A 57,671-nucleotide genomic window follows, 5' to 3' on the forward strand; every position below is an offset into this window, starting at 1 on the left:
CAATTGGGTTCAGACCCTAGAAGAATACACACGGGATTGTCATCTTTTCCCTCAACGTCTTTTTAGTTCAATCCCGAATTGGGCCGGTTCCTGTTTACAGGTTCCGGCTTCTTTTTTGCTTTTGGTTTATTATGAAGTGCCAATTTATCCGGATTTTACAATGTTTTAGTACCCTTCGAAGTGGAGCCTTGTAGGCTTGTTTCTACCTTTTTGGCATTGCGACTCGACAATTTTTAATAAGGTTTCAAAAAGAAGAATCGTAATTCTGACCTGAACCGATTTGTATCCGACATTTCGGTTGTTGTGGCGTGTGACATCGCTGTTCCAGCTTTTTCCGATGGTTAGGACTGTTCATCCCAGGATTGTGGTTCCTGATGGTAAGGCCAGCCGGACGCGGCGTAACGGGTACGTCTAAGCACCCCATATTGTGAAATGCTGTTTTTCTGCTGCTCGGGTTGAACGCTGACACTAACGTTACGGTAACAGTGCGGGCGGCATATCGGGTTGGGCAACGGCGCCTTCATGCGGTCCTGATTTCAGGAAAGTTCCAATTTGCTAAATGTCGCCCAAAAGGCGGGTTACACCCGTTTTGGGTGCTTTAAGTGCTGAAAACCTGTTCGATGACACGTTTGTTGCAATTGCGAAAAATCCCATAACCAGTGCGTTTACAGGCTTGCGTTTTCGCAAAAATTCCCGTATCAAAGACAAATGACCAGTAGTCATTTATTGGTTTTCGGCAGATGTGCCTTCTGCCGAACCGGGGTTGTGGTCTTTTTCCTCAACGTCTTATCAGCCCCTTTCCTGGGTCGGTGCTTTTGCTCCGGCCCTTTTTTTTCCTCAAATCGCGCTGTCCTTGCCCCAGGTTTGGTCCGGGCATCCCCATTGATGGGCGAAATTTCGGGTTTTTCGGCATTTTGTGGCGGTCATAAACAAATGTCGGTTTTGGTCTTTTGCGTGTTGACCAATGGTCATTTGCGGCGCGTCTCAAAGCAGGCGGCGCGTTTTACGTGCTGTTAATGTGCTGTGCAAAGACGTCTGGGGGAGATGCAGGAAACGCGGGGGAACCCGCAGTAATGCCAGAATACGGGGGCTACGCCATTTTGTGTGGCATCTTGCCGCGCGCACTATATTAGCGTCGCTTTTGTCCGGGTCGGGAAACTGTCATTTGGAATATTTGAAAATAACGGGCAAACTTGCCGGGTTGGCATATTGAAATAACCCGGTTTTTGGCGCTTTGCATCGCAATATTACGTTAAGTATATTTTTCTGTTTTTGGCGGATGCATTTCACATTTGCGCAATTGGGGGTTGCCAGCACCGGGTCGAGCGGTGATAAATCTCTCGCTCACAACCAAAAAAAATAAAAAGGAGCAATATTTATGGTATCCGGAATCCACGGATCGGTACGCGATCTGTTTGAATTTACCGATGCGGACAAGGCACTGGCCCGCATTCGCGACATTTACGAAACGGGCGGAACTGCCGTTCGCGAAGCTTTTACCCGCTTTGGCACAGGCCAGCAAACCTCGCCGGTGCGCGCTTATTATCCGTACCTTGGCATCGAGGTGCCACCGGAAAAGCTGCATGTCGAAAGTACTCTTTCCTACGGGGCGCCGCGTGACCCGGGTGTGTATGGAACCACCCTGACCCGGCCCGACCTGTTTGAGGAATATTACCGCGAGCAGATCGAACTTCTGTTGAAAAATCACGATGTTCCGGTTGTTGTTGGTGTGTCGGACCGGCCCATTCCGGTGCCGTTTCTGGTGGAAACAGCAACCGATGCTATTGGCCCAACCGACATTCGCCAGTTGCAAATGACGTTCGACATGCCCGATCTGGCACGAACCGATGATGACATCGCCAATGGCGTGCATGTTCGTAATGGCGATACCCCAAAACCATTGTCGCTGTTTTCTGGCGAAAGGGTGGATTATTCGCTGGCCCGGTTACGCCATTACACTGCAACCGCCCCCGAACATTTCCAGAAATTTGTTCTGTTCACCAATTATCAGCGCTATGTCGATGAATTTATCGAATATGCCAAAGCCCAGCTTGAGGACCCCAAAAGCCCCTATGTGGCGTTTGTTGAACCCGGCCCGGCTGTGCATGTGCGCAAAAACGCACCAAAGAAATGGCAAGCCGGCGGCGAGGCCGTTAAACAATTACCGCAAATGCCGTCTTACCATTTGATCCGCGAGGATGGACTGGGTGTTACCCTGGTCAATATCGGGGTGGGGCCGTCCAACGCCAAAACCGCGACCGACCATATTGCGGTGTTGCGACCGCATTGCTGGTTGATGCTGGGCCACTGTGCCGGTTTGCGCCGAAGCCAGCTTTTGGGCGATTACGTATTGGCACATGGCTATGTGCGTGATGACCATGTGCTGGATTCAGACCTGCCGCTCTGGATTCCGGTGGCACCGATTGCGGAAGTCCAGGTTGCCCTGGCTGACTCGGTTGCCAAAGTCACCGGCCTGACCGGCAAGGAAATGAAAGCCCGGATGCGAACCGGCACGGTTGCCACCACTGATAATCGCAACTGGGAACTGCGTTACAGCGAATTGTTTGTTCGCCTTAACCAGGCCCGTGCAATTGCGGTGGATATGGAAAGTGCCACCATTGCTGCCAACGGTTTTCGTTTTCGTGTGCCATATGGCACCCTGTTATGTGTGTCGGATAAACCGGTACATGGTGAATTGAAACTGCCTGGCATGGCGAATAATTTCTATCGTCAGCGCATTGGCCAGCATCTGGAAATTGGCTTGCAGACAATTGAAACCCTGCGGGCGGAAGTCAATCAGCTTCATTCCCGCAAGCTGCGCTCGCTTGATGAACCTGCATTTCGGTAACGCCGGTTCTTCATGTGCCAACTCATCAGGAACGGGTTAATCGCGCCAGGTGCTATCGGGCCTTTGCCAGATAAGGCCGGGGCGGATCGCCCGCTTTTTGATATTCATAGATCGTGATGCGCAAAGCCCTGCCATTGATATGTGGCAGGGCTTTTTACGATGTTGATGATATGTTCGGGCGTGGAAAAGGGTTAACCCTTCTCATCTTTTGCGCTGTCTGTGCCATCATCTTGCGATGGGGCGGCATCGGTGTGTTGCGGAAACAGTGCGGCGATACCGCCGACAAAACGGCGCACATCAAATGCATTATGGCTGCGGGTTAATCCCAAGCGTACAATTACCAGGTCCTTTGACGGAATGACACTAAGAGACTGGCCGTCATGCCCCAGGGCAAAATAGGCATCGCCGGGAACATCGGAACTGTTTTGATTGTCATTGCTGTAATCAGGCAGTTTTAGCCACCAATGTGCGCCATAGATCCCGTTTGGGGCAGTGGGGGCAGGGGTTGTTGCATGTTCAACCCAGCCTTTGGGCAGCAGTCGTGTTTCGTTCCATACGCCGTCCTGCAGGTATAGTTGCCCCAGTTTGGCCCACTCACGGGCGGTGGCATGCATAAAACTGGATCCGACCAGATACCCGTCACTATCGGTTTCAACCACGGCATGGCGCATTCCAAGGGGGCGAAACAGCAATTCGGCCGGCAGGGCCTGATATTGCTGCATCGAGCTGCTAAGGTTGCGCATGGCGGCGGAAAGAACGTTGGTGGTGCCGGAGCTATAGCGCCATTCCGTGCCCGGCGTGGTTGCCAGCGGTTTCGAAACAGCCAGTCCGGCGGCACTGGGGGCAACAAACAGCATTTGCACCACATCTGAAACCGGGTTCCGGTAACTTTCGTCAAACTCAAGGCCGCTGCTCATATGCAGCAATTCATCATAGGTAATTTTAACACGCGGGTCGTTGGCCTGGGTGTCCCATTCGTTGATGCTGACCGGGTAATTAAGCGGTGGCAACATGTCTTTCATCCGCATACGGCCTAAAATGGCGGAAAATGCGCTTTTGGTCATTGACCAGCCGGTTAGCGGGGTGTTGACCGTAATTCCTTCGTCGTAGCGTTCGGCAACAACCCGGCCCTTGTAAAGCACGACAATCGCGCGGGTCCGGCGGCTGGGGGTAATCGACGGTTCGTCCATCGCCTCGGACAGGATGTTGTTAAATTTGCGCCTGTCGATGCCCGGTGGCAAAGGTGCGGTCATTAAAGGCTGGGGCGCGATGGGGCGCAATACCGGGGCGGTATTTTGCAGGGCGCTAACCTTGTCAGGGTCGGTCAGGGTGCAACCCATATTGGGGCGATACACTGCCACACGTGTGCGAAAGCCAAAGGCATGGGCGCTTACGGTTTGGTGGCGCAGGTCGATATTTGCCGTAATCAGCGATAACAGGCTGCTATTATCGGACAGGACGTCCTCGTTTAAGGCGCGTTCCGACGACAGGCCGCTGACAAAAATGCGCGAACACAATACCTTGGCGGTATAGCCCGCCCCAACCGGGGCAAGCCAGATGAAAAACCCGGAAATAGCCACAACAACCAGTAGTAACAAACCGATAAATATGGCTTTCAGCCAGGCCATTCCACATCCTTTAAACTTGTTTTGCGCAAGGAAAGTCGCCCGCTTTCACCTTTTGGTCAAGGGGCGTTCCCACAAGGATGCGATATGGAACAATCATGGCGCCGGTGTGATACGTTTGCGCGCAAATATAAGCGAAATCAAATAAAATGCGGCAAAGGCAATGGCAGCCCCGGTCCAGGCAAAGTCATCAATAATGAACCCGGATACGGGGGGAATGATGACAACAAATATTTCAGCAAATTGCGCGAGCATGCCCTGCAAGGCTGGCATGGAAAGGTTTCTTCCCGCTATGCGCGGCAACATGGCAAAACATGTTCCGGCAACAATACCCTGGCCAAAGTTAAAACCGCATAGCGCAATGATCACGATCAGAAGACCCGGCGCCAGATAAATAATGGCAATACACGTTGCCATAAGCGGCAGGGCCGTTAGCAATAAAAGGCGGCCGGTAGTGCTTTTGCCAAGTAAAATGCCCCCACTTAACGACCCGGCAATGTTACCGGCAATTGTTGTGATGCCAATCATGCTGGCGGCCAGTGTCAGGCTGATGCCAAGCCGGTCCATCAGCATGGTGGGCATAAAGGCAACCGTTGCCGATGTTGTTCCGGCAAAGATGGCAAATGTCATTGCAATTGAAAGGGCATTTTTATCGCGCAATACGCCGATGATGCCGTTTGCCAGCGAACGGTTAAATCCGTCGCGCGGTGGTTTTTGCAATGCAAGAAGCGGGGCGGCAAACACTAAAACCGGCAAGGCACAGCCCAGAACAGCTATTCGCCAGCCAAAGTATGCGCTGAGGCCTGCGCTTATCCATGTGCCAAGGGCAATGCCGACCGGAACAAAGGTGCCCCACAGCCCCATCGCCAGCGTGACAAGATGTGAATTGCCAAAATAGGGCATCCAGCTTGGCGCGCCGACAACAATCAGCAAATAGCCGATACTGGTCAGCACACGCCCGGCATACAGAAATGCTACGCTATCGGCCTGGGAAAAAACAATTGCCCCCGCCAGCATCGTGGCCCCCCCCGCCAGCACGGCCTGTTTTAATCCCAGTCTGGCGGCCCAGATACCGGTGGGAATGGCGCACAGGGCACCTGCGACCGTGATTAGCGAGGCCACCAGACCAAACTGTGCCTGTGTCAGGTCAAATTGCTGGCGTAATGTTACGGCGATAGGTCCGATCAGGCCCACCTGCATAGAGGCACAAAGGCCGGTTCCATATAAAAAGATAATCGGCAAGACAGCACGCATGGGACACTTCCAAATCAGGGTCGTGTGTTTTTAGCGCGCCGGGGTGTTCAGGGCTATGTATGAAATATGCGTGTTGGTCTGCTATTTGTGGTTGCGGGGCCGTTAAGGTTGTTGTTTTGTCCTGGTCCTGGCAAATACGGCATGACGATCTTTACAGGATTAGTAATTTTGCGGGCGGTGATCAAACCCGGTGGTTAACCGTACTGCCCGCCCATCGGCCAGATAGAACCGTTCCCAAAGAATGTATTGATCAATGATGCGCATAGGGCCGCCGTCGCGGGCAGAATTGGCAAATAACACATGATCGGCCTGGCCCTCGTGCCAGCCCATATGGTGCAGGCTTTTTTCAGCAGCGGCAATTTCCCGGGTTGCAAATCGCCACAGGGATTGCCCCAGCAATTCATTATCATCACGTTGCCATTCGCGCTGACGCGGCAGGGACGAACATAACAGCCGGTGGCTGCGATCCTCGATCAGGTGAACGCGCTGGCGCGATTGTTTCACCAGTCGCTTTATCGCATGATCAAGGCGCAGATTACGGTTGCGCGTCATCATGTCGTGCAAAAGCCGGTATTGAAACGGAGAGGGGTGCTGCCCCCCTTTTTCCCAGCGCGATATTGTTGCCTGCGTCACCCCCAAAATATCAGCCAGCCGTTGCTGCTTTATATCAGCCATGCGTCGCCACTGCCGCAGTTTGTCGCCAAACCGGGCAATGTCATCGGGGGTGGAATTGTGGATGTTTAGGGGGTGCATTAGCTGTTTCCATCGTTATTCCGACAAAATACAGCGCTATTTATGGCGGTGCAAGAAAGGCAGGGTTTGGTTCAAGTGTGAGTTGATGTTGATATTGAGGGCAAGTCAGATACCTGTATGGTTGGACTGACATAGAACCAGCCGACATTTTGATCTTTTGCATGATTACGGCATTTGGAAATACTGTCATCCACCATACGTTCGCGGAGTTCACGCGCCGTATCGATAACCATCATAATTGGAACGACACTTGTTCCACGATGATTTATTTCTTGGCGGAATGATGTTAATTTGTTGATATCGCGGAAAATTTCAGTTTGCCCCAGACGACCCTTTTCACGTTCGGAAACTTTAATCTCGATCGCCATCAGCATTTGATTAAGAGTGTTCTCATAGTTGCGACGACGCCAGTCACCATTTATGCTTGGTTGGAACATAACAATATCGGGGATGACTTCCCTGCCTTCACGATAGGCTTCGTTTTTTGTTTTTTGGGCGAATAAGAACTCTGGTGTAATGGGCAATCTGACCCATTGTTTTACGTTCATGCCTAATTGGCGTATCGGTGTACCTGCATTTCGCAGGCAATGATACATCATTGCCTGATAATGTAGTTCTCCGCCAAGAACTTCTCTACATTCCACAACCATTTCATCCCAGGCGCGTTTCAACAGTGCAACAGCATCCTCGGTTGTTGCCATTAAATTGGTTTGGAATGAGTTGGGCATTTTGTAAAAGCTATCTCAGTTGTTTGTTGAGAACAATCGCATGATTTCGATTTTGCAGCGCCCGTATTTGCGGGAATCCAGCAAGTCGATACCAGGAACGTCGGCACCGGGATCGCGGAGCGCGCGTTCGGCAATGATCAGGGTTTTATCGTTAATCCAGCCCGCATCACGCAGCGCAATGATGCTGGGTGTGATCATTTCCTTATGATAGGGCGGATCAAGAAAAATCAGACTGGCGGCCTCATGGCTTTTGATCGGTTTGGTCGCATCGGCACGGCGCGTTGTGGCCCGGTCTTCAAGGCGCAGCGTTTTAATGTTTTCTTCAATCGCGGCCAGTGCCTTGGCGTCGCGGTCAAAAAACACGGCCTTTTGCGCCCCGCGCGACAGGGCTTCAAGCCCTAGCGCGCCGGACCCGGCGAAAGCATCAAGCACGATGCCGTCCAGTAACGGGTTTTCTTCATCTTCATACCAGCGGCTGGCATGGGATAGAATGTTAAACAGCGATTCACGCACCCGATCCAGTGTCGGGCGCACATCGCTGCCAGCGGGGCAGGTCAGGGTGCGCCCGCGAAGACTTCCGCCAACAATTCGCATTAACGATCTCCTCGCTTGCCATTACCTGCCGGTTTGGGGCCGTTTCGTCCCGCCGGACGGTTGCCAGCAGGCTTGCTGCCGGTATTGCCGCCGGGGCGGCCAGCCGGTTTGCCTGCGCCGGCGTTGCCACCGGCATAACGGCCACGACCCTTGTTCAAGGGACGGCTGGTATTGTCGCGGTTTTCTCCGGCATCATCGCGGTTGCGCGGGTTTCCGCCGCGGCCGGAAGGTTGCCCTTGCCCGCCAAAGCTGCGGTTTCCCGCCGTGTTATTGTCGCGGTTTTGCGAATCACGCCCTCGCCCGGACGATCGGCCCTGATAGCCACCATCGCGGCTGTCGTTGTCATTGCGGTCACCACGATCATTGCCGCCACCAAAAGAACGATTTTGTGGTGCGCCCCGGCGGGCATTATCGTCGCGGCCAAAGCCGCGATTATCATCACGGTCATTATCGCGGCCTCGCCCGGCAGGGGCGCGGTCGTTATATCCGCCACGGGTATCGTTACCAGATCGGTCATTGCGATCACCACGATCATTGCCGCCACCAAAAGAGCGGTTTTGTGGTGCGCCCCGGCGGGCATTGTCGTCGCGGCCAAAGCCACGATTATCATCACGGTCATGATCGCGGCCTCGCCCGGCGGGGGCGCGGTCGTTATATCCGCCACGGGTATCGTTGCCAGACCGGTCATTGCGATCATTGCCGCCACCGAAAGAGCGGTTTTGCGGTGCGCCCCGGCGGGCATTGTCGTCGCGGCCAAAGCCACGATTATCATCACGGTCATTATCGCGGCCTCGCCCGGCGGGGGCGCGGTCGTTATATCCGCCACGGGTATCGTTGCCAGACCGGTCATTGCGATCATTGCCGCCACCGAAAGAGCGGTTTTGCGGTGCGCCCCGGCGGGCATTGTCGTCGCGGCCAAAGCCACGATTATCATCACGGTCATTATCGCGGCCTCGCCCGGCGGGGGCGCGGTCGTTATATCCGCCACGGGTATCGTTGCCAGACCGGTCATTGCGATCATTGCCGCCACCGAAAGAGCGGTTTTGCGGTGCGCCCCGGCGGGCATTGTCGTCGCGGCCAAAGCCACGATTATCATCACGGTCATTATCGCGGCCTCGCCCGGCGGGGGCGCGGTCGTTATATCCGCCACGGGTATCGTTACCAGACCGGTCATTGCGATCACCACGATCATTACCGCCACCAAAAGAGCGATTTTGTGGTGCGCCCCGGCGGGCATTATCGTCGCGGCCAAAGCCACGATTATCATCACGGTCATGATCGCGGCCTCGCCCGGCGGGGGCGCGGTCGTTATATCCGCCACGGGTGTCGTTGCCAGACCGGTCATTGCGATCATTGCCGCCACCGAAAGAGCGGTTTTGCGGTGCGCCCCGGCGGGCATTGTCGTCACGGCCAAAGCCACGATTATCATCACGGTCATTATCGCGGCCTCGCCCGGCGGGGGTGCGGTCGTTATATCCGCCGTTGCGGCTATCATTTTCGAACGGGCGCGGACCGGTGCTTTTCAGGCTTGTGCCCGTATCTGCATCGCGCGGGCCACCACGGCTATCGTTGCGCGCCGGGGTTTTGCGGTGGGCTTTGGGTTTTTTCGGTTTGGCTTTGGCCTGGCCATGATTGTCATTGTCGCGCTTGGCCGCGGCTTTGCTGCCGTCACCCCCAAAGAAGCCGGTAAGCTGTTCTTTCATCACTTTGCCGGTGATTTCTTCAATGTCGCCCGGCGCCATTTTGCCCAGATGGAAGGGACCATAGGACAGGCGCATCAGGCGCGTAACCGGCCAGCCAAGATGTTCCATAACCCGGCGAATTTCGCGGTTTTTGCCTTCGCGAAGTGTAATCGTCATCCAGGCATTGGTGCCTTTTTGAACGTCTACTTCCGCCTGAATTGATCCGTAATTAACACCGTCAACGGTGATGCCGTCGGCGAGCTGTTTAAGTTTGGAATCATCGATAAAGCCATGTACACGCACGCGGTAGCGCCGCGCCCAGCCAGTGGCAGGAAGCTCAAGATAACGGGCCAGTTCGCCGTCATTGGTCAGCAACAACAGGCCTTCGGAGTTAAGGTCAAGTCGGCCGACCGAAATAACACGCGGAATATGCGGTGGCAGGCTGTTAAAAACGGTTTCGCGGCCCTGTTCGTCGCGATGGCTGGTCACCAGGCCGCGTTTTTTAAACAGGCGCCACAGACGCGGTTTCTGTTTTTCCGGCAACGGTTTTTCGTTGATCAGAATAACGTCGTTATCGGTCACGGTGACAGCCGGGGTATCCAGGCGTCTGCCGTTCAGTTTGACCTTGCCGGTTTTAATCAGCTGTTCGGCATCGCGGCGCGAACAGACACCGGAACGGGCAATGCGTTTGGCAATGCGTTCGCGCGGCAGGTCTTCTTCGGGGATTTCAACCTCAACCAGGTCGGTTTCGCCATCGATGTCGGCGTCAAAATCATCCTGCGGCATTTCGGCGTCGAAATCGTCTTCGGCGTCGATATTTGCAGGGATGTCGGTTTGTGACGGGGCGGTATCTGCCTTGTCGGTCATTTTCGGGCCTCAATGATCAGGGCGTCGAAGATTTTGGCATCTCCGGTGCTGATGTGAAATTCGGGATGCCATTGTACGCCAAGGCAATAACGGTAGCCGGGATGTTCGATGCCTTCGATCACACCGTCCGGGGCGCGTGAATTGATAATCACGTTCGGCCCAACATTGGCAACGGCCTGATGATGGGCTGAATTTACAGATAGATGGTCAACATTGTCGCAAATCCGTGCCAGCAATGTTCCGGTTTCAACGCTAACGTCGTGTCCGGCTTCGTCGCGCGGGTTAGGCTGTTCGTGGGGCAGGCAGTTTTTCACCGTATCGGGAATATGCTGGATCAACGACCCGCCCAGAATAACGTTTAAAAGTTGCTGGCCGCCGCAAATGCCCAGAACCGGCATGTCGCGATCCAGCGCGCCCTGTGCCATGGCCCATTCAAATTTGGTGCGGCGGTCCTTGGTAATTACACTATCGTGGCGTTCGGTTGCCCCAAACAGGGACGGGTCCACATCAAACGCCCCGCCGGTTACGACCAGTCCGTCGATCAGATCAAGTAATTCGGGCACCAGGTCAATTTCATGGGGCAGGGGCATGGGAATGCCGCCTGCGGCCACAACGGCCCCGGCATAGTTCTGGCGCAGCGCATACCACGGAAATTTCGAATACCCGCCGGGTTCTTCGGAATCAAGGGTAATGCCAATGATCGGTTTTTTTACACGTGTGTTCATGGGCGCTGTTTAGCCTTCTGTCGGGGTCTGGGCAATGGCAATCGTTATATGGGGGCCAGTTTGGCAACACTTTATGGCTTCTTGACCCTGTGGGGCGTAAATTGCACTGTTTTGCAGTATCTGCCGACCCGATCATAGGGCCAGTGTCGCAAAATGAAAACAGATGGTAAGGCATGACTGATATCGGATGATATCAGGTCGTGACGTAACAAGATCAGCAAGGCGGGATGAACGCGATGAGCGCAGACAGTTTCATGGATATGGCATTGCAGGAAGCCCGTGCCGCCGCCCGTCGCGGTGAGGTGCCGGTGGGGGCTGTTGTTGTTGATACCGATACGGGCGAGGTTTTGGCCCGCGCCGGTAACCTGACCGAGGAAAACAACGACCCGACGGCCCACGCCGAAATTGTTGCCATCCGCGCCGCAGCAGCATTGCGCGGCGAACCGCGCCTGCCCAATTGCGATTTGTATGTCACGCTTGAACCTTGCCCGATGTGTGCAACCGCGATTTCCTTTGCCCGCATTCGCCGGGTTTATTTTGGTGCCTATGACCCCAAAGGCGGCGGTGTAGACCACGGGCCGCGTGTGTTTGAAAGCACAAGCTGCCATCACCGGCCCGAGGTTTATGGCGGCATTGGTGAAATTGAGGCTGCCACTTTGCTAAAGGAATTTTTTGGATCGCTGCGTTAACCGAACGCAAAAACCGGGGTACGGTGGGGCTGTAATATCAATATACAGAAATGGCCCGGCAATATACCGGGCCACAGGCTGAGAATTGCCGGGGATGGCACCTGAGATGGCGCCGGAGTGGTTGTTAGTTCAATAATGCCACGGCATCCGCACCTGCCGGCAGGCGAACCGGGCAGGACGGGTCGGTTGCGGCGCGCCATATTGCCTTGGCGACATCGTCTGACTGGGTCAGCATGTCGGGGGTTTCCTGTTCAAAATTTGCATAAACCTGTTCGCGCAATCCACGATAGGTTTCGGGAAATTCGCCTTCCTTGCTCATGCGGGCGCGGGCATTTTCGCCAAATTGTGTGGTCGGGGCGCGGCCAGGCAGCACAATGCGGGCCTGAATGTTGAACGGTTCGAGTTCAAGCGCCAATGAGGAGGTAAAGCCATCAATGGCGGCTTTGCTTGCAGTATAGACCGCCAGCAACAAAAGGGGTTTGAGGGTCACCGCGGATGTGACATTCACAATGACCCCGCTGCCTTGTGCGCGAAATTGCGGTAAAACGGCCTTGGTCATGGCGATGGTGCCAAAGGTGTTGGTTTCAAAAATCTGGCGCACCATTTCCATGGATGTGTCTTCAACCGCGTTCAGCCAGCCGATACCGGCATTATTGACCAGGACATCAATTTTACCGGCTTCCTTGATGGCAGCAGTGATGCTGGCATCGTCGGTAACGTCAAGTTTGATCAGGCGCAGTTTGCCGGATTTGGGCAAAACATCTTCGTTTGGGGTCCGCATGGTGGCGATAACCTGCCACCCCTGGGCCAGAAAATAGCTGGCGGTATCGCGACCAAACCCGGACGAGCAACCTGTAATCAGAACTGTTTTCATGGGAAGACCTCTGTGTTGTGATGAGGCCCAAGATATAGGATGAAGGATCCGTACCTTCTATAATCTGAAATCCATAAAACGTTAGAGTTAGTCCAATTTGCGCTGTTATATCGGCTCGGCAGGTTCGGTTGTTGCCATAAGATCGGTCTGGCGGCCATATTGCGCCGGCGGGAACCCGGTATGGCGGGAAAACGCCACACTAAATGCGCTGGCCGAACCATAGCCAACTTTGTTGGCGACTTCGGCAACACCACATTTGGTTTGTCGCAACATCTGTTTTGCCAGTGTCATGCGCCAGTGCAAAAGATAATCCATCGGGGCGATGCCAAGTGTTTTGTTAAAGCGTGCAAAGAATGCCGATCGCGATAACCCGGCCTGTTTTGCCAGTTCGGCGACGGTCCAGTTCTGGTCCGGTTTGGCGTGCATGCAGCGCAAGGCAATGTTTAACCGGTCGTCGGACAACCCCTTGAGCAAGCCCGGTGATGCCGTTGTTTCCGGGACGGATCGCAAGGTTTCAATTAAAAGTGCTTCCAGCAGGCGTTCGAGCAATATGTCGCGGGCCGGTCGGTTGGCCCGCGCTTCGTCGCCAACCAGCTTTGCCAAGGTACGAATGCGGCTTTGCCCGCGAATGACAATGACATCGGGCAGCAGGGATACCAGCAGGGAGGCATCGGGCGCGCCAAAAACACAAAATCCGATTAGCTGTTGTGTTTAGACCGGAACGTTCGGGTCCCCTAACCGGAAGGTTCCGTCGTCCTGTTTGACCGGAACGCTTCTAAGGTCGTCATCCGGTTTGGGGGTAACGCTTGACATGGCAAAACTGTAGGCTTCCGGAATAAGCGCGAAATCGCCTTGTTTAAGGGTTAACGGGGGTTTCCCGTTAACCTCAAGGCAGGCCTGACCCGTAAGGATCAGACAATAATATACCTGGTCCACATTTGTGCGCTGAACACGCCATGCGCCGCTTGATTTGACCAGTTTTGAAAAAGGTGCCTGGGGCTGCAGCAGCGTGACAATTTCGGCTAAAGGATCAGACATCGGTAATTCCAGTTATATGTGGGAATGGGGATATATCATTGATACCTGTCGCCATGCGGGTATGGCCGCGATTTGGATTATAGGGACAGCGAGGGACCTATAGCCACAAAACAATGAAACCCGGCCCATTCGGTGACAAAGCCCCCAACAGGCGGCAAAGATTTTTTGGCTGTCTGCGCCAGATCAGAAAACCGGTTTTAAAACAGGTATAAAACGTTTGTCAGAAACATGTTTTTGATCATCGGGATCAAAACAGACGGATGGAAATTTGATGTCTGACAAAACGCCTGCCGCCAACAAGGATAAAACACCTTTTCGCGCGCCTGCAAAAGCGCTGAATTTTGGTTTGATTGCGGCGATTGCGGCCTTTGTCGTAATCATGCTGCTGCCAACACCCGAGGGCCTGCCAATTGCCGGGCAGCGGATGTTGGCGATTTTTATGTTCGCCGTCATTATCTGGGTGACAGAAGCGGTCGATTTCGCCGTTAGCGCCATTCTGATTGCCGCCATGATTGCGGTAACACTTGGCCTGTCACCTGCCGTGGGCGATGGCGATACATTACTGGGCACATCAAAGGCGCTGGGCACGGCCATTACCGGGTTTAGCAGCCGTGCCCTTATTTTGGTGGCGTCGGCCTTGCTGTTATCTGCCGCCATGACTTTGACCGGGCTGGACCGCCGGATCGCGATGATTGTGCTGTCCAAGGTCGGGGCCAGGGTAAGCCATATTGTGATTGGCAGCATTGTTGTTGCCACCCTGTTGGCCTTTCTGGTGCCCAGTGCCACGGCGCGTGCTGCCGCCGTTATTCCGATCATGATGGGCATTGTCGCGACATTTGGCGCGGGCAAACAAAGCCGCTTTGCCGGTTTGCTGATTATGACAACGGTTCAGGCGGTTAGCATCTGGAATGTCGGCATTAAAACCGCCGCCGCCCAAAACATGGTTGCAGTTGGCTTTTTACAGCGGACTTTGGGCATCGAAATCACCTGGCTGGACTGGTTCGTTGCGGCCGCCCCCTTTTCACTGTTGATGTCGGTGGTGCTGTATTTTGTGATGATGCGGATGATGCCGCCAGAACATGACACAGTGCCAGGCGGGCGCGAAAGTGTGGCCGCCGCCCTTAAAGAAATTGGCCCCATGACCGGGGCGGAAAAACGCCTGTTGGCGGTTTCCCTGTTGCTGGTTTTTTGCTGGGCAACTGAAGGCGTTTTGCATCATTTTGACAGCGCAACCCTGACCGTCCTTGCCGTTACATTTCTGCTATTGCCTGGTATCGGGGTGATGAGCTGGAAACAGGCCAATGCCAAATTTCCCTGGGGCACGATTGTTTTGTTCGGGGTTGGTATCAGTCTGGGCTCGGCCTTGCTCAGCACCGGGGCGGCGTCGTGGCTGGCGAAGTCGGCGGTGGATATGTTTGGTCTGTCGGGCTTTGGTACCTTGGGCATTGTTGCGGTGCTGGGCGGTTTTCTGGTCGTGATCCATTTGGGTTTTGCCAGTGCCACGGCCCTTGCATCCTCGATGATCCCGATCATCATTGCCGTGCTCCAGCAAATGGATAATGGCAGTGTCAATGTGTTTGGTACCACCATTTTGCTGCAATTCGTGGTCAGCTTCGGCTTTATTTTGCCGGTCAATTCACCGCAGGGCATGGTTGCGCACGGTACTGATACCTTTGCGGTAAAGGATTTTGTCCGCACCGGGTTGGTGTTAACCGTGATTGCTTATGTTTTGACGCTGGTCTTTACCGCCACTTACTGGAAATGGCTGGGGCTTGCCTAGCTGTGACGAGGTTGCCAGAAAGCACACGAACCCGCCTGTGCGAGGCGGGTTCGTACTTGACATGTCGACGGTATCGATCAAGCCGGGATTATTGTTCATCCCAGTTTTTAAGACCCGGCAAATGCTGATACATCCAGGTTTCAGACAAGGGGGCATCGCCGCGTTTTAAATACATCCGCATATCGACAGGATCGTTGCCTTCCACTTCAAGGTCGAAAATCGCGCGCCACAGGCGGGTGTCGGGGATGGGTTCTGTTTTGATCCGCGACAGTTTGCCGCGTGATACTGAAATAATCGCCTCGGGATATTCGCCATATGCCAGCGTTCCCAGAATATCGCCTTCAAAATCAACAACAAATTTGGTCAGGCCTTTGGGGCGCGGCAAACCTTCCTGCCCGCCACGGCCAAGCCGGGTGGCTTTGGCATATGCCAGTTTTTCCAGTGGATAAGGGGTGTGGGCCTGCCAATACAACCGATAGCGGAAATTATAGGATTGCCCGGCCTTGGCTGGTGCCTCGGGTACCCAGAAAGCGGCAATATTGTCGTGGATTTCATCGTCGGTGGGGATTTCGACCAGTTGCACAGCCCCTTTGCCCCAGGCCCCCAGCGGTTCGACCCACAGGCTGGGGCGGCGATGATACATCACACCGTCGAGGTAATGGGTGACATCGCGGTCGCGTTGCATCAGGCCAAAGCCGCGCGGGTTATCATCGCCAAAGGCCGATGCGCGGGTAAATTCGGGGTTGTTAAGTTGCCGCCATATGCGTTCGCCGCCGCCGGTCCATAAGGCCAGCCCGTCTGAATCATGCACTTCGGGGCGCCAGTCCATGCGGAACGGGCGGTTTTGCTCCGAATACCAGAACATGCTGGTCAGCGGGGCAACGCCAAACCGTTCAATGTCCTTGCGAATGAACAGGAATTTTTCCACATCCATCGTCACACCCTTGCCGCGCGTCAGGTAAAACCGGTACGCACCAGTGATGCTGGGGCCATCTAGCAGGGCATAAACCGTTACCGGGTCTTCGGCACTTTTCGCGGGTTCAATGTAAAACTCGGTAAAATCGGGGAATTCCTCGCCCTGCGGGGTGGCCGTATTAATGGCAATGCCGCGCGCAGACAGGCCATATTGCCCTTCATCGCCAATGGCGCGGAAATAGGACGCGCCCAAAAAGGCAACCCAATCCTGGGTTTTCCAGTCATCGCGGTGGATGTCTTCATGCAGGCGGAAACCGGCGAAACCGATATTTTCCGACAGTTTGCGTGCCGGGCTGTTTTCGGGCATTTCGAAATAATCGGTTTTATATTCGACTTCCTGCGACATGCCGTTTTCCAAAAGGTACATATGCACCGGTTTCTGAAAAAACTGCCCCATATGGAAATAGGTGACCGGATAGGTGCCCGACCCGTCAGAAAAAGGCGCAAAGTCGCGTTTGTATTTCAGTTTGCCATGTTCGGCATAATCAATCTGTTCAAGGATCGCCTTGTCGGGTGTTTTCGGGGCAACATAGGGTTTGCCGGCCATTTTGCGGGCGCGCTCGACCAGCGCATCAAAGCTGAATTTGTGCTTTTTGCCCAGTGCCAGCTTTTTAACGGCATCGGCGGCAAAGGCCTGTTGCCACATCGACATACCCGGCAATATCAAACCGGCAGCCGCAGCGGACTTTAAAAAGTGTCGGCGCTGTGCGGAAGTGTCCATCGAAATTATCCCTGTTATATTTTTGATTTGCACAAACTTGCGAAATACTGTGGTGGCAATTCGGACAAAGCATGGCGAATTCGCGGCCAAATATACCAACGCGCAAGTTTTTGAATTGATCCCGTTTTAGATGGCAGCACATCATTTTGTGCGATTGACATTTTCTCGGATGTTGCAAAGGCAATATGTCGGCTGGGGTCAGGCTTTGTATTACGCCATAGCGTAAAAGTATATAAATTACGTTATAGCGTAATATGATAAAATTTGCGCTATGGCGTAAAATAAGATAAATTACGCTATAGCGTAATATTGAGGATCCCGATGAAAATTACTGCCCGAACGCCTGATCAGATTGGTAATGCCTTGCGGCGTGTGCGCAAGGCCAAAGGCATGACCCAAAAAGATGTCAGTGCGCGAACCAATTTGAGGGTGGCAACGATTTCGTCCCTGGAAAACGGGGATCCGGGGACGCAAATGCGCACAGTGTTAAGTGTGCTGGCGGCCCTTGATCTTGAATTCGTTGTTCAGGACCGCGTTCAGGAAAGCCAACCCAGCATAGAGGACATTTTCTCGTGAAACCGACAAGACGTAACAAGCCTTTGACGGTTGTGCTGAATGGGCGGCTTGTTGGCGAAATTGTGATGGCAACCAGCGGGGCGGTGACATTTCGATACGATCAGTCCTGGCTGGATTGGGAATATGCCCTGCCAGTTTCGCTGTCGCTGCCTTTGCAGATGCAAGCCCATATTGGTGCACCGGTTATTTCGTATCTGGAAAATCTGCTTCCCGATAACCAGAAAATTCGGGAGCGTGTTGCCGCAAAGGTACGGGCAGAGGGGACCGATGCGTATCATATGCTGGAAAAAATCGGACGTGATTGTGTCGGGGCGTTGCAATTTTTCGCCGATTATGACGGTGAGGCCGGGCCACTGGCACTGGATGGAGATCTTCTGAGCGACACGCAAATTGCAGACGTGATCAAGAATCTTGCTACAGCTCCGCTTGGCATCGTTGAAGAAGATGATTTTAGAATTTCGATTGCCGGGGCACAGGAAAAAACCGCGCTATTAAGGAAAGATGGCAAATGGTTGCGTCCTTCGGGGGCGACACCAACCACGCATATTGTGAAAACACAATTAGGCCAGTTGCCAAATGGGGTTAATTTATCTCGCAGCGTGGAGAACGAGTTTTTCTGCATGCAGTTTTGTCGCGCGATGGGGGCCAATGTGGCCAACGTGGAAATCCATGACTTCGACGATACCCGCGCCTTGATTATCGAGCGGTTTGATCGGCACTGGACCCGTCCGGGCAGGCTGATCCGCCTGCCACAGGAGGATTTTTGCCAGGCCCTGAAATATCCGCCCAGTCAGAAATATCAGGCGGATGGTGGACCGGATGTTAAATCCTGTACAGCGTTGCTGGCAGGCAGTAATACGCCAACCGATGACCAGCTTGCATTTTTTCAGGCTCAGATTTTGTTCTGGCTTTTAGGGGCAACAGATGGTCATGCCAAAAACTTCAGCCTGTTTTTACAACCCGGCGCTGGTTTTGCGATGACGCCTTTATACGATATTTTGTCAGCGCAGCAGGCCGCTGATGAGGGGCAAATTCGGCATGGCCCGTATCGGCTGGCAATGTCTGTCGGGACAAAAAAACACTATCGCATTGATGAAATTACATCGCGGCATTTCCTGCAATCAGCAAAGGAATCCGGTTTTGGCGTTTCCCTTGTGTTGGATCTCCTCACCAGAATTTTCGAGGATGTTCCTGCTGCAATTGATCAAACAATCGCCCTTTTACCCAATGATTTTCCGATGGATTTATGTGATGCCCTTGTGAATGGCATTAAGGCCCGTCACCGGATATTGGGTTTGGGGCTTTCTCACAACGCGAAATTGGACGCATGAAGGCTTATGCCCGTCAGGCATGAGTGATCAAACGCCTTGACGATGATCGGTCCTTATGGGACATCATTTTTGTCGGTATCCTTTTTGGATAAAAGGGAATTCAACGCTGCCTGGTTTTCCAGGCAGTCAAACGAAGCTGCCCCCGCAACTGTATGCGGCGAGCATGTCCTGATCAATGCCACTGGGGTATTTGCCCCGGGAAGGCCAGGAACATGTTTTGACCCGCGAGCCAGGAGACCTGCCGACAACCGTAACGACAGACTGGGCGGGGTGCCCCGGAGTTGTCCTGCGCAGGTTTTGATGCCGCACCCCTGTTTCCGTGTGGATCCTGGCTTATTGCATTGGGCCCTCCTTTTAATTTTCCGGTTTCCCCGCTGGTACGTCGTTTGGCGTAACTGGTGTTCCTTTGAAAGGACTGGAAATGACCAGCCAATTAAAACAGGTTCTTGCTGCCGGGGCGTTTGCAGCAGGCATGTTGTTGTCAAATGGTGGGGCGCAGGCAACCACCTATCCGTTGACCATCGAAAATTGTGGTCGAACCCTTACGTTTGACCAGGCCCCGCAGCGTGTTGTGTCGCTGGGGCAAAGCAATACCGAGGTTTTATACCTGCTGGGGCTGGCGGACGCGGTTGTGGGAACGGCGGTGTGGATTGACCCGGTAATGCCGGAATTTGCCGACGTGAACAGCAAAATTCCCCGTCTGGCTGATAATGACCCGTCATTTGAAAGTGTGGTCGGGCAAAAGCCTGACCTGGTAACAACCCAGTTTCAATGGCATGTCGGTCCAAATGGGGCCGTTGGCACGATCGACCAGTTTGGTGAACTGGGCATACCGGTTTATACCGCCCCGGCCGATTGTGTGGACAAGGATAATACCACAGGTGGTGATGGCACCCGCGAAGATGCCTTTGCCATGACCAGCATTTATCAGGAAATTGAAGACTTTTCGAAGATATTTAACGTTGAAAAACGTGGGGCCGATCTGATTGCGGACCTAAAACAGCGCGAGAAAGCCGCCCGCGAAACCGTTGCCAATATTGGCGGGCACCACATATCGGTTGTTTACTGGTTTTCCAGTGCAGAATTGCAGATCGACCCGTACGTTGCCGGGCAAAAGGGGGCGCCGGGCTATATTTCAAACATATTGGGCATTGAAAACGTTATTAAAAGTGACGACGAATGGCCCACCGTCGGCTGGGAAACCATTGCCCGGGCCGACCCCGACATTATCGTGATCGGCAAAATGGAACGCCGTCGTTTCCCGGCCGATAACTGGGAACTGAAAATGCAGTTTCTGACGTCTGACCCGGTTGCCAGCCAGATGAAAGCAGTGCGGAATAACCATATTGTCGTGATGGATGCCCAGTCGATGAACCCCACAATTCGGACCATTGCCGGGATTGAAAACCTGGCAAAAGCGATCAAGGCCTTTGGGCTGGATCAGTAAGCGTGGGTTTGTTTAAACATCCTGCCTTCTGGCACCGTATTGGCGCGGCTTTGGCCGCGCTGATGCTGCTTTGTGCGGCATTGGCATTTGCCGCCTCGGTGGGTGAAACGTCAATCCCGGTCCGGACGGTGCTTGATACGCTGGCAAATCATTTGTTCGATGCCAATCGTCATGTCGATGCCATCGATTCCGGTATTATCTGGAATTATCGCCTTAGCCGGGCCGTGGTTGCCGCGTGTTGCGGGGCCGGGTTGGCTGTTTCTGGCGTGGTGTTGCAAGCCCTTTTGCGCAACAGTTTGGCCGATCCCTATTTACTGGGCATATCAGCCGGGGCATCTACCGGGGCTGTCAGTGTGGTTATTCTCGGGCTTGGCGGGGGCATGGTTTCCTTGTCGTTGGGCGCATTTGGCGGTGCCGTGGCGGCTTTTGCGTTTGTCAGCTTACTGGCCCTTCAGGCCGGACGGGGCACCGGCGCAATTATTTTGGCCGGCATCGCCGGGTCGCAAATGTTTAACGCCCTGACATCGTTTATCGTCACCAAATCAGCCAATGCCGAACAGGCGCGCGGCATTATGTTTTGGTTGCTAGGAAATCTAAGCGGGGTGCGCTGGCCCGATGTGTGGTTGGCATTGCCTGCGGTAATATGCGGTTTGCTGGTGTGTTTGTGGTATGCCCGTGCGCTTGATGCTTTCACATTTGGCCGGGAATCGGCGGCATCGCTGGGTATTCCGGTGCGGCGGGTTTATGTGGTGTTAATCGGGTCGTCAGCGATGATGACTGCGGTTATGGTCAGCATTGTTGGTTCTATTGGTTTTGTCGGTTTGGTTATTCCCCATGCCGCGCGGTTTTTTGTCGGGGCACGCCATGGTTTGTTATTGCCTTTATCGGCCTTGATCGGGGCGCTTTTTCTGATTAGTGCCGATGTTATTTCCCGCATCATTGTGCCAGGCCAGGTGGTGCCAATTGGCGTGGTAACGGCCCTTGTTGGGGCACCGGCCTTTGCCCTGATTCTATGTCATCGAAGGGTTTTGCGATGAGTTTGGAATTGCAGGATGTGGAATGGTTCGCCGGATACCGCCAGATTATCAAGGGGGTTTCGCTTGAAGTTATACCGGGCGAGTTTTTAGGCCTGATTGGCCCGAACGGGTCAGGTAAAACCAGTTTGATGTCAATTCTGTCGGGCATTCGTCGCCCGGATCGCGGGCGGGCATTGTTAAGCCGCCAGGACATGCACAGGCATGGCCGTCGTAAGCTGGCACAACATATTGGCTTTGTCGAACAGCAGGCCGATACCACCGACCGTTTAACGGTACGCGAAGCGGTTTCGTTGGGGCGCACACCATATTTAAGCATGTTGTCGCCCTGGACATCACGCGATGATGACCTGGTGGCACAGGCATTGGCCGATGTGGATATGGCGCATATGGCGGACCGTCACTGGCAGACTTTATCGGGCGGGGAAAAACAGCGGGTTCACATTGCACGTGCGTTGGCACAGGAACCCAAATTTCTGCTGCTTGATGAACCAACCAATCATCTTGATATTCGCCATCAACTTGGTCTGCTGGAACTGGTGCGCACATTGCCGGTAACGGTGGTTGCCGCCCTGCATGATTTGAACCATGCAGCCCTGTTTTGTGACCGTATTGCCGTGATGAACCACGGCGTACTGGTGGGGCTTGGCACGGTGCCCGAGATATTGACCAAAACCATGCTGCGCGATGTTTTTGGCGTGTCTGCCCAGGTTGAGCAGGACAATGACGGTAACTGTTTTATCCGTTATCACGCCGCGTTTGACAAATAGGCAAATACCGGGTGTTTCCACCCGGTATTTTGATGCGACGATTTCAGTCCGGTTATGATTTGGCTGTGGTCGGGGCCTGGGTGACCAGGGCGGATTGAACGCTCAGGTTGCGTTCGACCAGCCCCAGCGTTTTATTGGCGTCTTGCGGCTGGCTGTTGATCAACTGGGTATAGGCCAGGTTCAAATCGCCAAGGGTTTCGGAAAACGGCATGATAATCTTGTTAAAGGCAACCCTGGTGCCTGTGCTGTCCTGCGGAACGACAAGATCCTGATCCATTACCAATTGACCATTGATCACAAGATTGCCGCTTGCGCCTTCGTCATACATGTTTGCCATTGTGGCGCGGGCATTGTGCAACAGCTTTTTCGCTGTTACCCGGTCATTTTTGGCAAGGGCGACGCGAGCCTGATGAACCTGCTGTAAAACAGTTTGCCCTTCCTGTGAAAACTGGGCCTGAATGGCCGGGCTGTTGACGTCCGGCTGGGGCAGATTGGCCTGTTTGGCGTCATAAATATCGGTTTCCTTGCGCGCGCGGTGCGGCCCGCTGATATTGTTTGGAACAACTTCGTGGCTGATGTGGGCCGTGCTGTTCTGGTCGGAAGTATTTGTATCCGGGTGTGCCGCCAGCCAGATTTCATATTCTTTTTCCGCCCCATGTTTGCCAGCGGTATTGTTGGGCACAATTGCCTGATAGGGGCTTGCATTGGCAGCATTGGCAAAGGCCGGAACAAAGGCGGCAGAAACACCAAAAGCCAGGGTGGCAATGGCAAATTTGCGGGTAACGTTTTTCATGGCTTTAGTCCTTTTTACAAAACCCGATAAAGATAATGATCAGAAGGTCCGCGATGGGTGTCGCTTGTGGGCCGTTCCGTATGTCGTTTTCTGCGACATCTGATCTTTACTTTGCAGGGACCGTGCCAGAATTTAACTATTTGATTTTAAATGATATTTATAAATGGTGCCAGTTTGACGCCGGGCATTGGTGGATATTACCACCAATTTTGGGGGTGATGTGGTGGTTGGCCCGGTTGTATTGCCCGCTTAGGCGTGCACCAGGGCCTCCAGCCCGTATTTGCGAATGCGATAACGCAGGGTTTCTCGCGTGGTGCCCAGGGCACGAACGGCGGCCATCACATTGTAATTATGGCGTTCCAGCACGGTGCGAATAATGCATTCTTCCATGTCATCAAGCGTCATTGATCCATCAAGTGGCAATGTTAGCCCGTCGGGATCGTGCAACGTCACATCGGGCGGGGCGATGGGGGCGGGGCCAGATTGCCGGTGTGGGGCAACCGGTGTTGCGGGTGACGCAGTAGTACTGTCAGGTGCTATGCCCAACCATTCACGGGGCAGTTCCGGCCCGGTCGCCAGCATCACCGAACGTTCGATCACATTGCGTAATTCACGCACATTCCCCGGCCAGCTATAGGATTGCAGGGTTTCAAGAATGGACGGTGGCAAGATGCTGACCTGTTTGCCCGACCGGGCGTTAAATTCGGTAAAAAGGGTGGTGACAATGCTGGCAATGTCGTTTGGCCTTTCGCGCAGGCTGGGCAGGCGCAATTCAAAAACAGATATGCGGTGATAGAGGTCGCGGCGGAAGTCGCCCTGATCGGATGCCGCGCGCAAGTCGCGGTTTGATGCGGTAATTAACTGAATATCGACCGATATTTTTTCCTCGCCGCCCACCCGGCGAAAACTTTGTTCTTCAATCGCCTTTAGCAATTTGGATTGCAGGCCAATATCCATTTCGCCAATTTCATCTAAAAACAGGGTGCCGCCATCGGCCTGTTCCATCAGGCCACGATGACGGCCCTTGGCCCCGGTGAAGGCCCCGGGTTCGTGGCCAAACAGTTCGGATTCCAGCATGTCACGCGGAATGGCGGCACAGTTTAAATCCACAAAGGGCCCTTCGGCGCGTTGGCCGGCATAATGCAGTATTTTGGCAACCAAACCCTTGCCAGTGCCGGTTTCGCCGCCCAGCAAAATGCTGGTGATCGGAATGGTGGCAAGCTGGCCCAACATGGTGCGCACCTGTGTGGCCGCAGGACTGTCGCCTATAAAGCTGTCGGGGCTGTATTTTTGCGCCCCGGTTCGGGCTGTATCTGTGATGCGCTGGCGGGCACGTGCCCCCCGCGTTGCGGTGGCAATTGTCAGGTCCAGCTTGTGGTAATCCAGCGGTTTTGCCAGAAAATCCAGCGCCCCCAGCTTTGCGGCCCGGGCAATATCCTGCCGTGATCCATAACCTGACAGAAAAATCCATTCCGATCGGCCACCGTGCGCGCGCACTTCTTCTAAAAAATCCAGTCCGTTGCCGTCGGGCAGGTTCATATCAGACAGAACAATCGACGGGCTGAAATCAAGTTCCATAATTAATCGCCGGGCATCGGCCAGTGTTGGCGATAATGTGACGGACCATCCTTCGCGCTCGAACCGGCGTTTAAGTTCGCTGCCCAGCAATTTTTCATCTTCAATGATGGTGATGGTGCGCATGATCAGGCTCCTCGCAGGGGAATTCGATAACGGTTTTGGCGCCGCCATTGGTGTTGCGATCAAAGTGAAGGGTGCCGCCCGCGCCATGTACCAGATGTTACACAATCGACAGGCCAAGGCCCACGCCATCCGCCTTGCCCGTTTGAAACGGCCGAATACCCCGCGTCAACAGGGCCTCGGAATATCCCGGTCCGGTGTCGGCGACGGTCAGGCGGGCTGTGTTTTTCGCAACGTCAAAGGAAACAGTAATGGTGCCGGGCTGGTCACCCAGCGCCTCGCACGAGTTTTTCAACAGATTAAGCAACACCTGACGTACCGTGTCGCGCGGCAGAACGATAGTGTGATTTTCGCTGTGGACCTTGATTGAAATATGCGTGGGCAGGCGATAGCCAAACAATTTAACCACATCGCCAACCAATTGGTCGCTTGATACCTGCACCGGCGTTTCCAAGGTAAAGGATTTGTTTTGCAATAATGAATTTAACAATCGCGTTACCCGGTCCATTTCCCCGGCAATCAGGCCCAGGCGTTCGCGGTGGTCGGGGTCTTCGGTTTCAATTTCCATATTGCGCAGGGCCATTGAAATACCTGATACCGGGTTGCGCAACTCATGGGCAAGTCGGGCGGAAAATTCGCCAATCGCGGCCATTTTTGCCCCGTTTTCAAGCTCTGCCTGTTGGCGTAACAAGGTTTCGGATGCGGCACGCACCTGGTTTTCAAGCTGGTCGGTATGGTCCCGGCTTTGCTGCGCTACTGTGCGCAGGCTGGCCGTCATTTCATTATAGTGGTCATAGATCGGCGCGAGCGGGTCGTTTTCCGATACCGGCCTGATTTCGACAAATCGCAAACTGGCAACGTTATCTAATAATTCCGAAAGTCTGCTAACTGCGCGAAACGCCCGGCGGCGAAACCATATCATCACGGCAATGGCAAGGATCGGGGTTGCGATCAAGGCGATCAGGGCGATGGTAAATTCCTGATCGGCCGACTGGCGGGCCGTTTTTATTGCCTGCTGTTGCAGGGCGTTTTCCTGTGTCAAAACCTTGCGGATCAGGGACAAGGCACCAATCAGGTTGCTGCTGGGGTTATCAATTGGCAAGGAAAGATAATCTGACGCCATTCGCAGGTTTTCGGGCGTTTTGGGTGATAATTGCCCGTTTTGCTGCAATAAATCGTCCAGATCGGCGCGGATATGTGCCAGTTCCATCGCCGTTGGCGGTTGGTGACTGCCAAGGTGGCGGGTCAGCAATTTGCCGATGGCAATGTCGGTTTGCTGTAAACCCTGAATTTGACGAATGTGATTTTCAAGCGGGCTAAGCCGATAGGCCGAATGCCACGCTGTTAAGGCAAGAAACCCAAGTGACAGGATAAGGGCAATGGTTGCCAGTGCCACCGACACCCGAAGAGGCTGCAACAATGTGGTGCGCGCCGACATTGGCCTTGCGTAAGCAGGGGGCATAGGCGGGTTTCCTTGAAACGAAATGAAGTTCACGATCCTGAAAACCGGGGGCCGGTTCAGGATCGTGAAAACAGGAGGTGATTCGTTTCATAGGAACAGATTAAGGCAAACCGATGTTCGCCGTTTTGGCAGATCAGGCCTGTTCGCGGGCAATTGCACGCCAGCCAATATCGCGGCGGCAAAAACCACCGTCCCAATCAATGGTATCAACGGCTTCATAGGCGCGTTTCTGGGCATCGCCAACGCTGGTGCCGCGTGCCGTCACACCCAGAACCCGGCCGCCGGTTGCGGTTAATTTATCGCCATCCATTTTGGTGCCAGCGTGTAAAACCTTAACGTTTTCCATGGCATTGGCGGCATCAATGTTTTTAATTTCGCTGCCTTTTTCATACGATCCCGGGTAGCCTTTGGCGGCCATCACGACCACAAGGGCGGTTTCGTCATGCCATTGCGGGGTAACCTGATCCAGCGTTTCGTTGGCTGATGCTTCTAGAATATCCAGCACGTCGGATTTAAGAAGGCTCATTAAAACCTGGCATTCCGGGTCGCCAAAACGGATGTTATATTCAATCAGTTTCGGGTTTTCGTTCTCGTCAATCATCAGTCCGGCAAACAAAACGCCGCTAAACGGGTGGCCTTCGGCGGCCATGCCCTCGACCGTGGGCACGATAATGTCGCGCATTACGCGATCTTCAACCGTTTTGGTAAATACCGGTGCCGGGGAATAGGCCCCCATGCCGCCGGTATTGGGGCCGGTGTCGCCTTCGCCAACGGCTTTATGGTCCTGTGCCGCAATCAGCGGAATTACATTTTTGCCATCGCACACGGCAAAAAATGATGCTTCTTCACCGCGTAAAAATTCCTCAATCACCAGTTCGGCCCCGGCATCCCCAAATTTGCCGCCAATCATGGCGTCATCAATGGCGGCATAGGCGTCAGCGATGGTTTCACAAATGGTCACACCCTTGCCTGCGGCCAGGCCATCGGTTTTGATCACGATGGGCGCGCCGGTTTTTTCAACAAATGCGCGGGCGTCGTCACGATTGGTAAAGCGGCCATAGCCAGCCGTTGGTACGCCAAATTTGGCGACCATGTCCTTCATGAAACCCTTGGAACCTTCAAGCTGGGCAGCGGCCCCGGTGCAGCCAAAATACTTAATACCGGCAGCTGCCAACGCGTCACCCAAACCGGCAACCAGTGGCGCTTCGGGGCCAACCACCACCAGGTCAACCTTATGATCGGTGGCAAATTTTACCAGACCGTCCATATCGCTATCGGCAATGGCAACACATTGCGCAGAATCGGCGATCCCGGCATTGCCCGGTGCGCACCAAAGTTTGGTCAAACGCGGGCTTCGTGCAATTGCCCAGCATAATGCGTGTTCCCGTCCACCACCGCCAACGACCAGAACTTTCATGACTTTTACCCCGACTGCTTGATGGTCCAGATGTGATCCTTTAGGCTTCACATCTCCACTGCGTAATGTTTTACGTAACCGCGTTAATAATTCACGCGGGCTTTTAGCATAAAGTACCCTTGATGACGCAAGATTTGTTCGACCCATATGCACCGCAACCGCAACAATCTGGCAACCTGCCGGAATTTTCGGTTTCCGATTTGTCCAACGCGCTGAAACGCACGGTCGAGGATGCCTTTTCCTTTGTCCGGGTGCGTGGCGAAATTTCAGGTTTCAAACGGGCATCCAGCGGCCATTTGTATTTGGCGCTTAAGGATGACAGTGCGGTACTTGATGCCGTGTGCTGGCGCGGGGCCGCAGGTAAACTTGGTGTGCAGCCCGAAGACGGCATGGAAGTGATTGTTACCGGGCGTCTCACCACTTTTCCGGGCCGGTCGAAATACCAGATCGTGATCGACAGCATGGAAGTGGCCGGTGAAGGCGCCCTGTTGAAATTGCTGGAAGACCGCAAGAAAAAACTGGCTGCCGAGGGCCTGTTCGAGGCTGACCGTAAACGTCCGATTCCTTTTTTGCCCGATGTTATCGGTATTGTCACCTCGCCCACGGGGGCGGTGATTCGCGATATTATGCATCGCCTGCGCGAACGGTTTCCACGCCGGGTATTATTGTGGCCGGTTATGGTGCAGGGCAAGGGGGCAGCCGAGCAGGTAGCCCATGCCGTGCGCGGCTTTAACGAATTACTGCCGTATGGCGATATTCCCCGCCCCGATGTGCTGATTGTGGCGCGTGGAGGCGGCTCGCTGGAAGATTTATGGGCCTTTAACGAGGAAATCGTTGCCCGTGCAGTGGCGGAATCGACCATTCCGGTTATTTCAGCGGTTGGCCACGAAACCGATACCACCCTGATTGATTATGTATCCGACTTGCGCGCGCCAACCCCGACGGGGGCGGCGGAAAAGGCAGTGCCGGTACGGCTGGATTTATTGGCACAGGTCAACGACGACGGGCAGCGGCTGGCGCAGGCTGTTCGGCGACTGGGGGCAGAAAAACGTATCGCCCTTGATAGTGCCGGGCGTGGGCTGGGCGACCCGAAACGAATGCTCGAAGACCGTGCCCAGATGCTCGATAACTGGTCCGACCGGTTGCCGCGTGCGGTACAGGCGATGTTGCAACAGGCAAAATCGCGGTTGAACGAAACCAGTGCCCGGCTGGTCAGCCCGCGCGAACAATTGTCGGAAAAACGGGGGCGTTTGGAAAATGCCCGGCTGCGGCTGCATGGTGCCATCAGTGCGCGGGTGCAAAGCCAGAAAGCCCGGCTGGACCAGGCGGCGGCGGGGTTGCGCCCCGGCAATGCGACCCGCGACATTAACCGCGAACGTAAACATGTGGCCGACCTGGCCTCACGGCTGAATGCCGCGGTAAAAAACACCATCACCCGCGAAAAAGACGGGCTGGCTCGCTATGACCGGCTGCTGGAAAGTTATTCGTACCGCAATGTTTTAAAACGCGGTTTCGCCGTGGTCCGTGACCGGAACGGTAAATTACGCGCACAGGCAGCATCACTTGTCGACGGGGAAGGATATGTTCTGGAAATGCAGGACGGTGTTGCCAATGTGGTGGCCGGTCATGCAGTCACAGGCGGCAGTACCCAAACCCCGCCTGACGGGCAAAACAACCCGGCGCCGGATGCAGATCCAGAATCGGTGAAAACGTCGCCGGATGATGACGCGCAAGGTCGACCGAAACCTGAAAAACCCCGGCGCAAAAAAGATCCGCGCCCCAAAGATGATGACCGCCAAGGGAGCCTGTTATAATGCGTTGGGTAACGAAACTGGCATTTATTGCAACCGTGCTGGCCGGAATGACGGCGGCGGGAATGCCCGCACAGGCCAGCGCGCCGGAATTTAAAGGTGCGTTTAGCCAGGGCGGGGTTGTCTTTGGTCAGACAACGCCGGGCACCAGCGTGATGCTGGACGGCGAAAAGATTGATACAATCGCCCCGGATGGCAATTTTGCCCTGGGATTTGAACGCGATTATCAAGGCCCGGCCACCCTGACATTGACCCATGCCGATGGCAGCACCGAACAATTCACCTATCCGATCAAACACCGCGAATTTAACATTCAGCGTATTGATGGTTTGCCGCCCAAAATGGTGACGCCGGACCCGACAGTGATGGACCGGATCAAGGATGATTCCCGCCAGGCCCGCGAAGCCCGCACCGAACGATTTGCCACTGAATATTATAAATCCGGCTTTATCTGGCCCGCGACCGGGCGCATTAGCGGGGTTTATGGATCGCAACGCATTTTAAACGGCCAACCGCGCGCGGCCCATTGGGGGGTTGATGTTGCGGTACCAATGGGAACACCCGTTGTTGCCCCGGCGGACGGGGTTGTAACCCTTGCCCATCCCGATATGTATTTTTCGGGCGCAACATTGTTTATTGATCATGGCCTTGGCGTTGTTTCGGCCTTTTTGCATTTGTCGAAAATTGACGTCAAAGTTGGCGATGTGGTGCATCAGGGCGATGTGGTGGCGCATTCGGGGGCCAGTGGCCGTGCCACCGGGCCGCATCTGGACTGGCGGGTAAATGTTGGCCCAACCCGCATTGATGCGGCCTTGCTGGTGCCACCGATGGAACAGGTTTTGGCGGGGGCGAAAAAATGACACCTCGCCGGGGCGATGAAACCTGCCATACCCGGGGTGCCGTAGCCGCCGGGCACGAACAAACAGCCCGCGCCGCACAGGACGTGCTTGAGGCGGGGGGCACGGCCTTTGATGCGATTATTGCTGCAATGTGGACGGCCTGTGTGGCGGAACCGGTGCTGGCATCGTTGGGTGGTGGCGGTTTTTTAATGGCCCGACCCGCAGGGAAAACACCCCGGTTATATGATTTTTTTGTCGAAACACCGCTCGCCAAACGCCCGGGTGAAAGCCTTGAATTTGAAAGCTGTATCGCCCGGTTTGCCGGGGGTGTAACGCAGGAATTTCATGGCGGTTACGGGGCTGTGGCAACACCGGGTATGGTTGCCGGGTTATTTGCGGTGCATGGCGATTTGTGCCATTTGCCGATGGCCGATTTGGCACAGTCGGCCTGCAAACTGGCCCGTGACGGTGTCGTCATCGATGATTTCCAGAATTACGTTATGAATATTGTAACCCCGTTACTGGGGTTTTGCGAAGAAACCCGGGCAATTTATGGTGCCAAAGGCGACTTGCAACAGGCAGAATGTGATGGCACTGGCACTGGCACTGGCACTGCGTTTCGCGTGGCGAATGCGGGTGATCTCCATGTTCAGTCGCAACTGGCCGCAACGATTGAAGAACTGGCAAAAAGCGGTGCGGGCAGCTTTTATCAGGGCGATATTGCCCAAACCCTGATTGCGGCCTGCCGTGACAATGGTGGTTATATTACCGGCGATGACTTGGCGTCGTATCGCGTTTTGGTGCGCGACCCGTTGCTGGTCAGCGGGCGTAACGGGCGTTTTGTTTTAAACCCGCCGCCGGCATCAGGCGGGGTTTTGGCCGGGTTTGGTTTGAAACTGGCGCGCGATTTGGAACTGGGTGATTTTGGCGATGCCCGCCATCTTGATGCGATATCCGAAATTTTGCGAACAACGTCAGTTGTCCGGGGCGAATACGGGGCTGCCCCGTCGATATTGGGGGATGAATTTTGTGAAGGGTATCGAAGCCTGATCGGCGACCGGCCCTTAACCCAAAACGGTACCACCCATATTTCGGTGGTGGACCAGTTTGGCAATCTGGCGGCAGCAACCTTGTCAAATGGCTCGACTTCGGGGCGGATGATACCGGGCCGAGGTGTTTTGCTTAATAACATGCTGGGCGAGGCTGATTTATCGCCCGACGGCTTTCACACCTGGCCTTGCGGCGTACGCATGACATCAATGATGACGCCAGCCTTGTATTTGGCGCAGGATGGCACGGCGGTGGCGTTGGGGTCTGGCGGGTCAAACCGTATCCGTTCGACCATGATGCAGGTATTGTTGAACCTTGATGTGTTTGGCATGTCACTGGAAGATGCGATTGCCGCACCCAGAATGCATTTTGACGACGGATTGTTGTCCATTGAACCGGGCTTTGACCTTGCCATTCTGGATCAATTGCGCTTGAACGAACAACATCGCTGGCAGGAAAGCGATATGTTTTTTGGCGGCGTACATGCAGCGGCTCTAAACGCAAAAGGCGACAAGCTGGTGGCTGCGGGTGATTCACGGCGCAATGGTCACCATTTTATCGTGCCTTGAACACATCGTGTGTGCGGCCACGTTTATGGTTGTCGGTTTTGATCGTCGGAAGATGTTTTATGCTGCCGAGCTGTTTTGATCGGGCGAAATAACAGCCGCAACATCAAGAAGCGGCGACGCATCTATTTTTTCAGCATGCATCATGGTTGCCACCCGTTGCAGCGAGGACAGCATCTGGGTTTTTTCCCAGGCTGGCATTTCCTCGAACTGGCGAATAAATTCTTCCTGCAACAGATCGGGGGCATTGGCGATGATTTCGCGTCCGCTATCGGTCAGCACGGTATTTACCACGCGTTTGTCGGTGGTGGATCTGCGCCGTTCCATTAAACCACGTTGTTCAAGGCGGTTTAATATGGTGGTGACGGTCGCCTGACTTAGCGAAACATGATTGGAAATGCGGCGTACGGTTACATTTTGTAATTCATCAATCGCCCGTAAAACCATCACCTGCGGAATGGTCAGTCCGCAAATTTTCATCATGCGTTTGGAATGCAAATCGGTAGCGCGAATAATCTGCCGCAAGGTTACCAGAACATCCTGCCAATATGGTTGCTGGTTTTCCAATGTAAAACCTTTTGTACTGTAGAACGTAGGGTCAAACCCGTCGGAACCAAGACGTGATCTTAAAGGCCGCGACGGGCCATCTAAGGGTTACCGGTTAGCGGTCTTTGGGGTGAAAATCAATTAAATTGAATATAATTTGCTACCCCAAACGGTCATGGCGGCTATTCGTTGCCAGTCTATCCCTTAAAGCGGCGCAATAATAAATATAATGCGCCAAATATTGCCGCCAATACCGCAAGGACCCCAAGAATAAGATAAAACTTTTCATACCGCAGATCACTGGTCTGGCGGTTTTCCATATAAGTCAGGATGCGCTTGCGTAAATCGTCAATGTCGGGGGTCAGGTCGCGCTGCGGTATGTACAGGGGTAACCCGGCCCGCGATAGCAGATCATTGGTTTTGTTCATGCGTTCGTTATAAAGCGCATAACGTTCCTCGGCGGTGCGCACATCATTTAAAGGTGTTGATGCAGCATCCTGATCAATGCTGCCCGATTTCAGGGTAACAGCGGGCCGGGCAAGGTTTCGATATGGCCCGGCAAAGCAGTTTGCCAGGGTATCGGGGCCGTTTTTGCAGTGAATAACACGGTCTGGCGCGGCTTGCAGGGCATCCCGGATGCGTTTTTGCAAATCAAGATCAAAGCGGGCAATCGTCAGGCGTAACTGTATCGCGTTGTTGCGAATGTCGCTTTGTTCCGATGCCATACCGCTGTGGGCAAAAGGCATCACAAACAGGATTACCAGCACCATACCGGTCAGCAGTCGCATGCGCACGGCATTGTCCTTCATCGCATTCCGGTAGGCCATCTTCGGGTCAGCGGAAGTTCCAGGTCAGGATCAGTCAGGCCAGCGGCGATGTACCCACAGCCATTGTGCAGGACGCTCGCGGATCCAGCCTTCCATGATGGCGTTTACGTTCGTCATGATTGCAAGAATATCAGCATGGCGATCGCTGGTTTTAACAATATCGAGTTGCGGGTAAAAGGTCATGCGGAAATACGCCCCGTGCAGGCGTTCCAGGCGTACAGGTACGGCCGGGGCATCATAACGCAGACAAAATTGCGCCAGTGCCGGGGCCGTCATGGCATCGCGACCAAAAAACGGCACGGCAATGCCGTCATTCATTTTCTGATCAACCAGCATGGCGGCATGGCCGCCTTTGCGCATAAAGGCCGTTAGCTTGCGTGCGCCTTCCGGCCCCTTGCGGACCAGTTCGCCCTGAAAACCGCGCCGGGCACGGGTGAAAATTCTGTCGACCCAGGGGTTGTCGGGGGCACGGTATACGCACATCATGTCAAGGTCCATTGCCCGGGCCAGCAACATGGCAACTTCCCAGTTACCAACATGCGCGGTAAAAAACTGGCCGGGTTTGTCGTCGTTTTTAAGGGCAAGACCATTTTCCAGCCCAACCACTTCCAGTCGTTCCGACCCGGGCCGGATATTATGGATATGGGGAACTTCGGCAACACTGCGACCCAGATTTTCCCACATATCGCCGATAATTCCGTCGATCTCGGCGGTATTTTTTTCGGGAAAGGCCCGTTCCAGGTTTTTGCGGGCACGTCGCGTGACACTTAGTTTGGGGCCAATCCAGCGGCCAATACGGGCACCAAAGGCCGATGCCTTGTCAATCGACAGGGCCGCAAACAACCAGAAAAAGATATGCGTAATCAACCCCTGCAGGGGATAGCTGAAAAAACGCTGAAAATTACTGATGTTGCTGTTCTTATGCGCCATTGGCAAATACCGTTTTGATCAAATTTATCACGCCAGCCATATCGTCAAATTCCAGGGCAATGCGCAGGGTCTTTATGGTGTTTTGAGCGGCGAAAGGCAAGCGCACCAGGTCTTTTTCTGTGGTGACCAGCTGCGCGCCATGCTTTTGTGCCAACCCTTGTAATGCCTGTATTTCGTCAGGTTTATACATGTGATGGTCGGCAAAATCATGTGTGCCAACAATGTCGGCATTACAATCACGCAGGCTTTGATAAAACTTTTCCGGGCGTCCAATGCCGGCAAAAGCGACAACTTTTTGCCCGGCAAAATCAGTGGGGTTTTGCACAACGATTTTGGCGGTGAAAACCGGTATATGGGCCGGAATATGTTTTTGGACACCGGTTTTATCATGGCCAATGATAATGGCCGCGCCGACTTTGGCAAAACCGCTTCGCAATGTTTCGCGCATTGGCCCGGCTGGCATCACCCGGCCATTGCCAAAACCGGTGGCACCATCAATAACAACAATGCCCAAATCTTTTATTACGCCGGGGTTTTGCAACCCGTCATCCATGATAATGACATCGGCACCGGCTTGTTTGATTGCGCGCGCACCCGCCGCACGATTTTGCGAAATCCATGCCGGGCCTAAACGCGCCAGCAACAGGGGTTCATCCCCGACCTGCATGGCGGTATCGGTTTTAATGGTAACCTGATGCGGCCCGCTCAGGCTTCCGCCATATCCCCGGCTTAAAAAATGCGGGGTATGGCCAAGGTCGCGCAAAATGGCCTGTAATGCCTGGGCCGACGGGGTTTTGCCTGCTCCGCCCACTGTGAAATTTCCCAGGCAAATGACCTTGCAGCCGGGGTGAAAGGCCGTTGTCGTTGCCTGTCGCCACGCGGCACCGGCACGCCATATCCATGATGCCGGGCTAAGTATATGGGCCAGGAAACCGTTTTTTTGCCAAAAGTCAGGGGCGTGCATGGGGCCCCCGGCACGCCACGAACAGGTCGTTGATCGCAGTCATGGTACGATCAAGTACTTCGGCCTTGCTGCTGGCATAGGTGCTGGCTGCCTGGGTTAGCGCCGTGCAGGCTGCCGGGTTTGTCAGCAACTGGTCAAGCTGGCGGGCGAGATCTTCGGCATCCGTACAGGGGCGGCAGGCGCGCTCGGCCAGCATTTCGCGGCTGATTTCGCTAAAGTTGCTCATATCAGGCCCATGCAGGATCGCACAGCCCAGCCGGGCGGGTTCCAGCGGGTTTTGTCCGCCACCGACAGCCAGGGTTTTGCCAATAAAGCAGATTGGCGCCAGCCGATAATAAAGCCCCATTTCGCCAATGGTATCGCCCAGAAATATATCGGTATCGCGGGTAATGATGTGTCCCATGCTACGCCGGGCTACGCGAAGGCCCTTTGCCATCAGGGCGGCCTCAATGGCGGGGGCGCGGTTGGGATGACGCGGCACGACAATGGTTAACAGGCCACGGTGTTTTTCGCGCAGTTTTACGTGGATTTCTGCGGCGATGGTTTCTTCGCCCTCAAAGGTGCTTGATGCCAGCCAGACCGGCCGGTTATCAAGTTGTTCGCGGGTTTTTTGAAGGTCTGTTTCATCAACCGGCAACGGAAGGGCAGCAAATTTAAGATTGCCGGTGGTCATAACGTTTGGTGCGCCCAGTTCGGTGAAATGGGCGGATTCTTCGCTGGTTTGCGCCAGAACAACATTAAAACAGGCCATGACCGGGCGAATGAAAGACGAAAACCGGCGATAGCTTTTAAAACTGTGTTCGGAAATACGGCCATTTAGCAGGGCAATTTTTGTCCCCGACTTGCGTGCTCGCGTCAGGATATTGGGCCATAAATCGCTTTCCAGCCACAGGGCGATATCAGGCCGCCAGTGGTGCAAAAACCGGGCAACATAAACCTGCCGGTCAACCGGGATGAACTGGTGAATAACCCCTTCGGGCAGGCGCTCAAGCATCATGCGCGCCGAGGTAACCGTTCCGGTTGTGACCAGTATGTGAAATTCGGGATGGTCGCGTTGCAGGCGATCAATAACCGGAAGCGCTGAAAGGGATTCCCCCACACTGGCCCCGTGGATCCATACCAAAGGGCCGTTGGGGCGCCGTTGGCCCGGATGACCAAAACGTTCGCCAATGCGGCCAGGGTCTTCCTTGCCGCGGTTTTTACGCCGATGCAGATAAAGCCCAACAATTGGGCCTAACATGCGCGTTGCCGCGCGATAGGCGTAAAACAGGCTCATTGTGTGGCGTCTCCGGCGTCACGGCGGGGCCGTTTTTGTTTGGCCACTTCATCAAGCCCTGCCGGTTCGATAATGTCCAGACCATATTCACGGTCGTATTTCTGGGTCAGGCTGATGAGTTTGTCTTCCAGTTCCTGGCGTTTTGCTTCCAGCCCGTCATTGTCCAGCCCCTTGTCCACGTAAATTGGATCCCCCCAGGAAAAGGACCCGCTGGAAAATGGAAATGGCAATACAAACCGGTCCCAGCTACGCATAACCCGGCGGCTGGTTATGGAATAGGTCAGCGGGAAGATGGGGACGCCGCTCATTTTGGCGGCAGTGATAATGCCGCTTGAGGCACGCATGCGCGGACCGCGCGGGCCATCGGGGGTCATGCCAACAACTTCGCCAGCCTTAAGGGATTTCAAAATGCTGCGCAGGGCATTGGCCCCGCCTTTGCCCTTGCCGGTGGATCCGGCAATGGTCGCAATGCCGAAATGGCCAATGATACGCGAAATGATTTCACCATCACGATGTGATGAAATCAGCATGTTAAAAGGGGTGTTCCCCCCCACAATTTTCCAGGTATAGGGCATCATCAACAGGCGTTGATGCCAGAAAGCAACAATAAAGGGTTGCCCGTTTTCCAGCATCTGGCGTGGCAAGTCGGTGCCGTTTTGGCGCCAGCGCCCTGTATGGCGAATGACACGAATATAAAATGCCGCCAAATGGCACAGGGTTGCCCGTGCCATTTGGCTTTTGATAATTCCCTTATACCACTTCACGCATCTCAGTCCTGATTTGCCACCATCTGCGGGTTTTTACCCGGTTCTTCGGAAAATTGCAGGTTATACAGGTTGGCATAGGCGCCGCCAAGGGCAAGTAACTCTTCGTGTTTTCCCTGTTCGATCAGCTTGCCACGATGAATAACACAAATTTTGTCAGCATCGATAATCGTTGACAGGCGATGCGCAATCACCAGCGTTGTCCGGTCTTTCATCAGATGGGCAAGGGCCGTTTGAATGTGGCGTTCGGACTCTGTATCAAGTGCCGAGGTTGCTTCATCAAGCAGCAGGATCGGGGCGTTTTTAAGCATCGCCCGGGCAATGGCAATGCGCTGGCGTTGTCCACCCGAAAGTTTGACGCCATGTTCCCCAACAATGGTGTCATAGCCGTTTTCAAGCTGCATGATAAAATCGTGGGCTGCGGCATTGCGTGCCGCTTCCTCGATTTCGGCTTCGCTGGCACCGGATCTGCCATAGGCGATGTTGGACCGAACCGTATCGTCAAACAGGGAAATTTCCTGACTGACCAGCGCTGTTGCCTGGCGCAGGCTGGCAAGTTTCACATCGCGAATATCCTGCCCGTCAACCGAGATACTGCCATTGTTGATGTCGTAAAACCGCGGGATCAGGTTCAGAATGGTTGATTTCCCGGCACCCGATTGTCCGACAAGGGCCACGGTCTGCCCGGCGGCGATATCCAGGTTAATGCCGCTAAGGGCATTGTTTTCGCCGTCTTCACCATAGGTGAAATCAACATTATCAAACCGAACGGCCCCCCCCGAAACAGCCAGTGCCTTTGCATCGGGTTTGTCTTTAATATCTGGTTCGATATCCAGAATGGTGAAAACCCGTTGCGATGCTGCAAGGCCAGCCTGCAAATTCATGTTGATATTGGCCAGGCGTTTGACTGGCTCATAGGCCATTAACAGGGCGGTAATGAACGCAAAAAAACCGCCTGCGTCGTTGCTGCCCTCGATCACCCGGTAACCACCATAAACAATGATGGCGGTAACGGCGACGCCACCCAGTGTTTCCATAATGGGGGATGAGCGCGCCCGGACTTTTTGTGCCTTGAAATTCAGATGGAAGATATAATCAACCAGTTTGCCGACCCGGGTGCTTTCATATTCTTCCATGCCATAGGCTTTGACATGACGAACGCCTTGAAAGGTTTGTTCCAGCAAGGTGGCAAATTCGCCAATTTGTTGCTGCGTGTTTGCCGACACTTTCCGCATGCGTTTGCCAAGGCGCGCAATGGGAAGAATGGCGATCGGGAACACAAAAATGGCAATGAAGGCCAGTTGCCAGTCTTTGAAGAACATCACCGCGATCAGAAAAATTGCCGACATCAGGTCTTTGCCAAACCCGGTCAGGCTTTCGGATACGGCGGATCGCATGGCACCAACGTCGCTGGTAAAGCGCGCAATCAGTTTGCCGCTGTTCGTACCATGGAAAAAACCAATATCCAGGCTCATGACATGGTTATAAAGCCGGTTTTGAATGTCGGCCAGAATGCGCCCGCCGACATAGCTCATCATCACGGCCTGCCCATAATTGCCAAAGCCCTTAAGGGCAAAGGTGATTAAAACCGCAGCCCCGACCGGAAACAGCATGGCCCCGTTTTTGTTGATGAAAATTTCATTGATCACCGGGTCCATCAGCCAGGCAGACGCGCCGGTTGTCGCCGCGACGACCACCATGAATAACAGGGCCAGAACAATTTTACCGATATAGGGGCGAACCGCCTCACGAACGATCCGTTTGACCATCGGCCATGTATTCCAATGATCGCTGGTATGGTCGATATTTTGCTTGGACAAGAAGATATTCCTGGTTGTTGTGGCACAGCTTGGTGAAACCGGATTTTTCCGGCGGGTTGCCCCTGTTTTGCCTTTTATCAAGGCCCAATTCTGCCCGATTTTCCGTGCAGTTTGCTACCACGGTGATGGCTTGACGGCAAGTATCCGTATGTCGCCAGGCACAGGCTGGCATCGGGAAAATCGTACAGCACCGCAAAAGTCATGCACCGCATTGCAGGTTATATGGTTCGTTTAAAAAAATAAGAAATGAGCAAACACCTTAAAAATACGATTGAATGTACTCTGTCGCACGGGCCGGGTGCCCGTGTGTTTCCATTGTGTTGGCACGGCCAACGTTTGTGGGTCAAACAGGCTGTCGCCCCGAAACAAAAGGTATGGCACCGTTTTCAACGTGCTGCCGCCGGTATATTGGCGGTTCCAATGTTGCGCCCTACTGTTTCGCCTGGCGGTTGTCGCGGGTTGCGTTTTGAAACCAGCCATTTATTGCGCATGCGCGACCACGGCGTTCATGTTCCTGAACTGGTTATGATCGATGATGACTGGATTGTGCTGCGCGATAATGGCCACATCCTGAAAGATCAGATCAAGGCGGCGGTTGCAGCGGGTGACACAGCTAAAACCTGTGACCTGATTGAAAGGGCCGCAACCGGATTGGCCGATTTACATGCCCGTGAGTGCGCCCATGGCGCGCCATTGTTGCGTAACATCACGATTTGCAAGGATGGCAGCACCGGGTTTATCGATTTTGAAGAAGACCCGGAAGGATGCATGCTAATCGCCGATGCGCAGGCACGCGACGTTTTGCTGTTTTTGTTTTCAATCCAGCGTGAAATAAAAAAACGGCCCGATCTTTTACAACTGGGATGGCATAAATATCAGTTGCATGCAGGTCGCAATGCAGCGCCCTTGCGGCCACTGGCAACGGTGCTGCATCGGATTTTCCCGGTCTATTTAGTGCTGCTATTGTTCCGCCGCTGGCTGGGCACCGATGCCATTACCGCGTTGCAAACATATCAAACCCTGTATCGCGATGTCGGGTCACTTGCGGGCAACCCGCGCATTGGTGACAATAGCAACAACAGCACAATCCAATAAAATTATTGGGCAGGCTGGGGCTGCGGAATATCGCTTTGCGGGGCGCTTGTCGCTCCTGCGATGAGGGGACTGTCTTGTGCCGTGCCGGTGCCCAGGCCTTCGGAAAGGGTAATTCTGGCGGCGACTTCGCCATTAAACCCGCCCGAAAACGGGGCCAGGTTGTGCAAAAACTGTTGAGCCGAATGATGCCAGCTATATTTTTCAGCCAGGGCGCGGGCATCGGCGCGGTTCAGTTTTAAGGCATCAAGGGCGGCCTGGCGCAAATCGTCGTTGATGGCGCCTGCCTTGGTGCCGCGTACAATGTCGGCAGGGCCTTGCACCGGGAAAACGGCAACCGGTGTGCCCGATGCCAGGGCTTCAAGAATGACCAGCCCGAAGGTATCTGTTTTGCTGGGAAAGACAAAAACATCGGCCGAGGCAAAGGCAACAGCCAGGCTTTCGCCGGTTTTTTTGCCCAGAAACTGCGCCTGGGGATGTTTTTGTTTCAATTCGTTTAGCTGGGGGCCGTCCCCGACGACAAATTTGGTGCCGGGCAGGTCAAGGTTCAGAAAATGTCCGATATTTTTTTCGACTGCGACCCGACCAACAAACAGCCAGTGTGGTTTTGGAAAATCGCCAAAGCTGGCATGTTCGCGCGGGTGAAACAGCGATAAATCCACCCCGCGTGACCAGATTTGCAAATTGTCAAACCCCCATTGGGTCAGTTCATCGCGCAGGGAATCTGTGGCGACCATTACCGATTGTGATTTGCCATGAAACCGGCGCATCCCGCGATAGGAAATGGAAAGCGGCAATTTGGTCCGCGCGTGAAGGTATTCAGGGAACCGGGTATGATAGGCGGTTGAAAACGGTAATTTGCGTTTCAGGCAATAGGCGCGGGCCGCCTGGCCAAGGGGGCCTTCGGTTGAAATATGAATGGCAACAGGTTGCATCGCGTCAATCATGCGCGACAATTTGCGCCGGGGAAAAATGGCCAGCCGGATTTCCGGGTAAGTCGGGCAGGGAATGGTTGTAAACTGATCGGGCGAAATGACGCGAACGTCATGTCCGTCGGCAATCAGTTCGTCACGCACGGTTTCCAGCGTTCTGACAACGCCATTGACTTGCGGGCGCCAGGCATCGCTGACAATCAGAATTCTCATGCTGTTTTTCCCATGGGGGTGTTTTGCGTTTGCGCGCCCGAAGCGCGGCCTTTCCCCGAATGTGCGGACGTGGATTGTGGTGTGGCACTTCGAAACAGGGACATTAACCGTCCCAGGCCCAGGCTTGCCGGGGTGGTGCTATTGGCATCGGACGGGCCAATATAGGACATCGCCATATTGCGCATTTCAGCCCAGTGCAACAATTCAAGCTCGCCGTCCCTGTGTTCGACAAGGGCGGTGCAACTTTCAACCCAGTCGCCGTCATTGCAATACAGAACCTTGCCGATCATGCGTTTTTCGGCGTGGTGAATATGGCCGCAAACCACCCCGTCAACCTTGCGTTTGGTTGCGGCGTGGGCCACGGCGGTTTCAAAGTCGCAAATGAACTGAACCGCGTTTTTAACCCGGTTTTTAAGATACGCCGATAGCGACCAGTAGCCGTAACCCAGTTTGCGCCGGGCAGCGTTGAAATACCGGTTCAGCATGATGGCAAGGTTATAGGCCGTGTCGCCCAGATAGGCGAGCCAGCGGGCATATTTGACAACCCCGTCAAATTCGTCGCCATGTATGACCAGCAGGCGTTTGCCATCGGCGGTGGTGTGAATGTCGTTCATGCGGACATCGACATGACCAAATGTCATATCGACAAATTCACGGGCAAATTCATCATGGTTGCCGGGCACGAAGATAACCTTCGCACCATTTTTGGCCTTTTCCATGATGTTGGTGATGACGGCATGGTGGCTTTCCGGCCAGTACCAGCTTTTTTTCAGTCGCCAACCATCAATGATGTCGCCGACCAGGTAGTAGGTATCGGCCGTGACTTCATTTAAAAAATCCACCAGCAATTCTGCTTGGCAACCGCGTGTTCCCAGATGTACATCAGAAATCCACACCGTGCGGTAATGCGGTTTCGTGTTCATTGCTGTCATCGTTGCCCTCCATGTCCCCATTCAAAGGATGGTCAGGCACCGTTTTATTGGGCTCGACCACTATCTGAATAAAACAAAAAGAGCGAACACATAACCCGTTCACATAAATTTATCAGTATTGAAAGGATTTTGTTACATGTTTACTTTTGTATAAGGGGGTAAAGAAAATATTTTTCATTTTTATTACAGGTAATATTTGTTTCATGTCTGATGATGGCATCACGATTATTTTTAACCCGCGTGCCGGTGGTAACAAACAGCGGTTTTTGTCATCTATACTTCAGCGGGCAGGGGTAAAAGTTGAATTATTACAAACAACTCATCCCGGTCATGCCCGAGAACTGGCAAAGCGGGTACGCGCCGGGCGGCGGTTATATGTCGCGGGTGGGGATGGATCGTTAAACGAGGCCTTGAATGGTTTGCTTGATGCGCAAATCGATGGTCACGACGTTCCGCCATTGGGAATCATTCCGTTGGGAACGGCAAATGTGCTGGCCGTGGAAGTTGGTCTGGGCGTAAATACGCGGGCGGTTGCCAGCTATATCAACGACCCGGTTCATGTCTGGGTGCGACCCGGTTTGGTAAACGGGCGTGCGTTTTTTCTGATGGTCGGTATCGGTGCCGATGCCGACACGGTGGCAAATGTATCGCTGAAATTAAAACGGCTGATTGGCAAGGGGGCCTATGTGCTTGAAGGGCTGCGCAATATTGCCTTTCCCCGCCATCGCGATTTCGAGGTTAATATCGGTCGTGACCAATACCGGGTGGCCGGGGTGGTTGCCACCCATGCCAGCCATTATGGCGGCAAGTTTATCATTTCGCCGCAGGCCAGCCTGACCGATAACAAGCTGGATGTGGTTCTAATGCCCGCCAGCGGCAGCCTGGCAACCGCACGCTATGGGCTGGCCTTAACAATGAACCGCCTTTTTCGCCAATCCGACGTCAGCGTGATCCGCACCGAACGGTTAACAATCACCAGCCATTGTGGCCCCGCCCCCGTGCAGATCGACGGGGAAAGTGCCGGGCAAATGCCCTGTGAAATCAGCCTGTCGCCCTATCCGGTGCGGCTGATGGTGCCTCGCGCCTATCCCGGGGTCACCGCAGGGTCCTCTTCCACGCAGGCCGAACCGCTAAAAATAGCCGGTACCGCCCAATAGTTACATTTCATCTGGAGCGGCGGCAGGTGGCCTGACAGGAAACATGACATCTGCTTTTGTCGCCACAGTCCCTGTCATGTTCCCCGATATTGATGGCCTTTTCCGTACTGCTACGGTCCGGGTTTTTCGATTATGTGCGTAGCCCTGTGTCGGGTCTGTTTTAGCCCTAACCTGCGCGGACCTTGGCAATGAAGTTATCGACCTCGCGGCGTAAATTTTCGGCCGAGGTTGAAAGCTCGCGTGCGCTTGATAAAACCTGCCCTGCTGCAGCCCCGCCTTCGTTCGCGGCTTCGCTGACTTGCGATATGGCGGCGGAAACGTCGTGTGTGCCAGCCGAGGCCTGGGCAATATTGCGGGCAATTTCCTCGGTGGCGGCGTTTTGTTCCTCAACAGACGATGAAATTGAGGAAGATGTTTCGCGGGTGCGTGAAATGACATCGGAAATATCGCGAATGGCATCGACCGTGGTCTGAGTGACATTTTGAACTTCGGCGATATGGCTGGTAATGTTATCCGTTGCCTTTGCCGTTTGAGTTGCCAGGTTTTTTACTTCGGATGCCACCACGGCAAAGCCTTTGCCTGCATCTCCGGCGCGGGCGGCCTCGATGGTGGCGTTCAGGGCCAGAAGGTTGGTTTGGGCGGCAATATCCTGAATAAGATTAACGACTTCACCGATTTTTTGAACTGATTCGACCAGGCTTTCGGCGGTTTTTTGGGTTTCGAGGCCTTTTTCGACGGCCATTTGTGTCACATCAGACGAATTTGAAACCTGTTCACCAATTTCGCGCACGGATGCGGCCAGTTCTTCGCAGGCGGTCGCAACAGTTTCAACATTGGTGCTGGCCTGTGTGGCCGCGGCGGACACATTACTGGACTGGCTGTTGGTTTCATCCAGCGTCCCTGTCAGGACTTGAGCGGCTGTTTCCAGTTCGGTCGCTGTTGATGCCACGATGGTCACAATCGCGCCAACTGTCTGTTCAAACTGGTTGGCAAGATCTTCCATGATCCGGCGCTTGTCCTCTTGTGCCTGTTGTTCGGCACGTTCGGCGGCTTCTTCCATTTCGCGGTTGCGGGCCATATTGGTTTTGAAAATTTCCATTGCACCGGCAATCTGGCCAATTTCGTCAGCCCGGTCCGTGCCGTAAACCTCGACATCCAGGTTGTTGTTGGCCAGTTCTTTCAAGGCGACGACAATTTTGCGGATCGGCGATACGATACCAAATCTGGCAATGATGATCCCCAAACCCAGCCCGAGGGCAAGGCCGCCAATGGCGACAATTATGGTAATTGTAACACCAGTGCCAAATGCCGTGTTTGCCGCCGCAATGGATGTGTCCAGGCGTTTTTCGGCATAGGTAACATAGGCACGGATACTGTTGTTCAGGTCGCGGGCCCCTTCGCGGTTGGCGCGTGCAATGCCAACCAGTGAACCGGCAAGGTCGCCGCTATCAGTGCCTGTGAGGCTGCTGTTTGCCGTTTGCAGCAACTTTCCCACCCCCTGGCGATAAACCTGATAGCGGTTTTGAACATCTTCCAGCAGCGCAAGACGTTTCGGGCCTGCCGTCTTCGATGTTTCAGCGAGAATATTTTCGAACTCCGCGCTTTCGCGGGTAATGGTTTTGTTCAATTCGGTGATGGTCTCGGGGGTGGGGTCAGCTGCAATGCGAAATTCGGCCCGGTTCAGGGATGTCACCAGCTTTGTCAGTCGCAGCCCATCAAGGGCCTCGTTGCCGGCAGCTTCCTGCACCCGGGACGACTGATTCATGGTGTTGAGGCTGTAATAACCGTTGGCAGATATGGCAATAATCGCGATGCCAAGAACGGCAATAATGGCGAATATCTTGGTTGCTATACCGAATTTTCCCAGCTGCATGTGTCGTCCCCCGATATGGAAGGTGTGAAAATGCTGATTAATCGTCTACCGAGATACCAAATAAGTAATGGCCACTTTTGTTATAGTTAATTATGATTTAATCATCTTAAGGTTGGGTATCAAGTCGGAAAACGGTATTGACAGGCATTTGTCAGGCTATACGACATCTCTGTTATTGCTGGCGGGGTAAAACCCGGCATCCTTCAGATATGGATGCCGGGTTTTCAGATGTTATGCTGTTGCAGACGAATGCAGGAAATGCCGGTGTTTTTCGTAATGGTTCAACACATCGGCGATAACCTGTTCCTTGTTGTAACCAAACACGTCGTAATCCTGCCCGCCATCAAGCAGGAAGACCTCGGCGCGGTAGTATTTGTTTGTTTTTGCCGGCGATTTGCTTTCAGGAAAGGCGAAATCGGGCAGTGAATAACTGCGCAAACGTACGCCATAGACAAAATCCTGAACATCGCCATGGGATATTTCCAGCCGAACTTCCATGTCATCATGGCTAACATTTACGTTCAGGTCCGACCCGCGCAATTCCATGGCAACGGCATCAAGGGCGGGAATGGCTGTTTCACCCAGGAATGTTTTGCATCTGTCCAGCCGCGGGTAACTGACAATGGTTTGTAACCGGGTTTTCCACGGCACATGCGCGCCATGCACCGATGTTACCGGTGCCAGTCCCATGCTGTATTTCTTCAGCTTTTCCAGTCTTAGCCCTTTTAGCAGGCCATAACAGACAAACAACATGACAATGGAAAAGGGCAGTGCTGCAGTAAGCGATGCGGTTTGCAAGGCATTCAGCCCCCCCATCACCAGCAGCACAGCGGCAACAACACCCTCGGTAACGGCCCAGAAAACCCGCTGCCAAACTGGCGGGTCTTCCTGACCACCCGATGTAATGATGTCAATCACCAATGAACCTGAATCCGATGATGTAACAAAGAAGGTCACCACCAGAATGGTTGCCAGCAGGGACGAAACACTGGCGAACGGAAAGTTTTCGAGGAATTTGAACAGGGCTGTTGAAATATCGGCACCGACGGCGTCTGAAATGGCCCCGGCCGCAGGCCCCATATCAAGCCACATCGCGGCATTACCAAAAAACGTTAGCCAGATAAAGGTAAAGCCAACCGGTACAAACAGCACGCCGATAACAAATTCACGAATGGTCCGGCCCCGTGAAACGCGGGCAATGAACATGCCCACAAACGGCGACCACGCAATCCACCAGGCCCAGTAAAACAGGGTCCAGCCGCCAATCCAGTCATTGGGTTCATAGGCAAACAGGTTAAAGGTTTTGTTGACGACTTCGCTAAGATACAGGCCAACATTTTGGACAAGGGTTTGCAGCAGATAAACTGTCGGGCCAACCAGCAACACAAACAGCAACAGGGCCAGCGCCAAAAACAGATTCAGTTCAGACAGGCGTTTGATCCCGCTATCAAGGCCCGCAACCACGGACATGGTTGCACAGCCGGTAATAACGGCAATCAGGATTAACTGGGTAATTTCGGATTGGGGAACATCAAACAGATAATGCAGCCCGGAATTAACCTGTAAAACCCCCAGCCCCAGGGAGGTTGCCACACCAAACATGGTGCCAAGAACGGCAAAAATATCAACCGTATGGCCAATCGGCCCGCGAATGCGTTCGCCGATCAACGGATACAGGGCTGAACGCACTGTTAACGGTAAATTATGCCGAAAACTGAAATAGGCCAGCGACATGCCCATAACGGCGTAAATCGCCCATGCATGAATGCCCCAGTGGAAAAATGTAATCGACATGGCTTCGCGGGCAGCATCCATGGTGCCACCATCGCCAATGGGCGGGTTGTCGTAATGTAATACCGGTTCGGCAACCCCATAAAACATCAACCCGATGCCCATGCCAGCACTAAACAGCATGGCAAACCAGGATGTGTAACTGTAATCAGGTTCGGAATCATCGGGTCCCAGCTTGATTTCACCATAGGAGCTGACGGCCAGCCCCAACGAGAAAAACAAAAACACAGCAACGCTGAGCATATAGAACCAGCCAAAATTACCGGTTAACCATGACTGTACGCTGTCAAAGGTACCTTTGGCGGTTTCGGGCATGGTGATGGTGAATAAAACCACCAGAAAAATCAAAATCGCAGACCCGAAAAAAACAGGCGGGCATAGTTGCGATTTGGGTTTTTCAGCCACGTCGTTGTCGGACGATGACATTCAATTTTCTCCAAATATTCGGTTTTTCGACAGGCCCCGGCGGGGCCGGCGCGGTTCGCCGTTCTTTGGGAATGGTTTCGCCTTTGATGCACGTTTGGCAGGGTGTTGCCGGTCGGGCATAGCGCCCGTTTTGCTGCCTCAACGTGTATCGAAACATCTCCCCTGCCACATGGACCCAACCGGCACGTTGCAACGGTTGCTCAAACGTTTTCGGGTTTGTGTCAGAGGCTCCCTTATTCCTGAACGCGAGCAATAACAGCTTTGTTCCATAACCATTAAGGGGTGTTCCGGGCGCGGTGCTATCAGGCTGGAAGGGGTTTTACGCGGGGTGGCGGTGCTTTTTTTCAGGGGCAATCAGGGTAAATTTACAGTCCCAATATGGGGACTGTGCCGGGTTGCGAAACAGGATAGACATAAGACCGTCACCACAGCGAAAGTCACGCTGGCAGCGGGTTTTACCGTTAAAGAGAATTCGCCGGCAGCCGGCTGATATGTGCTGTGATCCTCCCTTATCCGGTTTTGTAAACCGGACAGGCATTCGGATATTTCCGGGCTTTGCCTCTAACTCGGCCGCACTTTATCCCCGTGAAGTGCGGTCTTTTTTTTGCGCGGGTTTTGACACTCCCCAAATGTGGATATTGCGAAATTATGCGTCTGTATAGATTGGCCAGGTGAATGGTTATTGCCTGCAACGGCGATATGCGGATAGCGGCAGAAACAAGGAACAATCAAATGTCGAATTTAAAAATTCGCACCAAAATATTTATTGGCTTTGCCGTTGTCCTGGCCGTTCTTCTTTCGGCGCTGGCTTTTTCTGGCTACAGTTTTTTTACGGTTTCCCAGGACGTGAAAAAATATGCCCTAAGCGTTGAAGAGGCGACCCTGACCTCTCATATCGAGGCAAATTTTGTAAAACTGCGGCTACATGCCCGCGAGTTTGCCTATTCCGGCCGCGAAAAGGATGCCGAAGCCGTACGCAAGGCTGCGCGTGATTTGCAGCCTCTTATTGAGGCGGCCCGCGCGGTTTTTATCAACAAGGCTCATATTGATGCACTTGATACAATGGAGCGGGATCTGAACGCCTACCTGGAAAATTTTGACCGGGCCAAAAAACTTAGCGACGAATATCGATCCGTTATCCTTAAAAGGCTGGAGCCGAACGGCGAACGTATGATTGCCAACCTTGGTCATATTATTGATCTGGCCAAAAACCGGGATGACACCGGTATGATGGACCAGGCTGCAAAAGCCCGGGAACACGCACTTCTGGCGCGCTTATATGCCAACATCCTGATCGGGCGCAAAGATGACAGCTTTGGGGAACGTGCTGCAAACGAGTTCGAAGCCCTGAGCAAAAGTTTTGATAAATTATCTGAACAGGGGATTGAGCAGGAGCAACAAAAGGCACTCGATGATTCCCGGCAGGTCTTTGACGAATATCGCAAGGCATTTGACATTATACGCAGTGACGAACGCCAGATTGTTGAACTGATCGATGGCGATATGGCCAAAGCGGCCGAGGTTATTGTTTATAATGCCGAAGCTTTACTGGACGATTTTCAACGTATTGAACAAAATATTCGTCAATCAACCGAGACTACAATTAAGTCGACAATGATTGACATGCTGATCGCAGGCCTTGCGGGTCTTGTTGTTGGGGTGGTTCTTGCCCTGGTATTGGGGGTTCGGTTGTCTCAGCCGGTCATGCGGATTACCGAAACCATGCGCCGGCTGGCGAACAATGACTTCGACGTTGTTATTCCCGCCACCGACCAGAAAGATGAAATTGGCAGCATGGCGCGGTCGGTTGAGGTGTTTCGCCAAAATACATTGCGGGCGCGAGAACTGGAAGAACAGGCGGTTGAACAGGAACGTCTGGCTGTTATCGAGCGCCGGGAAATGATGAACCGTACCGCTGAAAACTTTAATATCAGTGTTGGCGAAATTTTGCACATTGTTGCGGCCGCTTCGACCGAACTGCAAGCGACATCGGCCAGTATGGTTGGCCTGGTTGTTGAAGCTGGCAGTCAATCCAATACCGTTGTCGGTGCCACCGAGGAAGCCAGCAGCAATGTCAGTTCTGTTGCGGCGGCAACCGAACAACTGAATGCATCGATTGACGAAATTAACCGCCAGGTCAGCCTGTCTTCGAAGTTGATGCAGACAGCGGTTGACCAGGCATCGTCAACGCAGAAGACAATGGAAGAATTGTCCAACGCGGCCAATGGTATTGCATCTGTTCTGGAGCTGATTACCGAAATTGCCGAACAAACAAATCTTTTGGCGCTAAATGCCACGATTGAAGCCGCACGTGCAGGCGAGGCCGGTAAGGGATTTGCAGTTGTTGCAAGCGAGGTCAAGGCATTGGCTGTTCAGACAACCAAGGCGACACAGGAAATTTCCGATCAGATTGTGAACGTTCAGAAACGAACCGGTGATGCTGTCAGCATGGTCAGTATTGTACGCAAATCAGTCGCAGAGATGGATGGAATTTCGTCAAATATTGCCGCAGCGATCGAGGAACAGAATGTTGCCACCCGTGAGATTGCTTATAACATCAGCCAGGCTGCGGAAGGCACCAGGGTTGTTAGTGAAAGTATCGGCAATGTTAATTCCACGGTAAACGAAGTCGGTGCGGCATCCGAAGCGGTTCAGGCGGCAACCGAAAGCCTGTCAAAGAACTTTGTGGTTCTGCGACAGGCAACCGACAAATTTGTTTCCGTCATCCAGGCAGCATAGGGATTGAACCCGGGTTAAATATCTATTTCCGATTTTGTCTCCTGAACCTTGATCCAGCTGCGAAAGCAGCTGGATTTTTTTATGCGATCCATCCTCCTGGATAGGTCCGTTTCCTATCCTTATGCGCCAACCGGCATGTATTGAAATATAGGTTAGCGACGTCAAATATAACCTTTGATGGCAATTGTTCATACAAAAACGCCGTATTGGCGAAGCGGCGACGGGCTCGTTGGGCCGCATTCGCGGTAAGTTTTCGGGGGAAAGCCTTATATGTTTGCGCATCTAAGAATCAGAACGAAAATCGTTCTCGGGTTTTCTGTTGTGTTACTGGTTTTGCTTGCTGCGCTGGTTTATTCCTATGCCAGCTTTGTTGTTGTGTCGCATGGCGTCGGAGAGTTTTCAGAGAAGGTTGATCAGGCGAGCTTAACCGCGCGCATTGAATCGCGATTTATCCGTTTGGGGCTGCATGCACGGGAATTTGCCAATACCGCGAATAATGCTGATGCCGAGGCTGTTTTTCAACTGGCCGACGGAATTTTACCAATGCTGGAGCAGGCCCGGTCCCGCCTGACCGATCCTGAAGATCTTGCCCGTATCGCTCAGATGGAAGCTGATCTGGCGTCTTATATCAGCGATTTTTCCCGTGCCAGAGCGCTAAGCGATGAATATCACGGCCTGATCCTGGATAAAATGGAACCGGACGGTGAAAAAATTGTTGCCGAGCTTGGCCAGATTATTGCCGCAGCAATAGCCAGCGGGGACACTGCCACGATTACCGAAGCAGTAGCGGCGCGGGAACATGCGTTACTGGCCAGGCTATATGCCAATATCCTTATTGGTCGCCAGGATGACAGTTTTGGAGAACAGGCCGCCGCCGAATTTGCCAAACTTGAAAAATCGTTTGATGTTCTTGGAAAATCGGCAGGTGTCATCGGGCAAGACAAGGTGGTGGCAAGTGCTACCAGCCTGTTGGGCGATTACCGCAATGTATTTGAAGCCGTGCGCCATGACGAGGTGCAAATTGCATTGCTTGTTAATAATGATATGGCAAAGGCCACCCAGGCAATTGTTGAAAATGCCGAAAGCCTTTTGAGCCATCTGACTGCTGGCGAAGAGGCAATCCGCCAGTCGATGACAGCTGGTATTTCTTTGGCCGAAAAGGAAATTGTTGCGGCCTCGCTGATTGGTGTGATTTTAGGGTTCACGATTGCAATTATTTTGGGAACCCGCATTTCACAACCAATTATGGGCATTGCCGGGGTGATGCATCGATTGTCTGATAATGACCTTGCCGTCGAGGTGCCGGCCCGCAACCGGTCGGATGAAATCGGGGAAATGTGCAATGCGGTTCAGGTGTTCAAGGAAGGTGCCATTCGCAATCACGAACTGGAAGCAGAGGCAAAGTTGCAGGAAACGCGCATGGCGGAACAACGCCGTGAGTTGATGCATCGTACTGCCGATGATTTTCAATCCAGTGTTGGCAAAATTGTCGAGGCAGTGGCCGCCGCATCGGTAGAATTGCAGGCCACCGCCAATTCAATGTCCTCTCTTGCTGAAGGTGCATCCCACCGGACGACAGCGGTTGCCTCGGCAACCGAGGAAGCCAGCAGCAATGTCAATTCGGTGGCTGCCGCAACCGAGCAGCTTAATATGGCGATTGGCGAAATTAACCGGCAGGTTACGCTATCGACCGATATGATGCGCAAGGCGGTGGATCAGGCGCAATCAACCTATGGCTCGATGCGCGAATTGATGGATGCAACCCAAAGCACTGATCAGGTTTTGAAAATTATTTCCGATATTGCTGAACAAACCAACTTACTGGCCCTGAATGCCACCATTGAAGCCGCACGGGCGGGGGATGCCGGGCGCGGGTTTGCCGTTGTTGCAACCGAGGTGAAAAACCTGGCCGAACAAACCGCCAAAGCCATTGGCGATATTGGTAATCAGCTGGAAAATGTTCAGGCCCGAACCCGGCGTGCGGCGACCGATGTCGAGGATATTGGCAAAACCATTCATGATATGGACGGTATAGCAGCGGCGATTGCATCCGCGATCGAGGAACAAAGTGTGGCAACCAGGGAAATTGCCCACAATGTTGAACAGGCAGCATCGGGCACCTCTATTGTCAGTGCCAATATTACCGGGGTTAGCGAAGCTGTCAGTGAAACCGGGGCGGCTGCACAGCAGGTTTTGGGCGCGGCCAGTATGCTGTCGGAAAACTTCACCGAATTACGCGGGGCAACCGAACAGTTCATGACAACCATTCGCGCGGCATAGGTTTATTTCGGGGCAATAAAATGCCGTTCCGTGGTGGTGTTCGGGATTGGCGAGCAACGTTAGCTTTCGGGTGTTTCGTTGAAACGACGCTTGATCATCTCCCCGCATCCTTCAGTGATGCGGGGAGATTGTTTTTAAATCAGGCATCGTGGCTTGCACCATCAAGGCCGCAACCGTTTGGTCCGGGCCGATGAGCGGCCCTGTGGACCCGTGTTGCCCCAATACGGCACAGGGATGTTATTGCCCGGCGATTGTCAGGCCATCAATGCGCAGGGTTGGGGCGTTGGTGCCATATTTAAAGGTCAAATCACTGGCTGGCGTAACGGATTTGAACATTTCCTTTAAATTTCCCGCCACGGTAATTTCCGAAACCGGATAGGCCAGTTCGCCATTTTCAATCCAGTAGCCCGACGCGCCGCGTGAATAGTCGCCCGTAACGCCATTCACACTGCTGCCGATCATTTCGGTCACATACAAGCCCTGTTTCACATCCTTGATCATGTCGGCCGGGCTGATGGTGCCCGGTTCCATGTAAAGGTTGGTGGTCGACGGGCCGGGCAGGCTGCCTGCCCCGCGTGATGCGTTACCGGTTGATTTCAGGCCCAGCTGGCGGGCAGACCGCAAATCCATGATCCAGGTTTTCAAAACCCCGTTTTCAACCAGATTGCGCTTCATATTGGCAACCCCTTCGGCATCAAACGGTTTGGAACGAAGGCCGCGTTTACGATGGGGGTCATCAACAATGGTGATGTTGGGGCCGAAAATTTCCTTGTCCATCATGCTGATCAGGAAACTGGTGCCGCGTGCAATGCCCGACCCGTTAATGGCACCGGCGAGATGCCCAACGATGGAGGCGGAAACCCGCGGGTCCATAATGATCGGCACCTGCATGCTTTTGATTTTGCGCGGGTTGAGGCGACGCAGGGTTTTTTCGGCGGCCATGCGGCCAATATCGGCAGGGTCGCGAAGGTCGGTTGAAAAAACCGCACTGTCATAATCATAATCGCGTTCCATTGCCGTGCCGGTCCCGGCCAGCACGGATACCGAAATGTGGCTGCCGCTGCCGGCATAGCTGTTGGCAAAGCCATTGGTGGCGGCCAGTGTAATCTGGTGGCGGCCCCATCCGGCATCCGCCCCTTCGGAATTGGTAATGCCATCGACCGAGCGCGCGGCTTCTTCACACGCTGCCGCCCAGGATATCAGTTTATCCTGGTCTACTTCGCCCGGTTCGCACAACTCCAACCCGTCAATATCAAATGTTTCGGCCAGTTCTGACGGGTCGGCAATGCCGCAAAACGGGTCGTCCAGAGCATTTTTTGCCATGGCAACACAGCGTTCGACCAGTTCGTCAAGGGCGCTGTCGCTGGTGTCTGACGATGAAACAACCGCCTGTTTCTTGCCAATCAGCACCCGCAACCCCAGATCGGCCCCTTCGGAGCGTTCCAGTTTTTCCAGTTTGCCCAACCGTTGAGCCACCGAAAGCGATGTGCCTTCGACATAAACGGCATCCGCGTCATCTGCGCCGGCCTTTTTCGCACGGGCCAACAGGTCATTGATGCGATCAAGCGTCATTTCAGTTTTGGGCATTGATATTCCTTTTCACACAAAGTGTCTTATCACCGTTATAGGTAGCCAAGTGCCAATGCGCAAAGGGGAACAGCCCAATTTGATGGTTTTGGGGAAAATTTCGCCTATAGTTTGAACTTGCTGCGACAAATGAGGGGATTGTTATGAAGGGCACCATTCTGGAAAATGCCGGCCGGGCCGAAATTCGCCAGGCACCGTTTCCGCATATGGTGATTGATAATGCCCTTGATCCGGCCCTGTTCGATGCGTTGCAGGCCAGTCGCCCAACCATGATGGACCAGCAAGCCGGGGCCAGCCGCAAAGGTAATGTGCGAATGCCCATATCGGCCCGTATGTTTCGCGATCTGGAATTTTATCCGTCCTGTTGGCGTGCCTTTACCGCCCGACATGTTCAGGCGGATATTTATTTTGCCATTCGCACCCTGTTTGGCAATTCATGGCCCGAAAACCAGCCGCAATTATCGCCTGCTGATGCCCGGTTTGGCCTGATGGAGGCAGACGATTTTGAGCATTACGATGTTTTGTGTGATGCGCGGCTGGAACTGATCAGCCCCGGCAAAGTATATGGCAGCCATCGCCGCGCCCATCTTGATGCACCAAACCGGCTGTTTTCGGCATTGTTGTATTTTCGCGATGCGGTTGATGACACAAAAGGCGGCGGGTTGGATTTGTTTGCCTGGAAAAACGGTCCGACGGATAATGCCGGCACAACCTTCGAGATAGACGAAAATGCCGTGGAATGCCGGGTTAATGTGCCCTACCGGGCCAACCAATTGGTTATTTTCCCCAATAGCATCCATGCCCTGCATGGATCAGAGCCGCGTGATGCAGGGCCGCATGAACGGGCCTATGTGTTTATTACTGCTGAAATGCGTGATGACTGGATGTAACCGTGGCAGGTCATAATCAAAATTGGTCATGTTCTGAATAATTTTATTCTGTAACTTTAGCGCATCTGTAAATTTTAATCTTGCCCTGCGATAGTGGCGCGAACATTTACGCGCCTGCCTTTAAATGCGTCTGACGTGATTGGCAGTATATTTTCAAAACCGGGCACGCCTGACGGAGACAACAATGCCGAAACTTGCCACCTGTTATATTCTTTATGGCCTGACCGGTCTTGTTGCTGCCACCCAGATTTCCCAGGCTCAGGCGGGAACTGCAGGAACTGCGGGAAACGCTCAACCCGGGCAGGTCGTGAACAAACCGGGGATTGCGGGGGAAACGGCGTCATCTGGTAAGATGTCGACGGCAACGGATACAAAAAGTATCGCGCAGGGAACGGCAAATGCCGCCATTAGCGCACCTGCGGATAATCAGACAAACCACGATGACCAGGCAGGCCCGGTAACCGACAATGACCTGTATCGCGAGATGCGTATGCAGGCCGGTCAATATGCCGCCCGCAACATGCATCAAATTCTGGTCGGGGATTTTACCTGTGATGGCCAAATTGACCGCATTGCCGGCTGGGTTGACCGCGATAATCCCGAAGGGCCGTTTTTTGATGTGTTATTTGTGACGCGCGATGGCGGAAAGCTAAGCTCGGAAATGAAGCTGATTCCCTTTGCACAAGATAAACAGTTTGCCTTGTGTGTGGCCGATGATACCGCCCCGCCCCCCATGAGCTGGCAACAGGTTGAACCTGATTATGTGCGTGATGTTGTGGGCAATGCCAATTTATGCACCACTGCTGTCCGGGTTGAGGATTTTATTTGTGATGCCCCGCAATTTTACTGGAATAAAAAAGCCGATGAAAACGGTGATCATTGGGTGTTTTATCGTAACTGAAAATGAAACGGTGTATTCTGACCGAATTTCTACTTTTGAGTGAAGCGTGGGGTGCAGGATGTTGCGGGTTGCCACTATTTCCATGAAGCGGTGTAACGGTATAAATCAGGCGGAGCATAATGCACGAAAAGAATTTCTTTGCCTTATTGTTGAGTCGCCAGACGCACCAGATCTGATCGTTTGTGCAAGTGATTATTTTTCTACAGAGGCAAAATTAATCGAATTTTGTGAACGTAGAAAAGAACTCGATAATCGATCAACGTATATTGTCACGACGGTCGGTAATTCTAAAAAAGGCAAGAAAGACAAAAAAGGAGAATCTGAGAAGTATCCAGGTTTAGATTACATATATGTTATCTTCCCTGATGGTTCTTTTGAGAAATTGGCACAACAATTTATCTCAACAAGGGATAATTATAAGTTTGGTGAGGAGGATTTTATAAAAAATTTGGAAAATCGCCGTTTTGAGCTGCCTAATGGTGATCGGAAATTCTCTTGTTCAGTTTTGTCATGTGGTGAAATTAATGCTTTCCATGGACGAGAGAATGTTGTGGCATTGCATTCGGCCACGGGAAATCTTTTTGATGATGTTGATATTATTCTTAATCCAACGCACGACCGCATGAGCAATGACGGGGCGGTTGACGCGAAGAGGCGACATCTTTCCCAAGTCATAGATGGTCGTCACCGATGCTATATCAGTGTGTCGAACTGGGAAGTTTGTAGCAAGTCACAGAAAAAAGACGCTAGCACTTTGCATACTATTTATTCGTCTAATTTTGACGAGGCATATGGGTATCGCAATGAGACAGTCGAACGGCAATTCATCGATGGTTTTGAAGACCTATTTGAATATCGCCGCTCTACTGTTTCTTTTGAGTGATTCTGTGATCTTACTTCCAGATTTTGCTGCCGCTGCCGGGTAATCCATAGCGTTCCCATTTTTCATCAACGCGGTCGATGATGTCATCGGGCATATATAGTTTTTCGCCCCATTCGCGGTGGGTTTCCGGGGACATTTTGTTGGTGGCATCCATGCCCAGTTTGCCGCCCAGCCCGCTTTCGGGTGATGCGAAATCCAGATAATCAATCGGGGTGTCGGTGATGGTGGTGATATCGCGCACCGGGTCCATGCGGGTGGAAATGGCCCACATCACATCTTTCCAGTCGCGGACATTAATGTCGTCATCCACCACAATCACGAATTTGGTGTACATAAATTGCCGCAGGAACGACCACACCCCCATCATTACGCGCTTGGCATGGCCGGGATAGGCCTTTTTCATTGAAACAACGGCAATGCGATAGCTGCACCCTTCGGGTGGCAGCCAGAAATCGACGATTTCGGTGAACTGCTGTTGTAACAACGGCACAAAAACGTCGTTTAATGCTTCGCCCAGCACCGATGGTTCATCTGGCGGGCGGCCGGTGAAGGTTGAAAGATAGATCGGCTTTTTGCGCATGGTGATGGCGGTAATGGTGAAAACCGGGAAGTTTTCGACCGAATTATAATAACCGGTATGGTCGCCATAGGGGCCTTCGGGCGCATATTCATCAAGGGATACATGGCCTTCCAGCACAATCTCGGCGGTGGCGGGCACCTTAAGCGGGATGGTTTTGCAATCAACCAGTTCTACCTTTTCCCCGCGCAAAAGCCCGGCAAACTGATATTCCGATAAGGTATCGGGCACGGGGGTAACTGCGGCCAGAATGGTGCCAGGGTCAGCGCCCAGCACAACAGCGCATGGCAGTGGATCGCGTTTGGTGTTTTTCCAGCGGGCATG

45 protein-coding genes, 1 pseudogene and 1 riboswitch (1 of these 47 running past the window's edge) are annotated in these 57,671 nt (G+C 53.5%); of the genes and pseudogenes, 18 read left to right on the plus strand and 28 right to left on the minus strand.

What is annotated here, in order from left to right:
- The first annotated feature begins 1,378 nt into the window (after window positions 1-1,378).
- The gene (locus tag THS27_RS15580) at window positions 1,379-2,848 is read left to right on the plus strand and encodes an AMP nucleosidase (protein WP_085592466.1); all 1,470 of its coding nucleotides are present in this window, start codon (window positions 1,379-1,381) and stop codon (window positions 2,846-2,848) included.
- A gap of 191 nt (window positions 2,849-3,039) precedes the next feature.
- Here THS27_RS15580 and THS27_RS15585 read toward each other — a convergent pair whose 3' ends face one another.
- From THS27_RS15585 to THS27_RS15615, 7 genes are all read right to left on the minus strand, one after another.
- Window positions 3,040-4,476 (minus strand): serine hydrolase, encoded by a 1,437-nt coding sequence (locus THS27_RS15585; RefSeq protein WP_085592468.1) that lies wholly within the window; start codon window positions 4,474-4,476, stop codon window positions 3,040-3,042.
- A gap of 93 nt (window positions 4,477-4,569) precedes the next feature.
- Window positions 4,570-5,727, minus strand: coding sequence for a CynX/NimT family MFS transporter (locus tag THS27_RS15590; RefSeq protein WP_085592470.1), 1,158 nt, complete (start codon window positions 5,725-5,727; stop codon window positions 4,570-4,572).
- A gap of 159 nt (window positions 5,728-5,886) precedes the next feature.
- Window positions 5,887-6,480, minus strand: a complete 594-nt coding sequence (locus tag THS27_RS15595; RefSeq protein WP_085592472.1) for a helix-turn-helix transcriptional regulator — start codon at window positions 6,478-6,480, stop codon at window positions 5,887-5,889.
- 71 nt (window positions 6,481-6,551) lie between these two features.
- Complete coding sequence (locus THS27_RS15600; RefSeq protein WP_085592474.1) at window positions 6,552-7,208, minus strand: hypothetical protein; 657 nt, start codon at window positions 7,206-7,208, stop codon at window positions 6,552-6,554.
- A 15-nt stretch (window positions 7,209-7,223) separates the two neighbouring features.
- A complete protein-coding gene (gene rsmD / locus THS27_RS15605) occupies window positions 7,224-7,802 on the minus strand; it encodes a 16S rRNA (guanine(966)-N(2))-methyltransferase RsmD (RefSeq protein WP_085592476.1) in 579 nt (192 codons plus the stop codon).
- Window positions 7,802-10,351: a pseudouridine synthase gene (locus THS27_RS27425; RefSeq protein ID WP_085592478.1), complete on the minus strand. Its 2,550-nt coding sequence runs from the start codon at window positions 10,349-10,351 to the stop codon at window positions 7,802-7,804. Before THS27_RS27425 ends, rsmD begins: the two co-directional genes overlap by 1 nt.
- The gene (locus THS27_RS15615; protein WP_085592480.1) at window positions 10,348-11,076 is read right to left on the minus strand and encodes a gamma-glutamyl-gamma-aminobutyrate hydrolase family protein; all 729 of its coding nucleotides are present in this window, start codon (window positions 11,074-11,076) and stop codon (window positions 10,348-10,350) included. The genes THS27_RS27425 and THS27_RS15615 overlap by 4 nt, the downstream gene beginning before the upstream one ends.
- A gap of 236 nt (window positions 11,077-11,312) precedes the next feature.
- Between THS27_RS15615 and THS27_RS15620 the strand changes: the two genes are divergently transcribed.
- A complete protein-coding gene (locus tag THS27_RS15620; RefSeq protein WP_085592482.1) occupies window positions 11,313-11,765 on the plus strand; it encodes a nucleoside deaminase in 453 nt (150 codons plus the stop codon).
- A gap of 124 nt (window positions 11,766-11,889) precedes the next feature.
- Here THS27_RS15620 and THS27_RS15625 read toward each other — a convergent pair whose 3' ends face one another.
- The 3 genes and pseudogenes from THS27_RS15625 to THS27_RS27435 form a co-directional block, all read right to left on the minus strand.
- Complete coding sequence (locus tag THS27_RS15625) at window positions 11,890-12,639, minus strand: SDR family oxidoreductase (RefSeq protein WP_085592484.1); 750 nt, start codon at window positions 12,637-12,639, stop codon at window positions 11,890-11,892.
- 105 nt (window positions 12,640-12,744) lie between these two features.
- Complete coding sequence (locus THS27_RS27430) at window positions 12,745-13,065, minus strand: helix-turn-helix transcriptional regulator (RefSeq protein WP_246832985.1); 321 nt, start codon at window positions 13,063-13,065, stop codon at window positions 12,745-12,747.
- An 84-nt stretch (window positions 13,066-13,149) separates the two neighbouring features.
- Window positions 13,150-13,677 (minus strand): annotated as a pseudogene (locus THS27_RS27435) (cupin domain-containing protein); the annotation flags it as partial.
- Window positions 13,678-13,948: 271 nt separating this feature from the next.
- On the opposite strand from THS27_RS27435, the gene THS27_RS15635 reads away from it, so the two are divergent.
- Window positions 13,949-15,457: a DASS family sodium-coupled anion symporter gene (locus THS27_RS15635; RefSeq protein ID WP_085592486.1), complete on the plus strand. Its 1,509-nt coding sequence runs from the start codon at window positions 13,949-13,951 to the stop codon at window positions 15,455-15,457.
- Window positions 15,458-15,545: 88 nt separating this feature from the next.
- On the opposite strand, the gene THS27_RS15640 is transcribed toward THS27_RS15635, so the two are convergent.
- Complete coding sequence (locus THS27_RS15640) at window positions 15,546-17,153, minus strand: glucan biosynthesis protein (RefSeq protein WP_085592488.1); 1,608 nt, start codon at window positions 17,151-17,153, stop codon at window positions 15,546-15,548.
- A 321-nt stretch (window positions 17,154-17,474) separates the two neighbouring features.
- Here THS27_RS15640 and THS27_RS15645 point away from each other — a divergent pair, with 321 nt between their 5' ends.
- The 5 genes from THS27_RS15645 (at window position 17,475) to THS27_RS15665 (ending at window position 22,311) form a co-directional block, all read left to right on the plus strand.
- Window positions 17,475-17,729 (plus strand): helix-turn-helix domain-containing protein, encoded by a 255-nt coding sequence (locus THS27_RS15645; RefSeq protein ID WP_085592490.1) that lies wholly within the window; start codon window positions 17,475-17,477, stop codon window positions 17,727-17,729.
- On the plus strand, window positions 17,726-19,060 hold the full coding sequence (locus tag THS27_RS15650) for a type II toxin-antitoxin system HipA family toxin (protein WP_139835604.1): 1,335 nt from the start codon (window positions 17,726-17,728) through the stop codon (window positions 19,058-19,060). Before THS27_RS15645 ends, THS27_RS15650 begins: the two co-directional genes overlap by 4 nt.
- Before the next feature lie 56 nt (window positions 19,061-19,116).
- Window positions 19,117-19,321, plus strand: a riboswitch (cobalamin riboswitch).
- 160 nt (window positions 19,322-19,481) lie between these two features.
- Window positions 19,482-20,507, plus strand: a complete 1,026-nt coding sequence (locus THS27_RS15655; protein WP_085592492.1) for an ABC transporter substrate-binding protein — start codon at window positions 19,482-19,484, stop codon at window positions 20,505-20,507.
- 62 nt (window positions 20,508-20,569) lie between these two features.
- The gene (locus THS27_RS15660) at window positions 20,570-21,544 is read left to right on the plus strand and encodes an iron ABC transporter permease (RefSeq protein WP_085592609.1); all 975 of its coding nucleotides are present in this window, start codon (window positions 20,570-20,572) and stop codon (window positions 21,542-21,544) included.
- Complete coding sequence (locus tag THS27_RS15665) at window positions 21,541-22,311, plus strand: ABC transporter ATP-binding protein (protein WP_085592494.1); 771 nt, start codon at window positions 21,541-21,543, stop codon at window positions 22,309-22,311. Before THS27_RS15660 ends, THS27_RS15665 begins: the two co-directional genes overlap by 4 nt.
- A gap of 52 nt (window positions 22,312-22,363) precedes the next feature.
- On the opposite strand, the gene THS27_RS15670 is transcribed toward THS27_RS15665, so the two are convergent.
- The 4 genes from THS27_RS15670 to purD all read right to left on the minus strand — a co-directional run bounded on the left by THS27_RS15670 (window position 22,364) and on the right by purD (window position 27,681).
- The gene (locus tag THS27_RS15670) at window positions 22,364-23,104 is read right to left on the minus strand and encodes a hypothetical protein (protein WP_085592496.1); all 741 of its coding nucleotides are present in this window, start codon (window positions 23,102-23,104) and stop codon (window positions 22,364-22,366) included.
- Between the two features lie 249 nt (window positions 23,105-23,353).
- Window positions 23,354-24,805, minus strand: a complete 1,452-nt coding sequence (locus tag THS27_RS15675) for a sigma-54 dependent transcriptional regulator (protein WP_085592497.1) — start codon at window positions 24,803-24,805, stop codon at window positions 23,354-23,356.
- A 97-nt stretch (window positions 24,806-24,902) separates the two neighbouring features.
- A complete protein-coding gene (locus THS27_RS15680; protein WP_085592499.1) occupies window positions 24,903-26,264 on the minus strand; it encodes a sensor histidine kinase in 1,362 nt (453 codons plus the stop codon).
- A 133-nt stretch (window positions 26,265-26,397) separates the two neighbouring features.
- A complete protein-coding gene (purD, locus tag THS27_RS15685; RefSeq protein WP_085592501.1) occupies window positions 26,398-27,681 on the minus strand; it encodes a phosphoribosylamine--glycine ligase in 1,284 nt (427 codons plus the stop codon).
- Window positions 27,682-27,803: 122 nt separating this feature from the next.
- On the opposite strand from purD, the gene xseA reads away from it, so the two are divergent.
- Genes xseA through THS27_RS15700 form a run of 3 tightly spaced genes read left to right on the plus strand, consistent with a single transcriptional unit; the run spans window position 27,804 to window position 31,950 of the window.
- Window positions 27,804-29,495: an exodeoxyribonuclease VII large subunit gene (xseA, locus tag THS27_RS15690; protein WP_085592503.1), complete on the plus strand. Its 1,692-nt coding sequence runs from the start codon at window positions 27,804-27,806 to the stop codon at window positions 29,493-29,495.
- Window positions 29,495-30,352: a M23 family metallopeptidase gene (locus THS27_RS15695; RefSeq protein WP_085592505.1), complete on the plus strand. Its 858-nt coding sequence runs from the start codon at window positions 29,495-29,497 to the stop codon at window positions 30,350-30,352. Before xseA ends, THS27_RS15695 begins: the two co-directional genes overlap by 1 nt.
- Window positions 30,349-31,950 carry a gamma-glutamyltransferase family protein gene (locus THS27_RS15700; RefSeq protein ID WP_085592507.1) on the plus strand — a complete coding sequence of 534 codons (1,602 nt, stop codon included), beginning with the start codon at window positions 30,349-30,351 and terminating at the stop codon, window positions 31,948-31,950. The genes THS27_RS15695 and THS27_RS15700 overlap by 4 nt, the downstream gene beginning before the upstream one ends.
- 57 nt (window positions 31,951-32,007) lie before the next feature.
- On the opposite strand, the gene THS27_RS15705 is transcribed toward THS27_RS15700, so the two are convergent.
- From THS27_RS15705 to msbA, 7 genes are all read right to left on the minus strand, one after another.
- On the minus strand, window positions 32,008-32,514 hold the full coding sequence (locus THS27_RS15705) for a MarR family winged helix-turn-helix transcriptional regulator (protein ID WP_085592509.1): 507 nt from the start codon (window positions 32,512-32,514) through the stop codon (window positions 32,008-32,010).
- Window positions 32,515-32,690: 176 nt separating this feature from the next.
- Window positions 32,691-33,287, minus strand: a complete 597-nt coding sequence (locus THS27_RS15710; protein WP_168184912.1) for a hypothetical protein — start codon at window positions 33,285-33,287, stop codon at window positions 32,691-32,693.
- A 63-nt stretch (window positions 33,288-33,350) separates the two neighbouring features.
- Window positions 33,351-34,250, minus strand: a complete 900-nt coding sequence (locus tag THS27_RS15715) for a lauroyl acyltransferase (RefSeq protein WP_085592513.1) — start codon at window positions 34,248-34,250, stop codon at window positions 33,351-33,353.
- Entirely contained in the window at window positions 34,240-35,214 is a 975-nt protein-coding gene (gene lpxK, locus THS27_RS15720) for a tetraacyldisaccharide 4'-kinase (protein WP_085592514.1), read from the minus strand. The genes THS27_RS15715 and lpxK overlap by 11 nt, the downstream gene beginning before the upstream one ends.
- Window positions 35,201-36,490: a 3-deoxy-D-manno-octulosonic acid transferase gene (locus tag THS27_RS15725; RefSeq protein WP_085592516.1), complete on the minus strand. Its 1,290-nt coding sequence runs from the start codon at window positions 36,488-36,490 to the stop codon at window positions 35,201-35,203. Before THS27_RS15725 ends, lpxK begins: the two co-directional genes overlap by 14 nt.
- Window positions 36,487-37,254: a lysophospholipid acyltransferase family protein gene (locus THS27_RS15730; protein WP_168184913.1), complete on the minus strand. Its 768-nt coding sequence runs from the start codon at window positions 37,252-37,254 to the stop codon at window positions 36,487-36,489. Before THS27_RS15730 ends, THS27_RS15725 begins: the two co-directional genes overlap by 4 nt.
- A 5-nt stretch (window positions 37,255-37,259) precedes the next feature.
- Window positions 37,260-39,023 carry a lipid A export permease/ATP-binding protein MsbA gene (gene msbA, locus THS27_RS15735; protein WP_085592611.1) on the minus strand — a complete coding sequence of 588 codons (1,764 nt, stop codon included), beginning with the start codon at window positions 39,021-39,023 and terminating at the stop codon, window positions 37,260-37,262.
- Between the two features lie 297 nt (window positions 39,024-39,320).
- On the opposite strand from msbA, the gene THS27_RS15745 reads away from it, so the two are divergent.
- Window positions 39,321-40,169 carry a hypothetical protein gene (locus THS27_RS15745; protein WP_085592522.1) on the plus strand — a complete coding sequence of 283 codons (849 nt, stop codon included), beginning with the start codon at window positions 39,321-39,323 and terminating at the stop codon, window positions 40,167-40,169.
- Window positions 40,170-40,171: 2 nt separating this feature from the next.
- Here the strand turns inward: THS27_RS15745 and THS27_RS15750 are convergent, their stop codons facing one another.
- Both THS27_RS15750 and THS27_RS15755 read right to left on the minus strand, forming a co-directional pair.
- Window positions 40,172-41,311, minus strand: a complete 1,140-nt coding sequence (locus tag THS27_RS15750) for a glycosyltransferase family 1 protein (RefSeq protein WP_085592524.1) — start codon at window positions 41,309-41,311, stop codon at window positions 40,172-40,174.
- Window positions 41,308-42,243, minus strand: coding sequence for a UDP-2,3-diacylglucosamine diphosphatase (locus tag THS27_RS15755; RefSeq protein ID WP_085592526.1), 936 nt, complete (start codon window positions 42,241-42,243; stop codon window positions 41,308-41,310). Before THS27_RS15755 ends, THS27_RS15750 begins: the two co-directional genes overlap by 4 nt.
- Before the next feature lie 203 nt (window positions 42,244-42,446).
- Between THS27_RS15755 and THS27_RS15760 the strand changes: the two genes are divergently transcribed.
- Window positions 42,447-43,400 carry a diacylglycerol kinase family protein gene (locus THS27_RS15760; protein ID WP_085592527.1) on the plus strand — a complete coding sequence of 318 codons (954 nt, stop codon included), beginning with the start codon at window positions 42,447-42,449 and terminating at the stop codon, window positions 43,398-43,400.
- Window positions 43,401-43,566: 166 nt separating this feature from the next.
- Here THS27_RS15760 and THS27_RS15765 read toward each other — a convergent pair whose 3' ends face one another.
- Together THS27_RS15765 and THS27_RS15770 are read right to left on the minus strand one after the other, a co-directional pair.
- Window positions 43,567-45,273 (minus strand): methyl-accepting chemotaxis protein, encoded by a 1,707-nt coding sequence (locus THS27_RS15765; RefSeq protein WP_085592529.1) that lies wholly within the window; start codon window positions 45,271-45,273, stop codon window positions 43,567-43,569.
- Window positions 45,274-45,504: 231 nt separating this feature from the next.
- Window positions 45,505-47,490 (minus strand): choline BCCT transporter BetT, encoded by a 1,986-nt coding sequence (locus THS27_RS15770; RefSeq protein WP_085592531.1) that lies wholly within the window; start codon window positions 47,488-47,490, stop codon window positions 45,505-45,507.
- A 732-nt stretch (window positions 47,491-48,222) separates the two neighbouring features.
- Here THS27_RS15770 and THS27_RS15780 point away from each other — a divergent pair.
- Together THS27_RS15780 and THS27_RS15785 are read left to right on the plus strand one after the other, a co-directional pair.
- The gene (locus tag THS27_RS15780) at window positions 48,223-50,229 is read left to right on the plus strand and encodes a methyl-accepting chemotaxis protein (RefSeq protein WP_168184914.1); all 2,007 of its coding nucleotides are present in this window, start codon (window positions 48,223-48,225) and stop codon (window positions 50,227-50,229) included.
- Between the two features lie 321 nt (window positions 50,230-50,550).
- Window positions 50,551-52,509: a methyl-accepting chemotaxis protein gene (locus tag THS27_RS15785; protein ID WP_168184915.1), complete on the plus strand. Its 1,959-nt coding sequence runs from the start codon at window positions 50,551-50,553 to the stop codon at window positions 52,507-52,509.
- 237 nt (window positions 52,510-52,746) lie between these two features.
- Here the strand turns inward: THS27_RS15785 and THS27_RS15790 are convergent, their stop codons facing one another.
- Window positions 52,747-54,096, minus strand: coding sequence for a TldD/PmbA family protein (locus THS27_RS15790; protein ID WP_085592539.1), 1,350 nt, complete (start codon window positions 54,094-54,096; stop codon window positions 52,747-52,749).
- 143 nt (window positions 54,097-54,239) lie between these two features.
- On the opposite strand from THS27_RS15790, the gene THS27_RS15795 reads away from it, so the two are divergent.
- The 3 genes from THS27_RS15795 (at window position 54,240) to THS27_RS15805 (ending at window position 56,770) form a co-directional block, all read left to right on the plus strand.
- Window positions 54,240-54,986: a 2OG-Fe(II) oxygenase gene (locus THS27_RS15795; RefSeq protein WP_085592541.1), complete on the plus strand. Its 747-nt coding sequence runs from the start codon at window positions 54,240-54,242 to the stop codon at window positions 54,984-54,986.
- Window positions 54,987-55,170: 184 nt separating this feature from the next.
- Window positions 55,171-55,887, plus strand: coding sequence for a hypothetical protein (locus THS27_RS15800; protein WP_139835605.1), 717 nt, complete (start codon window positions 55,171-55,173; stop codon window positions 55,885-55,887).
- 58 nt (window positions 55,888-55,945) lie between these two features.
- Window positions 55,946-56,770, plus strand: coding sequence for a hypothetical protein (locus THS27_RS15805; RefSeq protein WP_139835606.1), 825 nt, complete (start codon window positions 55,946-55,948; stop codon window positions 56,768-56,770).
- Window positions 56,771-56,780: 10 nt separating this feature from the next.
- On the opposite strand, the gene THS27_RS15810 is transcribed toward THS27_RS15805, so the two are convergent.
- On the minus strand, window positions 56,781-57,671 hold the 3' portion of the coding sequence (locus THS27_RS15810) for a UbiD family decarboxylase (RefSeq protein ID WP_085592545.1). It continues 633 nt past the right edge of the window; only the last 891 of its 1,524 coding nucleotides appear in the window; its start codon lies beyond the right edge, outside the window; its stop codon occupies window positions 56,781-56,783.

Origin of the sequence: Thalassospira sp. MCCC 1A01428 (assembly GCF_002115825.1) — a bacterium.
GTDB lineage: Bacteria > Pseudomonadota > Alphaproteobacteria > Rhodospirillales > Thalassospiraceae > Thalassospira.

What these genes read in the sequence shown, in the direction of transcription:
- THS27_RS15580 (WP_085592466.1), top strand. Translation starts at nt 1,379, where the DNA reads ATGGTATCCGGAATCCACGGATCGGTACGCGATCTGTTTGAATTTACC.
- THS27_RS15585 (WP_085592468.1), bottom strand. Translation starts at nt 4,476, where the DNA reads ATGGCCTGGCTGAAAGCCATATTTATCGGTTTGTTACTACTGGTTGTT.
- THS27_RS15590 (WP_085592470.1), bottom strand. Translation starts at nt 5,727, where the DNA reads ATGCGTGCTGTCTTGCCGATTATCTTTTTATATGGAACCGGCCTTTGT.
- THS27_RS15595 (WP_085592472.1), bottom strand. Translation starts at nt 6,480, where the DNA reads ATGCACCCCCTAAACATCCACAATTCCACCCCCGATGACATTGCCCGG.
- THS27_RS15600 (WP_085592474.1), bottom strand. Translation starts at nt 7,208, where the DNA reads ATGCCCAACTCATTCCAAACCAATTTAATGGCAACAACCGAGGATGCT.
- rsmD (WP_085592476.1), bottom strand. Translation starts at nt 7,802, where the DNA reads ATGCGAATTGTTGGCGGAAGTCTTCGCGGGCGCACCCTGACCTGCCCC.
- THS27_RS27425 (WP_085592478.1), bottom strand. Translation starts at nt 10,351, where the DNA reads ATGACCGACAAGGCAGATACCGCCCCGTCACAAACCGACATCCCTGCA.
- THS27_RS15615 (WP_085592480.1), bottom strand. Translation starts at nt 11,076, where the DNA reads ATGAACACACGTGTAAAAAAACCGATCATTGGCATTACCCTTGATTCC.
- THS27_RS15620 (WP_085592482.1), top strand. Translation starts at nt 11,313, where the DNA reads ATGAGCGCAGACAGTTTCATGGATATGGCATTGCAGGAAGCCCGTGCC.
- THS27_RS15625 (WP_085592484.1), bottom strand. Translation starts at nt 12,639, where the DNA reads ATGAAAACAGTTCTGATTACAGGTTGCTCGTCCGGGTTTGGTCGCGAT.
- THS27_RS27430 (WP_246832985.1), bottom strand. Translation starts at nt 13,065, where the DNA reads ATGCACGCCAAACCGGACCAGAACTGGACCGTCGCCGAACTGGCAAAA.
- THS27_RS15635 (WP_085592486.1), top strand. Translation starts at nt 13,949, where the DNA reads ATGTCTGACAAAACGCCTGCCGCCAACAAGGATAAAACACCTTTTCGC.
- THS27_RS15640 (WP_085592488.1), bottom strand. Translation starts at nt 17,153, where the DNA reads ATGGACACTTCCGCACAGCGCCGACACTTTTTAAAGTCCGCTGCGGCT.
- THS27_RS15645 (WP_085592490.1), top strand. Translation starts at nt 17,475, where the DNA reads ATGAAAATTACTGCCCGAACGCCTGATCAGATTGGTAATGCCTTGCGG.
- THS27_RS15655 (WP_085592492.1), top strand. Translation starts at nt 19,482, where the DNA reads ATGACCAGCCAATTAAAACAGGTTCTTGCTGCCGGGGCGTTTGCAGCA.
- THS27_RS15660 (WP_085592609.1), top strand. Translation starts at nt 20,570, where the DNA reads ATGCTGCTTTGTGCGGCATTGGCATTTGCCGCCTCGGTGGGTGAAACG.
- THS27_RS15665 (WP_085592494.1), top strand. Translation starts at nt 21,541, where the DNA reads ATGAGTTTGGAATTGCAGGATGTGGAATGGTTCGCCGGATACCGCCAG.
- THS27_RS15670 (WP_085592496.1), bottom strand. Translation starts at nt 23,104, where the DNA reads ATGAAAAACGTTACCCGCAAATTTGCCATTGCCACCCTGGCTTTTGGT.
- THS27_RS15675 (WP_085592497.1), bottom strand. Translation starts at nt 24,805, where the DNA reads ATGCGCACCATCACCATCATTGAAGATGAAAAATTGCTGGGCAGCGAA.
- THS27_RS15680 (WP_085592499.1), bottom strand. Translation starts at nt 26,264, where the DNA reads ATGCCCCCTGCTTACGCAAGGCCAATGTCGGCGCGCACCACATTGTTG.
- purD (WP_085592501.1), bottom strand. Translation starts at nt 27,681, where the DNA reads ATGAAAGTTCTGGTCGTTGGCGGTGGTGGACGGGAACACGCATTATGC.
- xseA (WP_085592503.1), top strand. Translation starts at nt 27,804, where the DNA reads ATGACGCAAGATTTGTTCGACCCATATGCACCGCAACCGCAACAATCT.
- THS27_RS15695 (WP_085592505.1), top strand. Translation starts at nt 29,495, where the DNA reads ATGCGTTGGGTAACGAAACTGGCATTTATTGCAACCGTGCTGGCCGGA.
- THS27_RS15700 (WP_085592507.1), top strand. Translation starts at nt 30,349, where the DNA reads ATGACACCTCGCCGGGGCGATGAAACCTGCCATACCCGGGGTGCCGTA.
- THS27_RS15715 (WP_085592513.1), bottom strand. Translation starts at nt 34,250, where the DNA reads ATGGCGCATAAGAACAGCAACATCAGTAATTTTCAGCGTTTTTTCAGC.
- lpxK (WP_085592514.1), bottom strand. Translation starts at nt 35,214, where the DNA reads ATGCACGCCCCTGACTTTTGGCAAAAAAACGGTTTCCTGGCCCATATA.
- THS27_RS15725 (WP_085592516.1), bottom strand. Translation starts at nt 36,490, where the DNA reads ATGAGCCTGTTTTACGCCTATCGCGCGGCAACGCGCATGTTAGGCCCA.
- msbA (WP_085592611.1), bottom strand. Translation starts at nt 39,023, where the DNA reads ATGGTCAAACGGATCGTTCGTGAGGCGGTTCGCCCCTATATCGGTAAA.
- THS27_RS15745 (WP_085592522.1), top strand. Translation starts at nt 39,321, where the DNA reads ATGAGCAAACACCTTAAAAATACGATTGAATGTACTCTGTCGCACGGG.
- THS27_RS15750 (WP_085592524.1), bottom strand. Translation starts at nt 41,311, where the DNA reads ATGAGAATTCTGATTGTCAGCGATGCCTGGCGCCCGCAAGTCAATGGC.
- THS27_RS15755 (WP_085592526.1), bottom strand. Translation starts at nt 42,243, where the DNA reads ATGACAGCAATGAACACGAAACCGCATTACCGCACGGTGTGGATTTCT.
- THS27_RS15760 (WP_085592527.1), top strand. Translation starts at nt 42,447, where the DNA reads ATGTCTGATGATGGCATCACGATTATTTTTAACCCGCGTGCCGGTGGT.
- THS27_RS15765 (WP_085592529.1), bottom strand. Translation starts at nt 45,273, where the DNA reads ATGCAGCTGGGAAAATTCGGTATAGCAACCAAGATATTCGCCATTATT.
- THS27_RS15770 (WP_085592531.1), bottom strand. Translation starts at nt 47,490, where the DNA reads ATGTCATCGTCCGACAACGACGTGGCTGAAAAACCCAAATCGCAACTA.
- THS27_RS15780 (WP_168184914.1), top strand. Translation starts at nt 48,223, where the DNA reads ATGTCGAATTTAAAAATTCGCACCAAAATATTTATTGGCTTTGCCGTT.
- THS27_RS15790 (WP_085592539.1), bottom strand. Translation starts at nt 54,096, where the DNA reads ATGCCCAAAACTGAAATGACGCTTGATCGCATCAATGACCTGTTGGCC.
- THS27_RS15795 (WP_085592541.1), top strand. Translation starts at nt 54,240, where the DNA reads ATGAAGGGCACCATTCTGGAAAATGCCGGCCGGGCCGAAATTCGCCAG.
- THS27_RS15800 (WP_139835605.1), top strand. Translation starts at nt 55,171, where the DNA reads ATGCCGAAACTTGCCACCTGTTATATTCTTTATGGCCTGACCGGTCTT.
- THS27_RS15805 (WP_139835606.1), top strand. Translation starts at nt 55,946, where the DNA reads ATGTTGCGGGTTGCCACTATTTCCATGAAGCGGTGTAACGGTATAAAT.